Annotated in this window: 59 protein-coding genes (2 of these 59 running past the window's edge); 10 read left to right on the top strand and 49 right to left on the bottom strand. The window is 50.6% G+C overall.

From position 1 onward, the window contains the following. The 6 genes from nth to leuC form a co-directional block, all read right to left on the bottom strand. On the bottom strand, positions 1–318 hold the 5' portion of the coding sequence (gene nth / locus JFN88_RS20505; protein ID WP_199021124.1) for an endonuclease III. It extends 366 nt beyond the left edge of the window; only the first 318 of its 684 coding nucleotides appear in the window; it begins with the start codon at positions 316–318; its stop codon lies beyond the left edge, outside the window. Between the two features lie 211 nt (positions 319–529). Next, positions 530–3,268: an S-layer homology domain-containing protein gene (locus tag JFN88_RS20500; RefSeq protein ID WP_199021123.1), complete on the bottom strand. Its 2,739-nt coding sequence runs from the start codon at positions 3,266–3,268 to the stop codon at positions 530–532. Then, entirely contained in the window at positions 3,269–3,808 is a 540-nt protein-coding gene (locus JFN88_RS20495; RefSeq protein WP_199021122.1) for a GerMN domain-containing protein, read from the bottom strand. A 41-nt stretch (positions 3,809–3,849) separates the two neighbouring features. Then, the gene (locus tag JFN88_RS20490) at positions 3,850–5,301 is read right to left on the bottom strand and encodes an N-acetylmuramoyl-L-alanine amidase family protein (protein ID WP_199021121.1); all 1,452 of its coding nucleotides are present in this window, start codon (positions 5,299–5,301) and stop codon (positions 3,850–3,852) included. 285 nt (positions 5,302–5,586) lie between these two features. Beyond that, positions 5,587–6,180 carry a 3-isopropylmalate dehydratase small subunit gene (leuD, locus tag JFN88_RS20485; RefSeq protein ID WP_199021120.1) on the bottom strand — a complete coding sequence of 198 codons (594 nt, stop codon included), beginning with the start codon at positions 6,178–6,180 and terminating at the stop codon, positions 5,587–5,589. A gap of 27 nt (positions 6,181–6,207) precedes the next feature. After that, complete coding sequence (leuC, locus tag JFN88_RS20480; RefSeq protein WP_199021119.1) at positions 6,208–7,629, bottom strand: 3-isopropylmalate dehydratase large subunit; 1,422 nt, start codon at positions 7,627–7,629, stop codon at positions 6,208–6,210. 244 nt (positions 7,630–7,873) lie between these two features. Between leuC and JFN88_RS20475 the strand changes: the two genes are divergently transcribed. After that, positions 7,874–8,821, top strand: a complete 948-nt coding sequence (locus JFN88_RS20475; protein ID WP_199021118.1) for a LysR family transcriptional regulator — start codon at positions 7,874–7,876, stop codon at positions 8,819–8,821. On the opposite strand, the gene JFN88_RS20470 is transcribed toward JFN88_RS20475, so the two are convergent. Further along, entirely contained in the window at positions 8,818–9,615 is a 798-nt protein-coding gene (locus tag JFN88_RS20470) for a carbon-nitrogen family hydrolase (RefSeq protein WP_233168089.1), read from the bottom strand. The two genes, JFN88_RS20475 and JFN88_RS20470, sit on opposite strands and share 4 nt — an antisense overlap. 116 nt (positions 9,616–9,731) lie before the next feature. Here JFN88_RS20470 and JFN88_RS20465 point away from each other — a divergent pair, with 116 nt between their 5' ends. The 8 genes from JFN88_RS20465 (at position 9,732) to mtnB (ending at position 17,677) form a co-directional block, all read left to right on the top strand. Then, complete coding sequence (locus JFN88_RS20465; protein ID WP_233168086.1) at positions 9,732–10,187, top strand: hypothetical protein; 456 nt, start codon at positions 9,732–9,734, stop codon at positions 10,185–10,187. 100 nt (positions 10,188–10,287) lie between these two features. Continuing rightward, entirely contained in the window at positions 10,288–11,481 is a 1,194-nt protein-coding gene (locus tag JFN88_RS20460; protein WP_199021117.1) for a pyridoxal phosphate-dependent aminotransferase, read from the top strand. 344 nt (positions 11,482–11,825) lie between these two features. Beyond that, complete coding sequence (proB, locus tag JFN88_RS20455; RefSeq protein ID WP_199021116.1) at positions 11,826–12,926, top strand: glutamate 5-kinase; 1,101 nt, start codon at positions 11,826–11,828, stop codon at positions 12,924–12,926. 40 nt (positions 12,927–12,966) lie between these two features. Continuing rightward, the gene (locus JFN88_RS20450; protein WP_199021115.1) at positions 12,967–14,214 is read left to right on the top strand and encodes a glutamate-5-semialdehyde dehydrogenase; all 1,248 of its coding nucleotides are present in this window, start codon (positions 12,967–12,969) and stop codon (positions 14,212–14,214) included. A gap of 18 nt (positions 14,215–14,232) precedes the next feature. Then, positions 14,233–15,120, top strand: coding sequence for a pyrroline-5-carboxylate reductase (gene proC / locus JFN88_RS20445; RefSeq protein WP_199021114.1), 888 nt, complete (start codon positions 14,233–14,235; stop codon positions 15,118–15,120). Next, entirely contained in the window at positions 15,117–16,334 is a 1,218-nt protein-coding gene (locus JFN88_RS20440) for a 2,3-diketo-5-methylthiopentyl-1-phosphate enolase (protein WP_199021113.1), read from the top strand. Before proC ends, JFN88_RS20440 begins: the two co-directional genes overlap by 4 nt. Then, positions 16,331–17,023, top strand: a complete 693-nt coding sequence (locus tag JFN88_RS20435; RefSeq protein WP_199021112.1) for a 2-hydroxy-3-keto-5-methylthiopentenyl-1-phosphate phosphatase — start codon at positions 16,331–16,333, stop codon at positions 17,021–17,023. The genes JFN88_RS20440 and JFN88_RS20435 overlap by 4 nt, the downstream gene beginning before the upstream one ends. Before the next feature lie 3 nt (positions 17,024–17,026). Beyond that, positions 17,027–17,677 carry a methylthioribulose 1-phosphate dehydratase gene (gene mtnB, locus JFN88_RS20430; protein ID WP_199021111.1) on the top strand — a complete coding sequence of 217 codons (651 nt, stop codon included), beginning with the start codon at positions 17,027–17,029 and terminating at the stop codon, positions 17,675–17,677. Between the two features lie 33 nt (positions 17,678–17,710). Here mtnB and JFN88_RS20425 read toward each other — a convergent pair whose 3' ends face one another. From JFN88_RS20425 to JFN88_RS20320, 22 genes are all read right to left on the bottom strand, one after another. After that, a complete protein-coding gene (locus tag JFN88_RS20425) occupies positions 17,711–18,133 on the bottom strand; it encodes a hypothetical protein (RefSeq protein WP_199021110.1) in 423 nt (140 codons plus the stop codon). Positions 18,134–18,342: 209 nt separating this feature from the next. After that, positions 18,343–19,029, bottom strand: a complete 687-nt coding sequence (locus JFN88_RS20420; RefSeq protein ID WP_233168083.1) for a DnaD domain protein — start codon at positions 19,027–19,029, stop codon at positions 18,343–18,345. 19 nt (positions 19,030–19,048) lie between these two features. Then, positions 19,049–20,260, bottom strand: coding sequence for an acetate kinase (locus JFN88_RS20415; RefSeq protein WP_199021109.1), 1,212 nt, complete (start codon positions 20,258–20,260; stop codon positions 19,049–19,051). Continuing rightward, positions 20,257–21,129 (bottom strand): 3-hydroxyacyl-CoA dehydrogenase family protein, encoded by an 873-nt coding sequence (locus tag JFN88_RS20410; RefSeq protein ID WP_199021108.1) that lies wholly within the window; start codon positions 21,127–21,129, stop codon positions 20,257–20,259. The genes JFN88_RS20415 and JFN88_RS20410 overlap by 4 nt, the downstream gene beginning before the upstream one ends. 236 nt (positions 21,130–21,365) lie before the next feature. Then, positions 21,366–22,874: an AAA family ATPase gene (locus JFN88_RS20405; protein WP_199021107.1), complete on the bottom strand. Its 1,509-nt coding sequence runs from the start codon at positions 22,872–22,874 to the stop codon at positions 21,366–21,368. Continuing rightward, positions 22,867–23,400: a hypothetical protein gene (locus tag JFN88_RS20400; RefSeq protein WP_199021106.1), complete on the bottom strand. Its 534-nt coding sequence runs from the start codon at positions 23,398–23,400 to the stop codon at positions 22,867–22,869. Before JFN88_RS20400 ends, JFN88_RS20405 begins: the two co-directional genes overlap by 8 nt. A gap of 142 nt (positions 23,401–23,542) precedes the next feature. Then, positions 23,543–24,073 carry a cell wall elongation regulator TseB-like domain-containing protein gene (locus JFN88_RS20395; RefSeq protein ID WP_199021105.1) on the bottom strand — a complete coding sequence of 177 codons (531 nt, stop codon included), beginning with the start codon at positions 24,071–24,073 and terminating at the stop codon, positions 23,543–23,545. Next, positions 24,073–25,383 carry an amidohydrolase gene (locus JFN88_RS20390; protein WP_199021339.1) on the bottom strand — a complete coding sequence of 437 codons (1,311 nt, stop codon included), beginning with the start codon at positions 25,381–25,383 and terminating at the stop codon, positions 24,073–24,075. Before JFN88_RS20390 ends, JFN88_RS20395 begins: the two co-directional genes overlap by 1 nt. After that, complete coding sequence (locus tag JFN88_RS20385) at positions 25,374–26,015, bottom strand: redox-sensing transcriptional repressor Rex (protein ID WP_233168078.1); 642 nt, start codon at positions 26,013–26,015, stop codon at positions 25,374–25,376. Before JFN88_RS20385 ends, JFN88_RS20390 begins: the two co-directional genes overlap by 10 nt. Further along, positions 26,012–28,882, bottom strand: coding sequence for an ATP-dependent DNA helicase DinG (gene dinG / locus JFN88_RS20380; RefSeq protein WP_199021103.1), 2,871 nt, complete (start codon positions 28,880–28,882; stop codon positions 26,012–26,014). Before dinG ends, JFN88_RS20385 begins: the two co-directional genes overlap by 4 nt. Positions 28,883–28,896: 14 nt before the next feature. Further along, positions 28,897–29,580 carry a tetratricopeptide repeat protein gene (locus tag JFN88_RS20375; RefSeq protein WP_199021102.1) on the bottom strand — a complete coding sequence of 228 codons (684 nt, stop codon included), beginning with the start codon at positions 29,578–29,580 and terminating at the stop codon, positions 28,897–28,899. Between the two features lie 188 nt (positions 29,581–29,768). Continuing rightward, complete coding sequence (gene panD / locus JFN88_RS20370; RefSeq protein ID WP_199021101.1) at positions 29,769–30,152, bottom strand: aspartate 1-decarboxylase; 384 nt, start codon at positions 30,150–30,152, stop codon at positions 29,769–29,771. Continuing rightward, the gene (gene panC, locus JFN88_RS20365) at positions 30,145–31,038 is read right to left on the bottom strand and encodes a pantoate--beta-alanine ligase (RefSeq protein WP_199021100.1); all 894 of its coding nucleotides are present in this window, start codon (positions 31,036–31,038) and stop codon (positions 30,145–30,147) included. Before panC ends, panD begins: the two co-directional genes overlap by 8 nt. Further along, positions 31,038–31,901, bottom strand: a complete 864-nt coding sequence (gene panB, locus JFN88_RS20360) for a 3-methyl-2-oxobutanoate hydroxymethyltransferase (protein ID WP_199021099.1) — start codon at positions 31,899–31,901, stop codon at positions 31,038–31,040. The genes panC and panB overlap by 1 nt, the downstream gene beginning before the upstream one ends. A 314-nt stretch (positions 31,902–32,215) precedes the next feature. Further along, positions 32,216–33,196, bottom strand: a complete 981-nt coding sequence (locus JFN88_RS20355; RefSeq protein WP_199021098.1) for a biotin--[acetyl-CoA-carboxylase] ligase — start codon at positions 33,194–33,196, stop codon at positions 32,216–32,218. Beyond that, the gene (locus tag JFN88_RS20350) at positions 33,193–34,527 is read right to left on the bottom strand and encodes a CCA tRNA nucleotidyltransferase (RefSeq protein ID WP_199021097.1); all 1,335 of its coding nucleotides are present in this window, start codon (positions 34,525–34,527) and stop codon (positions 33,193–33,195) included. Before JFN88_RS20350 ends, JFN88_RS20355 begins: the two co-directional genes overlap by 4 nt. Beyond that, the gene (bshA, locus tag JFN88_RS20345; protein WP_199021096.1) at positions 34,520–35,680 is read right to left on the bottom strand and encodes an N-acetyl-alpha-D-glucosaminyl L-malate synthase BshA; all 1,161 of its coding nucleotides are present in this window, start codon (positions 35,678–35,680) and stop codon (positions 34,520–34,522) included. The genes JFN88_RS20350 and bshA overlap by 8 nt, the downstream gene beginning before the upstream one ends. 35 nt (positions 35,681–35,715) lie before the next feature. Further along, on the bottom strand, positions 35,716–36,417 hold the full coding sequence (gene bshB1, locus JFN88_RS20340; RefSeq protein WP_199021095.1) for a bacillithiol biosynthesis deacetylase BshB1: 702 nt from the start codon (positions 36,415–36,417) through the stop codon (positions 35,716–35,718). Beyond that, positions 36,414–36,833: a methylglyoxal synthase gene (gene mgsA / locus JFN88_RS20335; protein WP_199021094.1), complete on the bottom strand. Its 420-nt coding sequence runs from the start codon at positions 36,831–36,833 to the stop codon at positions 36,414–36,416. Before mgsA ends, bshB1 begins: the two co-directional genes overlap by 4 nt. Before the next feature lie 27 nt (positions 36,834–36,860). Next, the gene (dapB, locus tag JFN88_RS20330) at positions 36,861–37,664 is read right to left on the bottom strand and encodes a 4-hydroxy-tetrahydrodipicolinate reductase (protein WP_199021093.1); all 804 of its coding nucleotides are present in this window, start codon (positions 37,662–37,664) and stop codon (positions 36,861–36,863) included. Positions 37,665–37,670: 6 nt separating this feature from the next. Next, positions 37,671–38,216 carry a tetratricopeptide repeat protein gene (locus JFN88_RS20325; RefSeq protein WP_199021092.1) on the bottom strand — a complete coding sequence of 182 codons (546 nt, stop codon included), beginning with the start codon at positions 38,214–38,216 and terminating at the stop codon, positions 37,671–37,673. Between the two features lie 56 nt (positions 38,217–38,272). After that, positions 38,273–38,620 (bottom strand): nucleotide pyrophosphohydrolase, encoded by a 348-nt coding sequence (locus tag JFN88_RS20320; RefSeq protein WP_199021091.1) that lies wholly within the window; start codon positions 38,618–38,620, stop codon positions 38,273–38,275. A gap of 386 nt (positions 38,621–39,006) precedes the next feature. Here JFN88_RS20320 and JFN88_RS20315 point away from each other — a divergent pair, with 386 nt between their 5' ends. Continuing rightward, complete coding sequence (locus JFN88_RS20315; RefSeq protein WP_199021090.1) at positions 39,007–39,870, top strand: YitT family protein; 864 nt, start codon at positions 39,007–39,009, stop codon at positions 39,868–39,870. Here the strand turns inward: JFN88_RS20315 and JFN88_RS20310 are convergent. The 20 genes from JFN88_RS20310 to trpE form a co-directional block, all read right to left on the bottom strand. Beyond that, on the bottom strand, positions 39,857–40,735 hold the full coding sequence (locus tag JFN88_RS20310; RefSeq protein ID WP_199021089.1) for a sporulation protein YpjB: 879 nt from the start codon (positions 40,733–40,735) through the stop codon (positions 39,857–39,859). The genes JFN88_RS20315 and JFN88_RS20310 overlap by 14 nt on opposite strands. Positions 40,736–40,829: 94 nt before the next feature. After that, entirely contained in the window at positions 40,830–41,477 is a 648-nt protein-coding gene (locus tag JFN88_RS20305; RefSeq protein ID WP_199021088.1) for a DUF1405 domain-containing protein, read from the bottom strand. A 200-nt stretch (positions 41,478–41,677) separates the two neighbouring features. Next, a complete protein-coding gene (locus tag JFN88_RS20300; RefSeq protein ID WP_199021087.1) occupies positions 41,678–42,544 on the bottom strand; it encodes a menaquinol-cytochrome c reductase cytochrome b/c subunit in 867 nt (288 codons plus the stop codon). A gap of 18 nt (positions 42,545–42,562) precedes the next feature. Continuing rightward, the gene (qcrB, locus tag JFN88_RS20295) at positions 42,563–43,234 is read right to left on the bottom strand and encodes a menaquinol-cytochrome c reductase cytochrome b subunit (RefSeq protein WP_028561267.1); all 672 of its coding nucleotides are present in this window, start codon (positions 43,232–43,234) and stop codon (positions 42,563–42,565) included. Between the two features lie 17 nt (positions 43,235–43,251). Next, a complete protein-coding gene (locus JFN88_RS20290; RefSeq protein WP_199021086.1) occupies positions 43,252–43,782 on the bottom strand; it encodes a Rieske (2Fe-2S) protein in 531 nt (176 codons plus the stop codon). 216 nt (positions 43,783–43,998) lie between these two features. Next, positions 43,999–44,439: a DUF2487 family protein gene (locus JFN88_RS20285; RefSeq protein WP_199021085.1), complete on the bottom strand. Its 441-nt coding sequence runs from the start codon at positions 44,437–44,439 to the stop codon at positions 43,999–44,001. A gap of 193 nt (positions 44,440–44,632) precedes the next feature. Next, positions 44,633–44,818 (bottom strand): IDEAL domain-containing protein, encoded by a 186-nt coding sequence (locus tag JFN88_RS20280; protein ID WP_199021084.1) that lies wholly within the window; start codon positions 44,816–44,818, stop codon positions 44,633–44,635. Between the two features lie 228 nt (positions 44,819–45,046). Then, complete coding sequence (locus JFN88_RS20275) at positions 45,047–46,246, bottom strand: hypothetical protein (RefSeq protein WP_199021083.1); 1,200 nt, start codon at positions 46,244–46,246, stop codon at positions 45,047–45,049. Between the two features lie 108 nt (positions 46,247–46,354). After that, positions 46,355–46,942, bottom strand: coding sequence for a histidine phosphatase family protein (locus JFN88_RS20270; RefSeq protein ID WP_199021082.1), 588 nt, complete (start codon positions 46,940–46,942; stop codon positions 46,355–46,357). A gap of 236 nt (positions 46,943–47,178) precedes the next feature. Then, the gene (locus tag JFN88_RS20265; protein WP_199021081.1) at positions 47,179–47,781 is read right to left on the bottom strand and encodes an anti-sigma factor family protein; all 603 of its coding nucleotides are present in this window, start codon (positions 47,779–47,781) and stop codon (positions 47,179–47,181) included. Then, positions 47,778–48,374 (bottom strand): RNA polymerase sigma factor, encoded by a 597-nt coding sequence (locus JFN88_RS20260; RefSeq protein ID WP_199021080.1) that lies wholly within the window; start codon positions 48,372–48,374, stop codon positions 47,778–47,780. Before JFN88_RS20260 ends, JFN88_RS20265 begins: the two co-directional genes overlap by 4 nt. Positions 48,375–48,718: 344 nt before the next feature. Continuing rightward, entirely contained in the window at positions 48,719–49,390 is a 672-nt protein-coding gene (locus tag JFN88_RS20255) for a helix-turn-helix transcriptional regulator (RefSeq protein WP_199021079.1), read from the bottom strand. A 378-nt stretch (positions 49,391–49,768) separates the two neighbouring features. Then, positions 49,769–50,860, bottom strand: coding sequence for a prephenate dehydrogenase (locus tag JFN88_RS20250; RefSeq protein ID WP_199021078.1), 1,092 nt, complete (start codon positions 50,858–50,860; stop codon positions 49,769–49,771). 3 nt (positions 50,861–50,863) lie between these two features. Continuing rightward, on the bottom strand, positions 50,864–51,961 hold the full coding sequence (gene hisC / locus JFN88_RS20245) for a histidinol-phosphate transaminase (protein WP_199021077.1): 1,098 nt from the start codon (positions 51,959–51,961) through the stop codon (positions 50,864–50,866). A 237-nt stretch (positions 51,962–52,198) separates the two neighbouring features. Then, entirely contained in the window at positions 52,199–53,005 is an 807-nt protein-coding gene (gene trpA, locus JFN88_RS20240; protein WP_199021076.1) for a tryptophan synthase subunit alpha, read from the bottom strand. A 2-nt stretch (positions 53,006–53,007) separates the two neighbouring features. Continuing rightward, on the bottom strand, positions 53,008–54,198 hold the full coding sequence (gene trpB, locus JFN88_RS20235; RefSeq protein ID WP_199021075.1) for a tryptophan synthase subunit beta: 1,191 nt from the start codon (positions 54,196–54,198) through the stop codon (positions 53,008–53,010). Beyond that, positions 54,195–54,920 carry a phosphoribosylanthranilate isomerase gene (locus tag JFN88_RS20230; protein WP_199021074.1) on the bottom strand — a complete coding sequence of 242 codons (726 nt, stop codon included), beginning with the start codon at positions 54,918–54,920 and terminating at the stop codon, positions 54,195–54,197. Before JFN88_RS20230 ends, trpB begins: the two co-directional genes overlap by 4 nt. Continuing rightward, positions 54,917–55,714, bottom strand: coding sequence for an indole-3-glycerol phosphate synthase TrpC (gene trpC / locus JFN88_RS20225; RefSeq protein WP_199021073.1), 798 nt, complete (start codon positions 55,712–55,714; stop codon positions 54,917–54,919). Before trpC ends, JFN88_RS20230 begins: the two co-directional genes overlap by 4 nt. Then, positions 55,704–56,750 carry an anthranilate phosphoribosyltransferase gene (gene trpD / locus JFN88_RS20220; protein ID WP_199021072.1) on the bottom strand — a complete coding sequence of 349 codons (1,047 nt, stop codon included), beginning with the start codon at positions 56,748–56,750 and terminating at the stop codon, positions 55,704–55,706. Before trpD ends, trpC begins: the two co-directional genes overlap by 11 nt. A 12-nt stretch (positions 56,751–56,762) precedes the next feature. Further along, a protein-coding gene (gene trpE, locus JFN88_RS20215) for an anthranilate synthase component I (RefSeq protein WP_199021071.1) crosses the window boundary here: on the bottom strand, positions 56,763–57,671 show its 3' portion. The gene runs 645 nt beyond the window's last position; only the last 909 of its 1,554 coding nucleotides appear in the window; the start codon falls outside the window, past its right edge — the gene reads right to left on this strand; the stop codon is at positions 56,763–56,765.

Genomic DNA, 57,671 nt, shown 5'->3' with positions numbered 1-57,671 from the left:
CTGCGGAATTTGCCCGTCAAATTTATCAAGCAACAGTCTGCACAGCTTCTGAATATGCATTGCCTTATTCCGGTACAGACCGATTCTCTTAATATCCTGTTGAAGCTCTTCAAGAGGGACACTCAGATAATCCTCGGGACGCTTGTATTTCTTGAACAGGTCGGCCGTTACTTTATTCACCGTCTCGTCCGTACACTGAGCCGAAAGGAGTACAGCAATCGTGAGTTCAAACGGATTGCTATGGTTCAGCTCACAATGCGCGTCAGGGAACATTTCCGCGATTACATCCAGTATCTCTCGCATCTGTTTTGCGTTCATTGCTCACTCTCTCCCTATTGTGGGCTTCGTTCAAAGTGTAGCGAAAAATATCACTCTGCGCAAGTCTATTATTATAAATTTTCGGAAGTGTGAACAGTTCTTGCATCCGACCTGAAAATATGCAAAACAAAGCCGTTTTGCAAGCGCCAGCGCCTTGTGCAGGTACAAAAAGAAGAGGCGCTTCATAATGAATGAACGCCTCTCCCCATGCTTATGATTTCACGATAAGGGCGATTTTCCCATTGATGAAATAAAGCGTAATCTCATCACCATTTTTTAATTCCTGCATAGAGGACGAACTGCCATTTATAATGACTCTCGTATCATCGGACAATACATAACGGACGTTGTTGTCATTCAATGAAGAGGCAAATACGAACATCTCCTTGCTCGAAGCGATGTAGCTTCTGAACTTCCTCACCGTACCCGAGTTCACCGTTACAATGAGAGCTTCCTCTTCATTCTTGCGGATGTCCACATAATCTCCGACAGAAACGGACGAGACATTAGTGCTGGATGAACCATTGCGAATCACCCGGAAGTTAGAGCCAAGCTTGATATTCTGTTTGCTGCCGGAGAGCGTCTCCACTGTCAGCTGTTCAGAACCTACAGCAGTCACTTTGCCGAATGTAACTTCAACCTGCTGAATGCTGCCCGGCAATCTGCCCACAAATTGCACATTGACCACCTGATCAGCGCCAAATACATTCAGACCAACTGAAGTGCCCTTGTCATTAAGCAGTCTCATGTTTGTGCCTACCGAATACTCGTTTACAGAGCCATCCTGTGCCTTAAGTTTGATTTTCTTATTGGAAGTATCGACAGATACGACCTCTTGTTGAATAATGCGGTGAAGCTGAATGGCAACGACTTTATCCTGGTTCGGTCCGAGCAATGCCGTAATACGATCCCCTGTTTTAAGATCGGAGAGAGTGGACGACGTCTTCTCGTAAATTTCTACAGACAGTTGATCAAACGGAATTTTCATCGTTCCGCCTGTCTCAAAGGAAATCGTGAGCTGATTCGTTGTCTGGTTAATATCAGACAATGTCCCTGTATAGCTGTTCACCAGATTCACGTAAACAGCGACGCCTTCTGTAAATCCGATCGTAACCTTGCGGTTTTTAAGCAATAAATTACTGGCTGAACTTAGCGCCAAAGAAGACCCGTTATACTCAATCTTCGTATTGCCGGTTAGTTGAACCGCAGTCGGCTTTCCGGCGGAATCCAGGATCGTCAACGTTTTGGAGTCTGCATCATAGTTCAAAATGCTGGCCCCGTTAACCGTCTCCACCCTGCGGTTCACAACCTGAATCTTAGTCACGGCGTCCTGATCATTGATTGTCAGCTTGACCTGATCGCCTCGAACAAGGTCGCTCACCGTAGCCTGGTTGATTCCTTCAATAATCACTTGCACATTGGCAGCCAGATAATTGGCGCTTAATGTATTCGTGCTTGCATCCAGCTTGTAATTGATCGTCTTGCTGTCCGAGTCAATATGTTGGAGCGTACCTGTGACCGTCTTCCCAACTACGGTACTGGTTACATTAATTTTTGTTGCAAGCCCTGCTTTAATTTCGTAACTGATAATATCTCCGACTGCCAGATCGGCAATGGACTTGATTTCTCTATTCCAAGTCACAAGCACGCTTTCGGCAATTCCCCAAGTCTCAGTGACGCTGCCGTCTTCGCTCTCGATTGTAAGGCTTGAATCGGAAACCGCCGTAATTTTGCCTGTGCCGCTTTTATTGATTTTCGCGCCTTGCACCTGGATGGATACCGCCAATGGCTGCGTTCGGAAGGTGTCTCGCGTCACTTCAATGGTAGCATCTGCTGCCAGGTCTGTAACTTGCAGCTTATTGCCGTTCGAATCTTTAACTTCAAGAGTGCTGCTATAAGCAATTTCAGCAGGTTTATTGTCCACAAACATCCAGAGCTTGCTTTCATCCGGCACGACGCGAATCACTTCGCCGCGCAACGTCTCGACCTTGGCATCATCATCAAGCGTTTCAATGTAGGCCGCCCCGTCCTCGGAAGCAATGACGAGCGCTTTGGCATATCTGGTAAGCTCCGATGCGGAGGCAATCGACTCTGAATCGAAACGGTAGTAGAGCGCGTTTTTGCTGATCGGGTAAGATTTCTCCGAATTGCTCTCGGTATCGTACAGTGTAATCGAATTTTCCGTCAAGCCCGTAATCAAGCCTGTAGACTGGTTCGCATAATTAACCGGATAATAGCTTTCTGCAAGACTGTACATCTTGGCAATCATCGCTCTGGTGATCAGCCCTTTAGGATCAAACTTCGTCGCCGAAACGCCGTTCATCAGCTTCAGGTTGACAGCCGCATTCACATAACCGCTATACCCTTCGGTAATATCGCCGCTATCTGTGAATTGGGAGCTTGCATCGACAAGCTCTTCGGCGAGCTTCGTCTGATTAATCGCACGAATCAGCAGCTTGGTTACCCACTCTCGGCTCGCGGTGCGTTTGCCCCATTCGGATTTATCCGCTTCCGCCCTCTTGAATTCCTCGGTTCTGTCCAACAGTCCTTCCTGGAGCGCAAGTACAATATATCCTTTTGCATATTCGGATACTTTGAAATTCTCAGGGAAGACAACTGCGTCATCCTGTTTCGCCTGTGAGTCCTTGCCCATCAGACGGATGGCCAGTATTACCGCATCTTCCTGCGATACATTGTCATTCGTTCCGAATTTGCCTGCTCCCTTCCCCTGGATAATGCCTTGCAGATTCAGCTTGGCAATATGCTTCTCCGCCCAGTGACCAGCCTTTACGTCAGAGAACGGCGTAGCCGGCTTTTGAACCGGGGCCGACGCCGCATTGTCCGCAGCGCTGCCAACAGCATTGTCAGCATTCGCATAGGCGGCCGTTCCGGCCAGCAAGGATAAAATTACAGCGGAGGATAGAACTTTATAACAGGATTTCAGCATCATCTATTTCTCCTCACCATTTGATTTTTTAAAAGGATGCTCCAGTTCTTCATGCCCCATCAGGCTTTCTACCGCCTGACCGTCGAGCAGTAAATCAAGGGTCTTGACTTCATCGAACTGGAACACCGTATTTTGAATCGCTTCAAGCGCCAGCAATTCTCCCGGAGCGCCCAGTCGCGCTTCCTCAGGCAAAGACAGATCAACCGTTACATCACCGTCCTTGATCGTGACGGAATTGAATATGGCATGCTCCCAGAGCGATATCTCATTGTCAGCGCTGTTTTGTTGCAATGCCCGCAGCGCGGCTTCTATCTTTTCTTGCTCATTTGAAAATTCAATCTCTGCATCCCGGGGCGTAAGCTCCAGCAGTTGATCATCCGTATAGAATACTTGAATCGTTTGTTTTTCCTTTACATCTGCAGGGGGCTGCTCTTCCGTCTGGCCTGTCCCTGTCGTCGGACCCGAATTGCCCGGTCCCGGATTTCCACAAGCACTGGCTACAACTGCAAGCAATACAATCGGCATTAACCATTTCAATTTCATCCTAGTCCTCCTGTTTTGAATGAGACTTCAGAGACTTACGGCTACTTCTGATTGAAGTATTCCTTGATTCCCGCAACGATTCCTTCAGCCATGCGATTTTGTGCCGCGTCATCATACAATATCTTCTCATCTTCCTTATTGGTGATAAATCCGGCTTCCAGCAACACAGCTGGCATTGTCGTTTGCTTGATGACGACGAATCCCGCCTTTTTCACCTTCCGGTCAGGCAGGCCTGTCCCTTTTAAGAAATGCTTGTGAATGATATCGGCCAATCCCTTGCTGTCATCGCGGTTGTAGTAAGTTTCTGTACCTCTTGCAGTCGTACCAAAGCTGTTCGCATGAATTGAAATGAAAATATCAGCCTTTAAATCGTTCGCGAATTTGGCCCGGTCGCTGAGTTCCATAAAGGTATCGTCTTCACGGGTCATGTACACTTCGATATTCTTTTCTTTTTTCAGCAGAGCTTGTACTTTGAGAGCGAGGCCAAGATTAAACTCCTTCTCTGTGCGATTGGAAGCACTCTTGGCTCCCGGGTCATGGGCGCCGTGTCCCGCGTCAATGACAACTCGAAAAACGCCGTTAGTTTTGTCCCCAACTGGAGGCTGGCTAGGCTGGTCCGTTTCCGGTATTCCTGTCAGATCAAGCCGGATCACGCCATTACCCTGGTTGACGGTATAGGTGGATGCCTGTGTCAGGTCCAGCACAAGACGAACAGCAGACGGGGCCTCCGTCGAATTGTAACGCACCTGATTCAGCAGAGGATGACCCTCCACCACAAGCCTGCCTTCCCCGCTGCGAACGCCTGAAGAAGCCAGCTTAAAGCCCGATGTGAATTCCGGGGCAAAGGCAACTGCAGGCAGATCAAGCACAATCCGGTCCGGTCCTTGCAAAGTAAACGCCTCGTTAGGTGAAATCTCTCCGTCATAGCTTATAATGATAGCCGATGTACCGTCAAATTCAATCCCCTTCACCACGCCGACTGCGTCCGCTGGCACAGGTCTTGCTCCAACGGTTTCCAGCGGGTCAGGCTGCTCGCCGTTCTGAGACGGGTCTTCTTCAGGCGGAGCCTGTTTTTTTGTCAAATAGATAGACTGGGTCTCCTGCACCCATTCTACATTCAGCCCAAGCTGCTCGCCTACAAACCGGAGCGGCACCATCGTCCTGCCCTTTAGCAACTGGACGGCGGCATCAAGGTTGACTGTTTGTCCATCAACAACTGCAGTCTGACTGTCAATCTTTAATTCGATGTTTGTCGTACTGTTATGTATGGTAACTGTCTTGGTCTGGGCTATGTACTCAATTCCACTGCCCAACCCGGTTGCAATGAATGAAACGGGAACCAGTGTATAGTCCTTGACAATAATGGGGTCAACATCGGGCACAATACTTTTTCCGTCGAGAAAAAGTTTGGGAGCGGTGGCGGCATGACCCTGGCTTGGCCATAAAACAACGACGAACAACACCAACAACATCAAATGAACTAGCTTTTTCATCTTTCACCTCGGTTGCATAATTGGCCGTATCGAATTGCCGCATTCGACTATTCTCAGACAATTATTAGACGATCTCCGACAGAAAAAGTTGCGTTTCGAGGTAAAATTTACGTATTTTAAAATTCCCCGTCCTGATCTGATCGAAGCTCCCAATACTCTCCCCTGTCCCCCACTTCGCAAATCCACCGTCAATCCGACGTTGTGCATATTCCAAAACAGACCCCGAAATATTCGGGGTCTGTTCTTCATGGTGGTATAAGGTTTAGTCTTGTGCAGCAAATTCAATTAATAGGCGACACGGGAAGCTTCATAAGCCGAAATTTTATCTTCATGCTGGAGCGTAAGACCGATATCATCCAATCCTTGAAGCAGAAACTGACGGCGGTGTTCATCCAGATCAAAGTTAATTTCAAGGCCATGATCGTCTGTAATTTTCTTATGCTCCAAATCAACATTCAGCTTGTAGCCGTCATGTGCAGCTGTGCGCTGGAACAAATCTTCAACTTGCTCCTCGCTGAGCTTGATCGGCAAAATGCCGTTCTTGAAGCAGTTGTTGTAGAAAATATCTGCAAAGGAAGGTGCAATAACGCATTTGTATCCATAGTCCAGAATGGCCCATGGAGCATGCTCACGGGAAGATCCGCAGCCAAAGTTGGCGCGGGAAATGAGCACAGATGCGCCTTCATAACGAGCCTTGTTCGGTTCGAAGTCCGGATTCACCTCTCCGCTTTCGAAAAAGCGCCATTCATAGAACAGAAATTGGCCGAAGCCGCTGCGCTCGATGCGCTTCAAAAATTGTTTTGGAATAATCGCATCTGTATCTACGTTGACGCGGTCTACAGGAGCCACGATTCCGGTCAGTTTTTTAAATGGTTCCATATCTGTATCCATCCCCTCTTGTTTACATTATACAGCAGTTTCCGTCTTGAACTCCCACTCGCGAACGTCTGTGAAGCGGCCTTTGATAGCAGCTGCAGCTGCCATTGCCGGAGATACCAGATGTGTACGTCCGCCGCGGCCTTGACGTCCCTCGAAGTTACGGTTAGAAGTGGAAGCGCAGCGTTGTCCAGGCTTCAGAACGTCCGGGTTCATGGCCAGACACATCGAGCAGCCCGCATCACGCCATTCAAATCCGGCTTCTTCGAAAATTTTGTCCAGACCTTCCTTCTCTGCCTGAATTTTAACGCGGCCAGAGCCAGGTACAACGATCGCAGTAACCTTCTCGCTGACTTTGTAGCCTTTCGCAACTTCAGCAGCCGCTCTCAAGTCTTCGATCCGTCCGTTCGTACAGGAGCCGATGAACACATAATCGATTTCGATTTCCGTCATAGGCGTTCCAGGCACGAGACCCATATATTCAACCGCTTTTTCGGCAGCTTTGCGCTCGTTTTCAGTCGGCAGGCTGGAAGGTACAGGAACAGTCGAAGTAATGTTTGTACCCATGCCAGGGCTTGTTCCCCAGGTTACTTGCGGAATCAGGCTGTCCACATCGAAGTCGACAACTGTATCATAAGTTGCGCCCTCGTCAGTTGTCAGCTCTTTCCACGCGGCTACTGCTTTATCGAATGCTTCCCCTTGCGGTGCGTACTCGCGACCGCGCAAGTATTCGAATGTTGTTTCGTCCGGTGCAATCAGACCTGCGCGCGCGCCAGCTTCGATAGACATGTTACATACCGTCATGCGCTCTTCCATCGACAGGCTGCTGATCGCTTCGCCTGTATATTCAAGCACGTAGCCTGTCGCAAAGTCTGTGCCATATTTGGCGATTACACCCAGGATCAGGTCTTTTGCCGTAACGCCCGGCTTGCGTTTTCCGTTGAAGCGGACTTCCATCGTTTTTGCTTTGGACTGCTGCAGACACTGGGTCGCCAGCACGTGCTCAACTTCGCTTGTTCCGATCCCGAAGGCCAGCGCGCCGAATGCGCCATGCGTAGAGGTGTGGCTGTCGCCACAAACGATTGTTTTACCCGGATGAGTAAGTCCCAGCTCAGGACCCATAACGTGTACAACGCCTTGATCAATGCTGTCCAGATCGTAAAGCGTGACGCCAAAATCCTTACAGTTCTGCGTCAGCGTATCAATCTGCTGCTTGGAGATCGGATCTGTAATATTGAAACGGTCTTTGGTAGGAACATTATGGTCCATCGTTGCGAATGTCAGATCAGGACGACGCACCTTGCGACCTGTCAGACGGAGGCCTTCGAACGCCTGCGGAGACGTTACCTCGTGAACCAGGTGCAGATCAATATAGATTACACTTGGCTTGCCTTCCTCCTGATGAATAACATGATTGTCCCAAATCTTCTCAAACATGGTTCTCTTTGTCATTTCTTTCACCCCGTAATTGTGATCTTGCTAAATCCGCCGCTTTCCCTTTAAAGGCGCAAAGCAGTATGCAAAGGCAGCATTTCGTCATTCTGACGTTAAAAATTCGTAGCTTTATCTTATCATTTCTTTCTTCATTGTTCTAAGATATAATATCTATAACGTTGATAGGTTTAAACTATTGCCAAAAATCCTATAAAGTTTATTAACTTATATAAATCCTTCTATTGTAAAGGAGACCTGCGCTATGGAGCTGCGCCAATTGCATTATGTCATACAAATTGCTGCGGAGAAGAACTTTTCCAGAGCAGCCGAGAAGCTTCACATCGCCCAGCCCTCTTTAAGCCAACAGTTATCCAAGCTGGAACAAGAAATCGGCGTCCTGCTGTTCAGACGGACGACGAATTCGGTCGATCTGACCCATGCGGGCGCTGCTTTTGTCGAAAAGGCGCAAGCCATTCTCGATGCCGTCGACCAGCTCAAGCAGGAGATGGACGATTTGGCCCACATGCGCAAAGGCCGCCTTGTCGTAGGCAGCCTCCCGATTACCGGCGCCCATATACTGCCGCTCGTGCTGCCGGTTTTTCAATCCCTCTATCCGGAGATTGAAATTGTGCTTGTTGAGGACAGTTCATCCAGACTGGAGCAGCTTACGGCCAGCGGGCAAACCGATCTCAGTCTGTTGTCTCTGCCCTTGCAGGAACCTTCTCTTGCTTGGGAACCTCTCATAGAAGAAAAAATCTGCCTTGCCGTCCCTCCCCAGCATCGTCTCGCCCAAACTGGCGATGCCTGCGGCGGAGCAGGCGTCCGGATTGAAGACCTCCGCCATGAACCGTTCATCATTTTGAAAAAAGGCCAGGGCTTCCGTAAAATTACGCTCGATCTGTGCCAACAAGCCGGCTTCGAGCCTCGCATCGTGTTTGAAAGCACGAATATTGAGACTGTTCAGTCGCTTGCCGCTGCCGGGATGGGCATCGCCTTCGTGCCGATGATGGTCGCCCGTGCGGGCTGGAGCCAGCTTGCTCCCGCGTATTTGAAGCTTGCCGATCCTGCTCCGTCCAGAACGCTGGTGATTGCCAGCCGCAAGGGGCGTTATCTCTCCAAAGCGGCAGAAGCCTTCATCCAGACGATGAAGGCTACCGTCGACCAGCACGAGCAGGATACGCCTTGGCCCAAAAACGCTTCTGCTACTTAATAAAGCGGCGGCCTGCGGTCGTCAAAGATCGGAATGCGGGTGCGAACCTCGTCCACAAGCGAGACGTCAATTTGCGCCCGCACAATAGCCTCTTCTTCCCCAGCCTCGGCGATAATCTCACCCCACGGATCGATAATCATGGAATGTCCGAAAAAGTGCGTTGTTCCGCTTGTACCGACACGATTGCAGGCAATGACATAGATCTGATTTTCAATTGCCCGTGCCGTCAGCAGCGTACGCCAGTGATTCAGCCTGGGATGTGGCCACTCGGCGGGGACAAACAGTATTTTGGCTCCCCCAAGCGCCAGCTTCCGGGTCAATTCAGGAAATCGGATATCGTAGCAGATCATCAAGCCTGCCTGCGTGCCTTCAATGGTCAGCTCACCCAGTTTGTCGCCTGCTTGAAGATGCTTCTCCTCATCCATCAGCCGGAACAGATGGATCTTGGAATAATCCGCAGTCTTCTCGCCATCACGATTATATACATAAGCCGTATTATAGACGCCTTCACTTCTCTTCTCCGCGATCGAGCCGCCAATCAGATGCACCTGATGCTCTCGGCTGAACGCAGACAGCAATTCATCCGTCGCTTTCCCTTCTTCATCGGCAAGCTCATGAATCTGCTCCAGTGCATAGCCTGTGTTCCACATCTCTGGGAGCAGGATGACATCCGGCTTTACCTCGCCTGATACCGCTTCACGAAGCTTCACTTGCAGCCTTGCAAAATTGGCTTCCGTATCCCCTGCTTCAATGTGCATTTGAATTAGGGCCACTTCAAACTTGTCCTTGTTCAAAGCCTCTCCCACCAATCCTCATTATCAAATCTTATTCCTACATATTTAGCATAGCCTCTCATGGATCATTGTCAAGATGGGAACAGTAAAAAGGATGCTTTCAAAAGGAGATGAAAATGATGATGATCCAATTCCAAAAAGGGCTGCTTGCTTTTACCCTTGGTTTAATGTGTTTGCTGATGGTCTCTCCCGGTACAACTTCAGCTCATGGAACGCCAACGGCAAAGCCTGTTCAAGTCTTCGATATTCAGGCTGGCAAAGTCGTCAAAACGATAGAAAACGACCAGCAATTTCAACAGTATGCGACCGACTGGCTGGCTTCAGTGACCGGACTGTCTCCGCAGTTTACGCCGGAAAATAAATGCGGCTATGTATTCCGCATTCCGCTGGAACATCCCGTTACCATAAAAACGGGCGGCATTACAGTGAGTACGACGGATGTCTTCCTCTTCTACTGTCCGGATAAGCCCGCTTCACTACTCGTATTTGATGCCGGCCGCAAACCCTATATTCTCGCCTTCAAGCCGGATTTGAAGCCGTTCCTTCGCAAGGTAGGACTGCCTGCTGCTTAAGCAGGCATATTTTTTTCCGCCTTCCTTTTAAAGCTCGACACCCGTGCATAAATCTGGTACATTTAAAATCAATATTTTTGCACGATGTGGAGTGTTAAAAATGACCATTAATCCTACTATTCAAATAGGTGAGCCAGCCGAACGGATGAAAAATCTGCCGAAGCAGTTTTTCGCCTCCCTGGTTCAAAAAGCAAACGCCCAGGCAGCCAAAGGCAAAGACGTCATCAATCTCGGTCAAGGCAATCCCGACCGCCCCACGCCTCCTCATATTGTAGAGGCGCTGCAAAGCGCGGCAGCGAACCCGTTGTATCACCGTTACAGCCCGTTTAGGGGCTATGCTTTCCTCAAAGAAGCGGTTGCGCAACGCTATAAGGAAGATTACGGGGTTAAGGTTGATCCTGAAACCGAGATTGCGATCTTGTTTGGCGGCAAAACAGGTCTTGTGGAAATCAGCCAATGTCTGTTGAACCCAGGCGATATCTGCCTTGTTCCTGACCCTGGATACCCGGACTATTGGTCTGGTATTGCCCTTGCAGGGGCATCAATGTCCTTTATGCCGCTTGCCGAGCAGAACGGATTTCTTCCCGATTACAGTGCCATTGACCCTGCTGTAGCTGATCGCTCCAAGCTGATGTTCATTAATTATCCGAATAATCCGACCGGTGCGGTTGCCGACAGTTCTTTTTATGAAGAGACGGTGCGCTTCGCCTCCAGGCACCAGATCGCGGTTGTCAGTGATTTTGCGTACGGCGCAATCGGCTTCGACGGAGAGAAGCCTGTCAGTTTCCTTCAGACGCCTGGCGCTAAGGAAGTCGGCTTTGAGATTTATACACTCTCCAAAACGTACAATATGGCGGGCTGGCGTGTCGGATTTGCGATCGGCAATGCCAAAATGATCGCTTCCATTAATCTGATACAGGATCATTATTATTGCAGCTTGTTCGGCGGTATTCAGGAAGCAGCAGCCGTGGCGCTCACCGGACCGCAGGACTGCGTGCATGAGTTGCGCTCCATATACGAGAGCAGACGGAATGCCGTTTATGCTGCGCTTGCCGAAATTGGCTGGAAGGCAGCCCGGCCCGGAGGCTCCTTCTTCTGCTGGCTGCCAGTGCCTGCTGGGACAACGTCATCGGAGTTTGCCGATCTGGTGCTCGAGCAGGCAGACGTCGTCGTTGCACCGGGCATTGGATTCGGGACGAATGGCGAAGGCTACGTCCGGCTCGGACTGCTGACCTCGGAGGAGCGTCTGGCCGAAGCTGTACGACGGATTGGAACGCTTGGCGTATTCAGGTAGAATCTTTACACGTTCCGCCAGTCGTGATATGCTTGTGAGAATAAGAATTGACATATGAAACGTTATGACGAGTCCCTTAAACTTGCCTTTCATTCGCGTCCAGAGAGCTGACTCCACAGGCTGGAAGAGTCAACCGTGAAGCATGTTTATCTCCTAGACTCCGAACGGCCGGTCCAAGCCGGACAGTATGCCCGCTGTTACCCGGGCAACAAGCTGGATGAACCTGCATGGCAGGCTTCATCAATTAAAGGTGGTACCGCGGAAGCAATGACTTTCGTCCTTTTTTGGACGGGGGTCTTTTTATGTTTCCGGGAAGTTTTGAGGCTGCACACAGGAGTGATCACATGGGAGAAAGAATAGTAGTCAAGATCGGAAGCAGCTCGCTTACCTCCGACCAGGGAGGTCTTAACCTTGAGCGTATCCGGTTCTTCGCAGATGAGCTGTCGGCTCTGCATCGGGCCGGTTATGAAGTGCTGCTTGTCACCTCCGGCGCTATCGCCGCAGGCTTTCGCAAAATCGGCTTTGAAAACCGGCCCAGGCTGGTGCATGAGAAGCAGGCGGCAGCTGCAGTCGGCCAAGCATTGCTGATGCAGGCCTATCAGGATATCTTCGGTCAAAATGGAATCGGCGTCGCACAAATTTTGCTGACTCGCTCGGATTTTTCCAACCGGAAACGAATTCATAACGCGCTGATGACATTGAATGAACTGTTATCCCGCAATGTTTTGCCCATAATTAATGAAAATGACACCGTTGCGACCGCCGAGATCAAGTTCGGCGACAACGATACTTTATCTGCTCTTGTGGCTAATCTGGTCAAAGCCAGACAACTGATTATCCTTACTGATATGGATGGATTATATAGCGCCGATCCGCGAACCAACCCGCAGGCAACACGAATCGAGCGGGTCGACCAGATCTCCGAAGATATTGAACGCATCGCTGGCGGCGCCGGCTCCAGCGTGGGAACCGGGGGCATGCGCTCCAAGATCGATGCAGCCCGAATCGCCATGCGCGGCGGTATTCCGGCATTTATAGGCCGGCTCCCGGGAGAGGGCGGTCTGCTCGACGCCGTCAATGGGAAGGGACACGGCACTTATTTTGATACAGCCGAACATAACTTGCCGATGAAGAAGCAATGGGTCGGCTTCCACTCCTCCCCGCAAGGGACCGTGACGATTGATGAAGGAGCCGAAGCTGCCATTCTGAACAAAGGCAAAAGCCTTCTCCCTGCTGGAATAACCCATAGTGAGGGCGAGTTCCATCCCGGCGATGTCATTGAAGTGAAAAATCACGAAGGCGTCACGATCGGACGCGGGGTTGTCAATTACGCTTACTGGCAAGTTCAAGCAGCAGCTGGCCTTAGCACGGACGAAGTGAGCAAACGCCTTGATGTATCCCGAATCGAAGTCATCCACCGCGATGAATGGGTCGCTTTTAAATAAAGCTAAATCGTTGTACAAGATATATTAAGGAGGATTCAATATGAGTGAAGTCAGACAAAAAGCCGCCAGTGCTAAACAAACCGCAGCTTTGATGAGTTCCCTGACAACCGCGCAAAAAAACGAGGCGCTGCTGTTAATGGCAGACGCACTCGTAACCGAACAGCAATCCATTATTCAAGCCAACCAGCTCGATCTGGACCGCGGGCGCGAGAATGGCACCAGCCTGTCTCTGCTCGACCGGATCAAGCTGACCGAGGACCGGATTGTCAGCATTGCCGAAGGACTGCGTCAAATTACGGAGCTCCCTGACCCTACAGGTACGGAATTGGAGAGCTTCGAGCGGCCAAACGGGCTGCGCATTCGCAAAATTCAGGTTCCGCTCGGCGTGATCGGCATTATTTATGAAGCCCGCCCGAATGTTACGGTAGATGCGGCCGGACTTTGCCTGAAGACAGGCAATGCTGTCGTGCTCCGCGGCGGCTCGGCGGCAATCAGCTCGAACAAGCGGATTATCGAAGTGCTTCACGAAGCCCTCTCCCGCTCCGCTCTGCCGGCAGACGCTCTGCAGCTGATCGAAGATACAGACCGCTCATCCGTCGATGAGATGCTGAAGCTGAACGGGCTGCTGGATGTGATTATTCCACGTGGCGGAGCTTCCCTCATCCGCAATGTCGTTGAGAATGCCACCGTACCGGTCATCGAGACCGGAGCCGGAATTTGCCATACTTATATTGACGAAAGCGCCCGGACACAGATGGCCAGCGATATCGTTTTTAATGCAAAAGTACAGCGGCCGTCCGTCTGCAACTCTATTGAAACGCTGCTTGTTCATGAAGCCTTTGCCAAGCGGCATCTGGCGGAAATCGCCGGACGTCTGAAAGAAGCGGGCGTGGAAATTCGCGGCTGTGAGACAACATTGAAGCTGCTTGGGTACGGAACGCCGGTTACAGAGGAAAACTTTGCGACCGAGTATAATGACTACATTATTAATGTGCGCGTCGTGCAAAAGCTGGATGAAGCGCTGGCCCATATTTCGAAATTCGGCACTATGCATTCGGAGTGCATTGTGACCGAGAATGAAGACCATGCTGCGCGTTTCCTGCAGCTCGTCGATGCGGCAGCCGTTTATCACAATGCTTCCACCCGCTTTACCGACGGCTTTGAGTTCGGCTATGGCGCGGAAATCGGAATCAGCACGCAAAAGCTGCACGCCCGTGGTCCAATGGGCTTGCCTGCGCTCACATCTACCAAATATCTCGTTATTGGCAACGGCCAAATTCGGGGATAATCGAAAGGAGATTTTTATATGTCAGCAAGCGAACCATCACTATCCGTTAATGCTGGAATCAGCAAGCTGAAGCTGACCTTCTTCGGCGCAGGGTCTATGGCTGAAGCCATCGCTCGCGGCCTGCTGGAGCGCGGGCTAACCTTGCCCGGCCAGATTTCGATGATCAACCGCCACAATCAGGACCGTCTGAAGGAACTTCATGACCGTTATCATGTCATTACTCCGTCTACGGAGGAAGCCAAGCAGCAGAGTCTTGAAGAAGCCGATATTATTTTTCTGGCGATGAAGCCAAAGGATGCCCAGGACGCATTGCTTCAACTGAAGCATTTTGTGCAGCCTCGCCAGCTTGTCGTTTCGCTTATCGCAGGTTTGTCGATCCGTACGATTGAACAACTGCTGGAGGCACGCATTCCAGTTGTCAGAACGATGCCGAACACCTCCAGCACGATCGGCCTTGGCGCAACCGGCATTTGCTACTCTGATTCCGTGGACGGGCAACTGCGCACATTGTCCGAGGAGATTTTCCAATCTGTTGGAATTACCGCTATCGTAGAGGAAGAGAAGCTTCTGGATGCCGTAACCGGCGTATCCGGTTCCGGGCCGGCCTACATCTACTACCTGATGGAAGCAATGATTGATGCCGGCAAGAAGCTCGGGCTCGATGACGAGTCAGCGCGTACACTGACCATTCAAACTGTGCTTGGCGCAGCGAATATGGTGAAGTCCACAGGCGAAGAACCGGCTGAGCTAAGACGCAAGGTCACATCCCCGAACGGTACAACACAGGCTGCGATTGAGCTGCTCAACAGTCATCATGTCTCAGAAGCAATCGGCAAAGCGATCTTCCGTTCTGCCGAGCGTGCTGCCGAGCTGGGAGCGATGATTGAAGGAGGAAGCAAGGGATGAGCAGTTACTGTGTAGCCACTTATCGCAGCTTCGATGACAAGGCCGATTTTCATAAAAAAGCGCAATCCATCGCTGTCGGGCTGACAGTGGGCAGCTGGACGGAGCTTCCGGAAGCGCAAAAAGCCGAGATGGAGAAGCATCTGGGCATTGTGAGAGAAGTAGCTGTACACGAATCCGATGTGCCAGGCGAACGATATGCCGATATTCGGATCGCCTACCCGGACCTTAATTTCAGTCGCGACATTCCGGCGCTTCTTGTTACTGTATTCGGCAAGCTGTCCATGGATGGAAAAATCAAGCTGCTCGATATCGATTTCAGCGAAGAGTTTCTGTCCGCATTCCCGGGGCCGAAATTTGGTCTTCAAGGTATACGGGATTTGCTAAGCGTGCATGACCGTCCGCTGCTGATGAGCATCTTCAAGTCTGTGGTCGGGCATGATCTGGACAATCTGCGCGAGCAGTTTTATAAACAGGCGCTGGGCGGCGTTGATTTGATCAAGGACGACGAAATTTTGTTTGAAAATCCGCTGACGCCCATCGAGAAACGGGTTGAAGTCTGTATGGATGCAGCACGCAGAGCCAGTGAGCAGACCGGGCAGAAGCTGCTGTATGCCGTCAACCTGACCGGTCCGACCTCGCAGCTCATCAGCCAGGCACGAAAGGCAATTAATGCCGGGGCCAACGCCCTGCTCTTTAACGTATTGTCTTACGGTTATGACGTGCTGCATGAGCTAAGCCGCAACCCGGATATTACCGTCCCGATTGCGGCTCACCCTGCACTGGCAGGCGCGTTATATCCTTCTCGGCATTACGGCATTGCCGCTCCGCTGCTGCTTGGCAAGCTAATGCGTGTAGCCGGCGCCGATTTATCGCTATTCCCTTCTCCCTATGGCTCGGTCGTAATGCCGAAGGAAGAAAATCTTGCGGTCAAGGAAGCGCTGCTGGACGCTGCCCTTCCGGTCAAGCCAACTTTGCCGGTACCGTCAGCGGGGATCCATCCCGGCATTGTGCCACTCATTTGGCAGGACTTCGGACTGGACGTCGTCGTCAATGCAGGGGGCGGCATACACGGTCACCCGATGGGAACGGTCGCAGGCGGACATGCTTTCCGACAAGCCATTGAAGCCGCTATGAATCATGTCCCACTGGAGGAAAAAGCGAAGCAGCATCCAGAACTGGAGCAAGCAATTGCACTTTGGGGGATCAGGAAATGAGTCAGTCCGTACCGCGTGAAAAAGTTGTGTTTTGTGATTTTGACGGCACGATTACCGAGAATGACAACATTATCGCGATTATCAAGCATTTTAACCCGGATGGCTGGGAGAAAATTGCTAATGATGTCATCACCGAGCGCAAATCCATTCGTCAAGGCGTGAGCGAGTTGTTTCGCCTCCTCCCAGCTGCCATGCAGAAAGAAGTGGTGGATTATGCAGTCACGAATGTCCGTATCCGCAGCGGCTTTCAAGAGCTGCTGAATTACTGCAAGCAGCAGCAAATATTGTTCTATGTCACTAGCGGCGGCATTGATTTCTTCATCTACCCGGTCCTCTCCGCCTTTGATATTCCTGAGGAGCGCATCTTCTGCAACGGCAGTGACTTTACGGGGGAAAGGGTTGAAATTACATGGCCGCATCCTTGTGACGATCAATGCAGCAATCATTGCGGCATGTGCAAACCGACAATTATGCGCCGTTTTGACCCAGCACAATACGAACGGATTATTATTGGGGACAGCGTCACTGATTTTGAAGGCGCAAAACTGGCAGATCTGGTATTCTCCAGATCGCATCTAACAGAAAAATGCAAGGAGCTGGGATTGCCGTATATCCCTTATGAGACGTTCCATGATGTGGTTGCCCATCTACAGCGGACATCCTCTCTCCTTGAAGAAAGGAATGACTGATCGATGACATTCCAGCAAATTGCAACAGAAGACAAGCAGAGGTCGCTTGCCGAGCTGAGAGACGTGAAAACACTGTTTGCCGCTCGCGGATGGTTTGCCGGAACAAGCGGCAACTTGTCCGTTCGGGTCGGGGATTATTCCCCAGAGCAATTTCATTTTGCGATTACAGCTAGCGGCAAAGACAAATCGCTGCAAACACCCGAGGATTTCCTGTTCGTAGACCAAAGCGGCAAGCCCTGTGAGAGCACCGGGCTCAAGCCCTCTGCCGAGACGCTCATTCATTGCGAGATTTACCGGCTAACCGGCTGCAGTGCGATATTCCATACACACAGTGTATTTAATAACGTCATTTCCGAATGGTTCTGGGAACGTAGATCCGTACCCGTTGATGGCGTGGAACTGATAAAGGCGTTTAATATTTGGGAGGAAGAGGCGCACATCGATATTCCGATTGTATCTAATTACGCGGACATCCCGCGCATCGTGCCTGAGATCACAGAGAGCCTGAATCCGCAAATCCCCGGAATTCTCCTGCGCAAGCACGGCATCTATGCCTGGGGAGCCAATGCCTTTGAAGCAAAGCGTCACTTGGAGGCGTTTGAGTTTCTGTTTGAATACGTGTATCGCTGGGAGTTGCTGAAGGGACGGGCTTGATCATTTTCAGGCAGAGGATTCTTTCGATCGCTGCTAATACCCGATCCCTTCGAACGCCTTCTTTAACCGGACTACCAAGATGCTGACCTCCTTTGGCTCGGTGAAGCGGTTAATGATTTCATTTACCTGCTGTTTTTGCGCGTCTGACAGCCCCTGGTTAGTTGCGATTCTAATCCAGGTTCGGAAGAGCCGGAATAAACTGATTGGGAGCTTCTCAAGCACTTGTGTCAGGCGCCCCAGCTCTTCCATGAATGCATGAACTTCCGTTTTGCGCTCCAGCAAAAATATAACGCCAATCAGGTTGGACAAGCCCTCAAGCTGTGTTTCATGATAGCCATGAACATCGGTCAGCAAATATTTATAATGCAGCAAATCAATGAATAAGCGTTTGCTGCCAAGCAAAGACTGATACGCAGCATGGTGCGTCAAATAAATTTCTTCTTCCTGCCCCTCCAATGAATAAACTCCCCCCTCCCTGTGAATCCATTTTATTGTAAATCAATAACAACCGATAAGTAAACAGTTTACTTATATGTTAAATTATTGATTTCCCATTTTAAAATATGCTTGACATGAGGAAAGTCGTAAATACACCGGTTCAACGAAATCTTTACGGACTGCGGTTCGCGGATGCGGCCAAGCCGAAAAAAAGCCGAGCCATCGGCTCAGCCTTTTCCAGTGCGATATTTTTGAGTATGAGTCCTGGCCTCATCCACATTCGTAATGCGATTACGGCCCCATTCCAGTAAAATCCGATCGATGTAGCGGAAATACAGCTTTCCGGCAAAAACCGCTTCTTTCAGCGCAAAACGAATCAAATCATCCGAGAACTTGTCCTCGTCCAGCCAACCGCTGATCATATCAAGCTCCATGGGTGAAAGCGGACGACCGAATTCCTGTTCGAATAATGTGTACAAATTGATCTCAGGTACAGGCGGTGATGCCTCGTTCTCCCGGTTTGGCGTGCTCTCCAGCGTGTCAGCACGGGAACGGCTCAGGTATAGCTCTACTGCCTGATCCATCCAACCGGACCAGTTGTACCGTTCCCACTGCATGCCGCTGACCGGGTCGCGATGCTCGTCGATCATCAGCATGCCTTCCTTCATCAGTCGGCGCAGCAGTTGGCCGATCTCCTGCGTGGTCTTCCCCATGCGCTGCCCAAGCTGCTCCGGCGTCGGAAAATCAACCCCTTCGGCCTGCTTGAAGCCCATCAGTTGGATCAGCAGCAACAGCTCAGTATCGGTCAGTCCCAGCTCATGATACGTTTGCAGCAAAAGAAGAGGGGTATATACCCCCCCCTCCTGCATAAATGAGGTCAGCCCTTCAATGCGATTCCTTTGTTTCTCAGTCAAGCTCTAACCTCCCTGGCGATTAAGCTTGCTTAGCTTGCTGCACAAGCGCGTACGTATCGCGTGCAATCAACAGTTCCTCATTCGTTGGCACAACAAGTACCTTAATCCGCGAATTCTCGGTCGAGATATAGCGGGCTTCCTTCGATCGCTTCTTGTTCAGTTCTTCATCCAATTCGATACCGAGGAAGGTTAATCCTTCACAGACGGAAGCGCGCAGACGATCGGAGTTCTCCCCTACACCGGCAGTGAAGATCAGCACATCCAGGCCGTTCATAGCGGCTGCGTATGCGCCGATGTATTTGCGCAGTCGATATACATACATATCGAATGCTAGCTGCGCATTTTTGTCCCCTTCATCCATACCCTGCACAATTTCCCGCATATCGCTGCTGATTCCGGAGATAGCCAGCAGCCCGGAGTGCTTGTTTAACATGGAGTTAACTTCACTGAGCGTAAGCTCCTCTTTGTTCATCGTAAAAGGTACGATCGCCGGATCAATGTCACCGCTGCGCGTACCCATCATCAGACCTTCAAGCGGCGTTAGTCCCATGCTTGTATCTACGGACTGGCCTTCTTTAATTGCTGTTACGCTCGCTCCGTTGCCAATATGGCAGGATACCATTTTCACTTCGGAGAGCGGCTTGCCGAGCAATTGGGCCGCCTGATCGCTCACATAATGATGCGAAGTGCCATGGAAACCATAGCGGCGGATTTTGTGGCGGCGATACAGCACCATCGGAATGGGATACAAATAAGCAGTTGGCGGCATCGTCTGGTGAAATGCGGTATCGAAGACGACAACCTGCTCCACATTCGGCAGATTCGCTTCAACAGCCGAAATTCCCATCATATGCGCCGGATTATGCAGCGGCGCAAGGTCGAACAGCCTGCGGATTTCCAGCTTTACCTCAGGCGTCACGATAACAGATTGTTTAAAGCTCTCTCCACCATGCACGACGCGGTGGCCGACAGCTTGAATTTCATTAATAGCGGACAATACGCCATGCTGGGGGTCGACCAAAATGTCGACAACCCGTTTTACGGCGGTCACATGATCCAGAATTTCGCTAACATCTCTAACTTCCTGTCTGCCCGGCACCTCATGCGTCAGAATCGAAGAATCCATTCCGATTCTCTCTACGCGTCCACTTGCCATGACAGTCTCTTCACGCATATCATACAGCTGATATTTTAGCGAGGAGCTTCCGGCATTGATTACGAGTACTTTCATATCCGTTCTCCGTTCTTGTTGTATTTGAAGAAGCCGATTCCTGTTTTCACCCCGAGATGACCTGCGCGAACCATTTTCTTCAATACAATGGACGGACGGTACTTTAACTCTCCATACTCTCTAAACATATTGTCCAGCGCTGCGACGACCGCATCCAGACCAAAGCGGTCGCACATTTCAAACGGTCCGTGCTGGAAAGAGTATCCGATGCGCATAGCGCTGTCGATATCCTCTGCTGACGCCACGCCCTCTTCGAGAACATGCAGCGCTTCGTTAATGTGGAGGCAAATCAGGCGAGTCGTAATGAATCCGGGCGATTCAAACACCATGACTCCTTTTTTATTAATGGTCTCCTCCAGAAAATGCTTTGTCTGCTCAAACGTCTGCTCGGACGTCTTCAAGCCGCGAACGATCTCAACCACATCAATTTTCGATACAGGATGAATAAAATGAAGGCCGATAACCCGCTCAGGGTATTTGGAAGCCCCGGCAAGCTCAGTTAGGCTGAGTGTAGACGTGTTGCTTGCGACAATGATGTCTGGGGAACAATGCAAATCCAGCTCACGAAGCACGTTGATTTTCTCAGTCAAATCTTCTGTTACTGTCTCAATTACAAGCTCGCATTCATTCAACTCGGCCAGACTGTCTGCCCTGTGAATTCTGTTCATAATCAGCTTCTTTTCGGCCTGTGTAAGCGCCCACTTCTCAATTTTCTTGTCCAGACTGTGATCAATCTTCGAAATCGCGTAATCCAGCTTCTCTGGCGTGCGTTCCGTGACGAATACGTCCAATCCTTTGAATGCAAGCATTTGGGCAATCCCTTGCCCCATCGTACCTAGTCCGACGACTCCTACCTTGCGTACTGGCATGTCAAAATCCCACCTAGCGTTATATTTAAACATTAGAGTGTTAATTCCACACAACTACACATCGCATACTCTGACGAAGCATGCGTTCCGTGGTGAAATAGCAGCGGGCATGCTCAAAGACAGACCCGGCTAAAATTTAAAATACCCTCTATGCCTTACCTATTATACAAGAAAAGAAGACTATCCGACAGGATAGCCTTTGAGTTGTAGAAAAAAGTTCGCATTTCATTACAAAATTATACAGTTGTTAACGCATTATCCGGTTGATTTTTAAAAATATTCCTGAAACGTTCCCCACTCAGTGTCTCCTCATGGATTAAAATGTCGAGCGAGCTTAAAAATACATGGCGGCGTTCCAACAACATCGATTTCGTGCGGTCCATCAGCTTATCCAGTACACTTGAGCTGATTTTCGCCCAGGAATCAGGCGTCATCATGCTGCCATCGATAATTCCCAGCTCTGTAAGCCCCGACTCAACCATCGTACGCACGATGTTGACCGCTTGTTCAAAGTCACCCCTGGAGCCTGTGCTGCGGTTGCCGTAGAAGATCTCTTCGGCTGCCGCCCCGCCAAGCGCGATCATAATCTGCTTCTCCAGAAAATCCTTCGTGTATAAATATTGATCTTCCTCGGGATTATGCCGCACATAACCCATAGCCTGGCCGCGCGGCGAAAGCGCAACAGTAGATACGCTGCCCGGACGGACGAGCTCGGCAGATATCGCATGTCCAAGTTCATGCATGGCGATTCGCTCCCGCTCTTCCTTGGTAGCTTCCCGGTCAGTCTTCTCTCCCATCATGACCTTGTCAATCGCCATCGAGAGATGCTGCTGCATAACATTCTCGTTATCATCACGCATCGCGTAGATTGCTGCTTCATTCATGACACTCTCCAACTGGGCGCCAGAGAAACCGAATGATTCCTCAGCAATTCGCTCCAGACTTACATCTTCATCAAGCGGCTTGTTCTTCGCGTGAATATCCAGGATATGTCTGCGCCCCTTCTTGTCAGGAAGATCGACCTGAATATGACGGTCGAACCGACCCGGGCGAATCAAAGCGCTATCGAGCATCTCTTTGCGGTTGGTAGCTGCAATCAGCAAAATTCTCGGCGAATCCGTCGTATAGATGCCGTCCATCTCTGTAAGCAACTGGTTAAGCGTCTGATCATATTCACGATGCTGGCCGCCGTCGCGCTTGCCGCCAATGACATCAATCTCATCAATAAAGATGACGGCACTGCTTTTCCCCGCTTTAGTGGCCTTTTGTCTAGCTTCCTTGAACAAATCACGTATTCTCCCTGCCCCGACACCGACATACATTTCCACAAACTCGCTGCCTGATGCCGCAACATAGATAGAATTCGTATATTGGGCCGCTGCTTTTGCCAGCAATGTCTTCCCTGTTCCCGGAGGACCGGTAAGCAAAATTCCTTTAAGCGGACGAATGCCAAACTTCATAATTTCATCCGGCTTGACCAGGAAGTCCAGCGCCTCAATCAGCTCCTGCTTCGCCCGCTCCTGCCCGCCAATCTCTTCAAAGGACAGTTGTTGTCCCGCCTTGGGCAAAGTTCTGCGTCCTCCCTGGGCGGTTGCCAGATTGCCTCTCGTACGTATACCGACGAAAAGCAGTCCGCCGACAATAGCCGCCAGCAGCACCGGAAGCATATTCACCCCAATATACATCAAAAATCCGACCGTAACCACGCCTGTGCCTATAAGCAACTCTTTCCATAGATTACGCATGGCTCCACGCTCCTATCGTTGCCGGAAACCGCGGAAGCACAATGTATTTGGAAGTTGCTCCATCCAGCATGGTTATATATACATTCGAATCATCGATTCCGGTCTTAATTTGAAGTCCTGAATTTTGTTGCTGCAGCTTATCCATCGCTTCAATAATGCCGGAATACTCTCGCTTCTCCATTGACTCTGCTATTTGAAACAATACCGATGACCACAGCTTCTCCAGCTTGCCGCTTGAAGCGGATTCGAAGCTTAGCTTCAGTTCCCTGCCGCCAATAACGGATTCGCCTTTATCCTTAATCTCATGTACGACATTCTGGATATCGGCCTCCGGTTTAAGCTGCAGCTTCACGGATATTGCATTTCGATCAATCGAAGATTGGACGGACTGAACGCCGTCTATACCGCTAACCAGCTTTTCGAATGGCTTCTCAACCGCTGTACTCTGATATATATACCATCCCCCGAAAAGCAGAGCCGCTGTAATTACGGCTGTCACGACTGTAGGTATCCACTTCAATCGCATTACAAAAAGCCCCCTTCATTTCGGATTGTTACAATAGAACGCCAGTAAGATCATTCACAGCATCTATACCAGAGTATATCATAATCATCCTTATGAAAGAGGCAGTAATTAAAGGGAGCACAGGCGTTGTTTTCTTCCCCTGCTACTCCGTTCCATCTGAGAATTTGGACGGCAAATTATAGATCGTAACAAACGAGCCGTCGGTAAACCGGTAAAACTCATAATAATATTTATCGATCGTTTCGTGACGCTTATAGAAGACTTCCCAAATTTTTTCCCCGTCAAGCAGCCCCGGCTGCACCCGTATAATATCCGCATCCGGCTTGATTGACTGTACGTTCTTCGTAATCTGCTCCTTGCTTACGCCTGAGGATGCGAGGACGGAATCGGCTTTGTCGCCAACAACCCAAACGATCTTCTCCTGGCCGCTTTCATCTGTACCCTTGACGACCCAGGCGATCTGATCCCAGATATGCTTGGTGGCAGACGTAATTTGAACAAGTCCTGCCGCCTTAGCCGCAACCTGCTCAGCCTCGCGCTCCTGCTTCCATATATCCTGCTGCGTCGAGCGGTAATATAAATTCAGAAGCAAAAAGATAATCGTCAGTACGATTACAATAAGCAACACCCAGCGCCCAGGCGTCATGAGACTTGTTCTGGAACGCGATCTCATTATCGCTGACCCAACGCCTCGAAGCGGACTTGCGCTTCATGACGGACACGTTCTTCGTCAATAAACAGGCACTGCCGATTCTCCACAACCTGGCGTCCGTTGACCCATACATGGCGGACATCTCGACCCGAAGCTGCATAAACGAGGTGAGAAATGAAATCCGTCTGTGGGTAAAAATGCGCCTGCTCAATGTCGAGTGCAATAAAGTCCGCCTTCATGCCAGACTTCAAACGGCCAATCTCATGCTCTTGCCAGAGTGTTCTCGCCCCATATACCGTTCCCATTCGCAATGCTGTCAGGGCGGGAATCGCTGTAGGATCACCGCTGACTCCTTTATGAATCAGGGCTGCCAAACGAATTTCATTGAACAGATTCAAATTGTTGTTGCTGGCCGCGCTGTCTGTGCCAAGCGAAACCGTAACTCCTGCACGGAGCAAATCCGGCACTCTCGCTACACCGCTGGCAAGTTTCAGATTGCTCGCCGGGTTATGGGAGATAGATACCTGATGCGCTTTTAGAATGGCGATTTCCTCATCATTCAGATGAACGCCATGAGCAACGAATGATGGCCGGGAGAAGAATCCCAGTTTGAGCAAATGCTCGACCGGACGGCTTCCGTAATCACGGACGTTCTGCTCTACTTCCGCAAGCGTCTCCGACATATGCGTATGCATCGGCAAATCGAGATCATGCGCGGCTTGCACGAACTGCTCAATAAAAGCAGGCGGGCATGTATAAGGCGCATGAGGCGACATCATCGTACGAATACGCCCCTCTCCTTTTCCGTTCCAATTCTTTGCGAAAGCAATCGCTTCCTCAAGCTTGGCGCGCTGCTCTTCCTCAGAACACAGACCGATCGCGCCGCGCGTCAGCCAGGCTCGAATTCCGGACTGTTCCACAACCTGGGCAACGATATCCATTCGGTCATACATATCGACGAAGGTAGTTGTTCCGCTCTTGAGCATCTCCAGTACTGCCAGCGATGTGCCCGTCCGTGTATCTTCATCCTGATATTTGCCTTCCATTGGCCACATATACTGCTGCAGCCACACTTGCAACGTTTCATCATCGGAATAGCCGCGCAGCAACGACATCGCAGCATGACCGTGCGTATTGATCAGTCCCGGCATGAACAACTGGCCTTTTCCGTTGATGATTTGGGCTCCTTCAGTCAGCGATGCATCCGGCGCGTCAGCTCCAATATAAACAATCAGGTCGTTCTCAACGACCATATGTCCGCGTACAACTAGCGCTTCATCATCCATGGTAACGAATATCCCGTTCTCGATCCAAAGGCGGCTCATAGTGATTCTTCTCCTTCATAGTCCAAGTAATAAGCCAAGCTTAATAATTCTCTAGTGAAATCCGCATGGTGAATACGCACTTCTTCGGGCACCTTCAATATAACCGGAGCAAAATTCAATATGCCTTCCACACCCGCTTCAACAAGTTGATTGGCAACATTCTGAGCTTCTACAGCAGGAACCGTAATAATTCCGATTCGAATATTATGCTCATCGACCAGTTGCTTCAGATCTTGCATAGGTCTTACAGTCAAGCTGTTGATATGGGTTCCGATTTTGGAAGGAAGAGCGTCGAATACAGCCATAATTTTCATGTTATCATTCATGTACATATTGTAATTGCACAGCGCATGGCCAAGATTTCCAGCCCCGACAAGCGCAACATGCAAAGTTTGATTGAGCTTGAGAATTTGCCGGATTTTCTCAATCAGATAGACGACATCATAACCGATTCCCTTGCGTCCGAATTCACCGAAATAAGCCAAATCCTTGCGAATTTGCGCCGGATTCAGATCAAGTCTCTGCCCAAGGTCTTGGGAAGAGACCGTCTGAACCTCCCGCTTGTTCAGTTCATTCAAAAATTGAAGGTAGATTGGCAGACGGCGAACGACCGCTTCTGAAATTTTCATCTGCTTCATCCTTTTTCCTCCTTTTGTTCTGCAGCGAGCCATTCCCTCATTCGCGGCACGATTTTGTCTACATGCATCGATTCAATTTTCGGTCCGGGCAGAGAAAACAAGAAAAACTTGCCGTACCTGGTTTCAATGACTCTCGTATCATAAATCAACACGATCCCCTTATCTCTGGCACTACGCACCAGTCGCCCAAAACCTTGCTTGAAGCGAATAACCGCCTGAGGAATCGAAAGCTTCATAAAGGGGTTTTGCTTTTGTGCCGTCAGCAATTCTGCCTTAGCTTCCACTAACGGATGGTTGGGAGGCTGGAATGGCAGTCGTACAATCGCGAGTGTTGTCAGAGCATCGCCCGGTATATCTACGCCTTCCCAAAAGCTGTTTGTGCCAAGCAATACGGAGGCCTGATTTTGCTGGAATCGTCTTGTCAGCTTGCTTCGGTTGCCGCTGTCAATACCTTGTCCAAGCACCTGGATACCGGCCGGTGTCAATAACTCCTTCAACGGTTCATAAGCCTGCCTCAGCATCTTGTAAGAGGTAAACAAAATCAGCATTCGCCCATTCGTCTCAATAGCCGCTTCGGCAAGCGATTCTGTCAGCCGTGCAATAAAATTCGGATCGCCCGTTTGACCTTTCAAACTCGGGAAATCCCTCGGGACAATAACGAGCGCCTGCTCCCTGTAATTGAAAGGGGATGGAAGCTGCACGGTCTTCAATTTCCCGGACTGCTCATGCTCCCATAAGCCAAGCTGCTCACTTGCGTATTGGAAGGACTTCTGGACCGATAAGGTAGCTGAAGTCAGCGTGATGCTCTTTTTGGTGTCAAAAAAATATTTTTTAAGCTGACCGCTTACATCCGCCGGAACGGCAAACAAATGAACGGACTTCGTCTTGAACTGGGCGGAAGCTTCGATCCAATAGACGGTAGATGGATCCTCCATTTTGATGAAAGCTCGCAAGTCGTCCTTGAGCCTGTTCAAATCCTTGACAACGCCGTTCAAATCCGTGACGAGCGCTTGAATGGAGTGATCATCCACACGATCCTTGATTTCCGAGAGCAGCTTATCCATTGTTTTCGCCATTCGGCTGATCTGCGTGTGCAAGTTCGCCTCCAGCGTTCCTGCTTCTTGCCAGATTTCCGGCAATGAATCCGGCTTCAGCCTTAGTACCGCAGGCAAATTCTCGGCTGCATCAGCAGGCGCCGTAATTGTACAGCTGCCATACAATAGCTCCATCAGCCGCTCCCAGCCTTCTTTAATTTCTGTCACATAGGGCTGAATGCTGTCAATCGTCTCTTGCCACGCTTCTACGTACTCGTCATCCTCATTTTGCAGCTTGGACTGCAGGGCCGAGAGCATCCCGTTCTTCGCGTCCTTGTATAATCTCAGCAGCGGATGCTGGAGCGAGAAATATGAAACTTGCAAGCCAAGATGCTTGCTTGCGACCTCTTCAAGGTGATGAGCCTCATCCACCACCAGATGCTCGTAAGTGGGCAGCAGACGATGATCCGCTCGAATATCCGTAAACAGCATGGAATGGTTCGTAACGATGACATCGGCAAGGTTCGCCTCCTGCTTGGCCCGGTGATAGAAGCATCGCTTGAACCAAGGGCAGGCTCTGTTGAGACAGGAATCTGCATCGCTTGACACCGTCTCCCAAAAATCAGCGCCTTTATTGCCGAAATGCAACTCCTCTTGGTCGCCATGCTCGGTCTCTCCCAACCAAACAATCATTTGAGCCGCGGTAAGCCGATCCTCGTTAGGAGCAGCAAAATCCTGCATATTCACTTTGCCTTCAAACTTTCGCAAGCATAAATAATTCCCTCTACCCTTAAAGACAGACGCCCGAAATTCAAAGGGCATCGTCGCTTGCAGCAGCGGGATATCGCGTTCCCGAATCTGTTCCTGCAAATTAATGGTATGCGTGCTAACGACTATCTTTCTATCATTGCGGACACCATAAAATAACGAGGGAATCAGATAGCCCAAGGATTTCCCTGTACCTGTACCCGCTTCGATGAGCAGATGACTATTCGATTCCAGGGCATCATATACTTCCTGGAACATCTGATTTTGCGCTTCTCGCTCCTCATAATTCTGAACATGTTCGCGGAATTTTTGGCGAACGATATTCATATACTCCGGGAATTCCAGTTCGCTCAGATCGATAGCGGCATCAAGTCCCTGTCTTGGGGGCTCTTCTTCCGTCCATTCGGGCACGCGCAAAGCAAGTTGCCTAAAGTAGGAATGGGTATCTCCATCCACGGACGATTCTTTTTCCTTATAGGACAGCGTCTGATTAATAAACCAGCCGAGATCCTCATTCGGATGAAAGAACGATGCCAGTCTCTGCAGCGTCAGCAGCGGCAAATCGCGCAACTTGGCAACGCACTTTTGCAGAAGCACCGCTGTTGCCATCGCGTCGCTGTCCGCCTGATGATGACGGTCATGCACAATGCCGAACAACTCGGATACAGCGCCGAGTTGGTAAGTGGTCAAGGATGGGTATAGAAATTTCAATAAATCAACCGTATCCAGCCTTCTCCCGACAAATGGCATGTAGCCGCTTTTATCCAGCGCCTGGTTAAGAAAGCTGGCGTCAAAACCTACATTATGAGCGACAAGAACCGCATCCGCAAGAAGGGGAACCATGGCGAGAAGCACCTCTTCAACAGGAGGTGCTTCAGCAACCATTGCATCGTCAATGCCAGTAAGCTGGGTTATAAAAGGCGAGATTTCGATCGTTGGCTTAACAAAAGAACTGTACGTATCTGTAATCGTTAAAAATTCATCAACAATAACGAGTCCAACCTGTATAATTTCATCATCGGCCTGATTGCCGGTCGTTTCCAAATCCAATACTGCAAATTTCATCCGGTTCGACCCTCTCACAAACAGCTAAGTTTCGCACTACCGAAATATAATGATAACTGTCCGTCCCGGGTCTTGCATGCATGAAGATTGCTTAGCGTTTCTTCAAATGACGGATCAGCGTCATAGGCTTTTTGAAAATAAATCTCCGCCTGGTCCAGATTTTGGCGAATGGCCTGTATGCAGCCCAGCGCATTGAGTCCAAGAGCCTGCCACTTCGGATGATCCGCAAGTGCGACAATCAGCTGAAAATGCCGTTGTGCCTCGTACCACTCCTGCATATGCATGTAGGTCATCGCCAAAAACAGTCTGGCAAGGTTGCAATCGGGAGACCGCTGCATTACCTCATTAAAGGCATCTGCGGCTTCCGGGAACATATAGAGCTTGAAATAGCCTTGTCCTTTCGATAGAAGCTGCTCCAGTTCTGCCTGTAAAGCGGCAGGAACCGGCGGCTTGTCTGTCAGTACCGCAGTGAGCGGCATTGTAATATTATTCGTCTTTTCGGCATCGGAATCCTGCATTTTATCTTTAAAAAGTGCAATTTTCTCCTCGAAACTTAGCCATTCATCCATTATTTTATCACTCATTGCCTTCAACACCGCAAACTGCTCTTCATCCTGACCCTGCAATACGCCATTCGGATTGCGCTTGATCAACTCATCAAGCAGCTCATTCATGGTCGCAAACAAATGACTGAACATGGACAGATCATCCTCCTTGACAGAAGAAAAAGCGTAGATGCCTCGGCTGCCAGTTCCGGCTGCTGACTGGTCATGCACCGGATTAAAATACAGCCCTTACGGCAATTTGTTTGTATGCTCATTCTTTGTCTTGGCGGTTGTTTTCATACAGTCAAAAGGCGGTTTGCAAAGCATTAACAATGTGAAGCTTATTTGACAGTAGCATGAATTTCTTCCGACAGCAATTCGGCCGGACGATTGCCCTCATCCAAAATAACCACCTTCGGCTGGTGCGTGCGCGCGGCCTCGTCGGTCATTATGGAATAAGAAATAATAATGACCTTGTCCCCGAGCTGAACAAGTCGTGCGGCTGCTCCGTTCAGACAGATCACACCGGAGCCGCGTTCGCCGGGAATGACATAGGTTTCCAGTCTGGCGCCGTTATTGTTATTCACAATCTGCACCTTTTCATTGGCCCAGATATCCGCCAGCTCCATCAAATTTTCATCTATGGTAATACTGCCTACATAATTCAAGTTTGCCTCTGTAACCGTCGCCCTGTGCAGTTTGGATTTCATCATCGTCCTAAACATGGCTGGCCACCTCTTCCCCAGGAAATAATCGATTGTCAATCAGTCTCGTGCTGCCGAACTTGACAGCCATGGCTACAATCCAGCTATCCCTTAGCTCCTTCAAAGGAGTACGGCTATCCAGCTCTGCCAAGTCAGGATACCCAAGAACCTGAATATAATCAATGTTAGATAATGGAGCGTCTTCCTTTATATATTGATTCAACTTGTCGCGCAAGTTCGCCGGCGTCATGCTTTCCGACTGGGACAGCTCAGAGGCCATGTTCAGCGCCCGATACAGCACGACCGCCTGCGCCCGCTCATCTTCATTCAAGTACACATTACGAGAGCTTAGCGCCAGGCCGTCCCCCTCACGCACCGTTTCACACGGCACAATCTCGACCGGAAAATTAAGATCCTCAGTCATTTTGGCGATAACAGCCACCTGCTGTGCATCCTTCAGTCCAAAGTACGCCTTGTCGGGCGCTACAATATGAAACAGCTTGCTGACAACTGTGCCTACACCGTCAAAATGTCCTGGCCGAGACGCTCCGCACAAACGGTCTGTCAAGTCCGATACAAGCACTGTAGTTTTGACCGGCTTAGGGTACATTTCCCGGACAGCGGGCATAAACACAATATCAACCTGCTCTTTACTTGCCAATTCAATATCCCGCTCTGCGTTGCGTGGGTAACGATCAAAATCTTCGTTAGGGCCAAACTGCAGCGGGTTGACGAAAATGCTGAGTACCGTCAGTCCGCATTCGGCCCTGGAACGGCGCATCAGGCTGGCATGGCCTTCATGAAGAAACCCCATTGTCGGTACAAAACCGACTATACCATCTTGATCACCGCGCCGGTACTCGGCAACAGCTTCTTTGACTTCAAATATAGTCGTACATATGATCATCAGCCATTCTCCTTTGCGGAACCGTAGACAGGTCCCGACGCTGTACCAGCCCCTGCCGACGTGAACACATGCTCTTCTGCCGGAAAACGGCGGTTTTTGACATCCTTGACATAATCCTCGATGGCACTGTGGATCGTCGCCCCGATATTCGCATAATTTTTCACAAATTTCTTCGGCTGATACGGGGAAGCGTATTGCAGCAAATCGTGAAACACCAGTACTTGGCCGTCACATCCCCGCCCTGCCCCGATGCCGATCGTCGGGATTGACAAGGCAGCGCTAATCTCCGCGGCTACAGGCTCGGTTACCAGCTCCAGCACAACAGCAAATGCCCCTGCTTGCTCCAGCGCGAGCGCATCCTCCAGCAATTTGCGCGCTGACTGCTCATCTTTGCCTTGTATCCGATATCCGCTTAGCATGTGAATGGACTGCGGCGTCAGCCCCAGATGCCCCATGACAGGAATGCCTGCGCGGACACAAGCCGCGACTTCGTCCGCAATCTCGGCGCCGCCCTCCATCTTGATTGCCGTGGCGTGCCCTTCTTTCATTAATCTGGATGCAGCTCGCAGTGTATCTTCCTTGCTTACATGATAGGACATGAATGGCATGTCCGCTATTATAAATGTCGAGCCTGCTCCCCTTGCCACAGCCCTGGTATGATAGACCATATCATCGACCGTTACCGGGATTGTCGTGTCATAGCCAAGAACGACGTTGCCAAGAGAGTCGCCTACGAGAATCATATCTACCCCTGCCTCTTCAGCAAGCTTGGCAGACGGATAATCATATGCAGTAAGTACTGTAATAGGCTCTTTGTTATCTTTCATTTGTTTGGATTTCAACACCGTTAGCGGTTTAGCCATACGTTCAACTCCCTTTAAGTATAGGATGCACAAAAAAACCTTTTAGCCGCTGCTAAAAAGGTCCCTAAACCAAAAAGGAACTTCGTTTGTGCGAGCTTCCTTCTGTCTCGGTCCCAACGGCTCAGAGCAGAATACGCCATGCTTATGGATCATGTCAAACTGGCAGCCTTACACTCGCCTGCTCCGGCTAAAACAAGTACAGTTCCGTTCTTGCGGATACTGTCTCTCAGCCTTATTAACAAGCAACTGTGAGCCATAATTTAGACACATAATCATTTAGGCAACCCTATTTTAGCAAAAAAAAAGAACTCCGTCTATGAAACGGAGTCCGGCAATCCCATTTCTGCAGAAAAAACCGGCTTCAGTTGACCGTCATCCAGTTGCACGAGCAATGCTCCGTTTTCCTCCAGACCGACCGGAACGCCTTCAATAACGCCCTGCGGTGTCGTCAATGTTACCCGTTGATGAAGAGAAACTGCGAGGGCCTCCCACAGCGTACGGACCGAAGCAAACCCTTCCCGCAAATAAATGTCATACAGGTGCTCAAGCTCTTTCAAAAAGTGTGCGATCAGAGTTGTCCGGTCCAGCTTTCTGCCAAGCAGCATTCGAAGCGAAATGGCCTTGTCCAGCAATTCCGCCGGATAGTCCTCTTCTTCCAGATTCACACTAATGCCGATGCCAGCCAAAATATAGTTCAGCCGCTCCTCCTCAGCTGTTGACTCCAGCAAAATACCGCTGATCTTTTTGCGTTCTACGAGCAGGTCATTCGGCCACTTGATGCCTATTGGCAAGCCGGTTGACTGTCGCAACGAGCGGCACAGCGCTACTGCAATCAACAAGGTTAGCTGCGGGCTGTAATGGATCGCGAGATTAGGACGCAACAACAGACTCATCCATATGCCTTTGCCCTTGGGAGATTCCCAGGTTCGTCCCATCCGTCCGCGGCCCTGAAGCTGCTGTTCGGCAATGACAAGCGTCCCCTCAGGCGCGCCTTCCTCGGCAAGCTTGCGCAACACCGTTTGCGTAGAATCCACAGCTTCGTAAAGATGCAACTGTCTGCCAAATCTGTCCGTACCAAGAACACTCCGCATTCCGATGGCACTCAGCCTGTCAGGCACTGATATCAGCTTATAGCCAAGCTTGCGCGAAGCCTCAAAAAGGTAACCTTGCTCCTCCAATTTGCGGATTTTCTTCCATACGGCAGTACGGCTGACATTCAGCTCCTTGCTTATAGCCTCGCCGGAGAGAAACTCCCCTTCTTTATCCAGAAACATGCTTAACAATTCGTCACTCATGATTGCTCCTTTTCCAGCTTTCTGCGTACCTGCTGCAAGAGGGCCTTCTTTTCATTGGGCAGTCTGCCCAGCGCCACATCCAGCAGCAATTCAAAAAGCAGATTTTTCAGCCATGGACCGCCTTTTACACGAACATCCGACAAGATGTCTCCGCCATTAACCGCAAGCTGCTGAAGCTCCCTGACCGGAAGCTCGGACCACAACCTGCGCAACAAGACGACTAGCGAACGAGTCTCGTCTCCCTCCAACAGCCATGGCGCCTGTTCGATCATTTCGAGCCAAAATTGTGATGCTTCCTTACCCATCTCCAGCGTAATCCGGGTCCAATTCTCGGCAAGGAGGTCTCCTTCCAAATGGGATTGAGAGACAACCAAATTTACTGTTCGGCGGTGCAGAGCAATGATCGAGACGATTTCATCGGATTGCTGCCGGGAATAGCGCAGCGCCTGAAACAATGATCTGGAAGTCTCGGGATTGAGTCCAAAAGAGATGCAAAGCGCCGCCCAGCGGCAGCTGGCGGAATCAATCGGTTCCAGCAGCACCTCACTAGGCTGTTCCCCTTGCGACGGTCCCATCCAGGCAACGGGAATATTACCAGCTGTGAGCGGCAGCTTTTCCTTCGTATTTTCCAGCAGCCTGCTCTCAAGCAGCAACTGCACGGCCCAATCCGGATGAGGTCCCTTGATCATCTTGTGCAGTTCCACCCCGACCCGCTCCATTGCAATGTGCCGGAGCAGACTGCCATGCCGGAGAATTGCTGCCCATGTAGACGGCTCGATCCCCTCCTGCCCAAAACCGTAATCCGCTGCAAAGCGAAGGCCCCTCAGCATCCTCAGCGCGTCCTCCTGCAGCCGGGCATCCGCATCTCCGACACAGCGTATAAGCCCCCGCCGAAGATCTGCTTGTCCTCCGAACGGATCGATCAGCTTCCCATCCTCACTCATCGCCATCGCATTAACCGTAAAATCACGGCGGCGCAAATCCTCGTTCAAATCAGAGATGAATTCCACACTGGAGGGCTTGCGGAACGCTTCATAAGCCGACTCCTTGCGGAACGTCGTCACCTCGTACCCTTTTCCTCCCATAATAACCGTCACTGTCCCGTGCTGCAATCCGGTTGGGGCGACATGGTCGAACAGTTCCAGCACCTGCTCCGGGGTAGCCGCGGTCGCGATATCAATATCAGCGATGTCTCTTCCAGCCAGCGCATCGCGGACGCAACCCCCAACGAACACAGCTTCATAATGATGCACGGTGAGTTTTTGTATGACTGGCAAGGCAGAGCGGAAAAGCGGGTGACCAAGCACTTCCGGCTCCGGCTTGTTACTCACTGCTTGCCTCTACTGCAACCGGCGCTTCCAGACCGAGTACCCGGTAATAAATGCGCTCATATTCCGCGGTAATCAAGTCATTGCAGAACCGGGTGCGGGCACGGTGCAGGCATGCTTCTTTGACCTTGGCATACAGCTTCGGGTCCGAGAGCAGTTGAACGGCATATTCGGCCATCTTCTCCGTATCTCCGATCGGCGCGAGATAGCCTGTTTCTCCGTGCGAGACCAGCTCCGGTATCCCTCCGGCTATCGAGCCGATGGTTGGAACGCCGCACGCCATCGCTTCCAGAGCCACCAGCCCGAAGCTTTCCTTCTCTGACGGAAGCAGCATCAGATCAGCAATCGATATGACCTGGGCGACATCATCCTGCTTCCCGAGGAAATGAACCTTGTTCTCCAACCCCATATTATTGATTTTACATTGAATCTTGGACAACTCCGGCCCTTCGCCTACAAGCAGCAGCTTGGAGGGGACTTTCTCATTCAGCTTCGCGAAAGTATCCACGACATCACTGACTCGTTTTACCGGACGGAAGTTGGAGATGTGCATCACAATTTTCTCGTTGTCTGAAGCATAGTCCTTTCTCAAGGTGCCAATGTCGCGCGGGTAATAAACCCGCTTATCAACAAAATTGTAAGTCAGATCAATCGGCTCTGTAATATCCAGCAGCTCTCGGGTTTCCTTGATCAAGTCCTGGGAGACTGCGGTTACTGCGTCGCTTTCCCGGATTGCCAGCCGAATCAAATCCTTGAGCGATTCATCCTGCGCCAGAACTGTAATATCCGTACCGTGCAGAGTCGTGACGGTCTTCAAATCGCGATCCATCATCTGCTTGGCCAGGAACGCGCAGATGGCATGCGGCACCGCATAGTGGACATGCAGCAGATCAAGCTGCTGCATTTTGGCAACCTGGGCCATCTTGCTGGCTAAAGAAATATCATAAGGCGGGTAACGGAATACATAGTAATCGTTAACTTCAACCTCATGATAATAGATATTTTTATGAAATTGTCCTAGCCGGAAAGGGATGCTATGCGTAATAAAATGAATTTCATGGCCCTTTTCCGCAAGCAGCTTGCCAAGCTCCGTTGCGACAACCCCTGATCCGCCAAGCGTCGGATAACAGGTAATGCCGATTTTCATCGGTCTCATTGTGTGCCCCCCGATTCGAAATACTCTATATAAATTTAGAAGAAATCAACTATCAGCGGACGCTTGATAATAAAGCCTTCCGCATAAGACATCTGCTTTGAGGCGCCCAATATCCGGTCGCGGGCCTCGACATTTTCCAAATAGCCCTGTGTCAGCGGGGTCGCAACCTGGTCATTGCCGCCGGACGGCGCGGTAAATTGGGACCGGTAGGCGCTTAACGCGCTGCGCTTGACGGGATAAAATGGGCTGACATCGACAACCAGACCTGCGTCCTTCACATCATTAATATAATAAAAAATGAGCTGCTCAATTGGATGTGCCGGCAGTTCCGGCATATAACGGCGCAGCTTGGCGTTGAACACGGCCTCTTCAATCAGTCGGCTGCATGCATTATGGTCGGGATGACGGTCATCCCAATACGGTGCAAACACAATCCGCGGCTTCACCCTGCGAATCTCCGCTACAACCGCGGCGATTTGCTCCGGGCTGCCGGTCAAGCCCCGATCCGGGAGCTTGAGACAGCTTCTATAGGAAAGTCCCAATACAGCGGAAGCGTTAGCCGCTTCCTCCCGGCGAAGCTCAACAGTACCGTTGGAGGACATCTCCGCCTCCGTCAGATCGCAAATGCCGACTTTGAATCCTGCAGCGACATGCTTCGCGATGGTCCCGCTCATGCCGATTTCAACATCGTCAGGATGGGCGCCAAACGCAAGCAGATCAATTTGAACCGGATTCATTGCGACTCACCCGGCTTATATTTATGGACAAGCTCCCTCCAGGCAAAATCTCCGCGCTGCAGCGCCCTGACAAGCAGTTCGGCAGTGGCGATGTTCGTCGCAACGGGAATGCCTTGAACATCGCACAAGCGAAGCAGGGCAATAATATCCGGTTCATGCGGCTGCGCCATCAGCGGATCACGGAGGAAGATGATCAGATCCATCTCATTTTGCGCTACCAGCGCCCCGATCTGCTGATCGCCGCCAAGCGGGCCAGACATGAATCTGTGAATTTGCAAGCCCGTCTGCTCCATTATTCTTGTACCCGTTGTCCCGGTAGAATATAATTGATGATGTTCAAATGCCGTTTCATAAGCAATGACAAAATTGACCATTTCATCTTTTTTGCGATCATGTGCTATAAATGCTATATTCATCGCTGGTTGCCCCCTAAAATTCCTGTGCTAGTCCATCAAATGCTCAAAACCATATATCATCCCTGAATAGGTCATTACTTTCTTCACCGCGGTATTCACGCCCGGCATATAGCCCGCGCGCTCATACGAATCATGCCGGATTTTCAGCGTTTGGCCATAGCCGCCGAACACCACTTCCTGCTGGGCAAAAACACCCGGCAAACGAACGCTATGTATGCGGAACCCATTGTAGTAGCCACCGCGCGCGCCTTCAAGAATTTCCTCTTCTTTCGGGTTTCCCTGGCGCAGTTCCTGGCGAACACCTGCAATTAATTCCGCCGTCTTGATGGACGTGCCTGACGGGGCATCCAGCTTCTGGTCGCCATGATATTCGATAATTTCGAGATGCGGCATATATTTAGACGCTTCGGCGGCAAATTTCATCATCAGCAATGCGCCGATCGAGAAATTAGGCGCAATCAGCCCGCCCAGTTCTTTTTCCTTGCACAGCTTGTCCAGCTCTGCGATCTGCTCCGGGGTGAAGCCTGTCGTACCAACAACCGGACGGACGTTATACTTGAGCGCCGTTATCGTATTGCTGTACACCACTTTCGGAATCGTAAAATCGACCAGCACATCCGGTTTCGTGCTCGCCAGCGCTTCATCCAGCTCTCCGCTAACGACCACGCCGCAAGCCGGCTTGTGAGCAAGCAAGCCGGCATCAATACCAACGACACTGGAAGCTGTAGCTGCTACCAATTGAAGCGACTCATCCTCCAGCACCATTTTTACCACTTCTCTACCCATACGTCCGCTTGCGCCAGCAACGGCAACTTTAATTCGTTCTGTCATGATGGATCACCTGTTCCTTTTTCGTATTCGTTTCCATGCTGGAGCCATGCCTTCTCTGTTCTTGCCGGAGTATTCCCTGCACAGGCGCTCCGCCTCTTCATGCTGCGGATGCAGCTTCAAGAGCTGTCTGAGATTGCGGACCGCATCGGCATATCTGCCAAGCTTGCCATTGGCGATTCCCAGCAGCAGCAGCGCCTCACCACTTAGCGGGTCCTTTGCAATGGCATCGTTCAGCGCTGCCAAAGCCGCAACATAATCCGGCTGCAGCTGTTCCATTAATTTGACCGCTTTGTCGGCCAGTAGTTTGGCTTCTACCATCTGCAACTGATAGTGGTATTCCGCCCGCTCATGATCCAGTTCCACAGCCTTCTGGGCATAAACAAGCGCCTTGTGCAGCTTTCCGCTCCGAAAGCACGTAATCGAGCAGCGATAGAAGTAATCCGGATTGTCCGGCTCACCCTCCATCGCCTGTTCAAACCAATATACAGCCTGTTCAAAATCCCCATAAAGGATGGATTCATAGGCTTTTCTTAGCGATTCCTTGCTATTCATCCATACCATCCTCCCTTACATGCGCTAAGGTGATGGTATAGCATATGTATCGAACGTTATGCTTGTTCTGTGTCTTTGCGGGTCCAGCGTTTCGCGTCCCGTGTATTGAATTTGTTCATCACTTTATTATGAGCCTCAGTCAGATCAATGTTCAGAGAATTGGCAAAGCAACTCAAAATAAATAATATATCCCCCAGCTCCATCTCGATGGAGTTATCCGCTTCCTCAGGCTTCTTGGGCTTTTCTCCGTACGTATGATTAACCTCGCGAGCCAACTCTCCGACTTCCTCGCTCATGCGAGCCAGCAGGGCAAGCGGGCTAAAATAACCTTCCTTGAACTGCCCAATATAAGCGTCAACTTCGCGCTGAATATCAGCGAGTGATTTTTCTTTATGATCTGTCATGATTTAGATCCCTTCCCGACCGCTATATAAGTTGAACGAATGAATGTCAGGCAAAGCCTGCGTGTGAAAGGTTCTTCCGATCGCTGTTGTTCCAGGATTTCTGGAATGAGCAGCAGTGAAGGAGGAAATCCGGGAACAAAGGTGAACGCTTCGCTTCTCCAGAATGCTTTAACACTTCGGCTACCTCACTTTCGTTTCTTTAGTTGAACGTATATAGACTCTTAAAATGTAATCATTCAGATTACTTCATATGTTATCGCAAAGCGCCGATGAACACAATGGCTAAACACTTTATCCTCCAATGCGGATAACCGGGCTGGCAGTAGCGCACGATAAAAAAAGCGCTGTCCGCGGCGATTTATCAGCATACGGAGGTTGACAACCATATGGGAACAGGTATTCATCCCGTCCGCTCCATATTTTTCATTTTGCTTGGGACGGCCATTTATGCTTTCGGTCTTCACTACTTTGTACTGCCCAACAAGCTGATGGAGGGAGGCGTGACCGGCGTCGCCGTCTTGCTCAATTATGCGCTTGGCTGGCCGCTGTCACTGTCGATACTGCTGCTCAACATCCCTCTGTTTATTGTAGGCTGGCGGCTGCTAGGCTGGCGTTCAATGGTGCTTACTTTTATCGGGACAGGTGCATTAACCGTATTTCTTGCCCTGATTGAGGGTCTGATACACCACGGCTGGCTAGAGCCATTTAAGACAGATTCAGACTATATACTGGTTGCTCTGTATGCAGGAGTTGTGCTTGGTACCGGGCTGGGCATTGTATTCCGTTTTGGCGGCACAACCGGCGGCGCGGATATCATCGCCAGAGTTGCGTCCAAAAAGAGGGGCTGGAGCATCGGGCAGATTATATTGACCATGGATGCCATCATTATAGGAGCCTCACTCTTTTATATCTCCAAGGAAAAAGTGCTGTACACACTCGTAACCGTTTTTATTGCCTCTAAAATCATCGATTTCATTCAGGAAGGCGCCTATTCCGTTAAATCCTTTTCGATAATTACAGATCATGGCGAGCACGTCGCCGAGCGTATTACAAAAGAAATCGACCGGGGCGTCACCCTGCTGCCAGCAGTGGGTGCGTACTCCGGCCGAAACAAGCATATGGTCTACTGTGTAGTCAGCAGACATGAAATTCAGGTGGTCAAAACCATTGTAAAAACCGTCGACCCTGCCGCCTTCATGATCATAAGCGAAGTCAACGATGTTGTGGGCGAAGGCTTTAATCCCGGTTAAGCCCAGTTCTCGGCACGATCCGGTCCTGCTCGTATTTGAACTTCCGCCATCCGGAGTACGTCAGCACCGATAAAACCACAAACCCGATCAAGAACGTCCACCGCCACGGCATCCCAAGATACACTGGTGTAAAGACAGGCTCCGCTCCCTCTCCTTCGGGTGGGATGAATAATTGATTGATCGCAGCGGATACCGTTTGAAAAGAAGCCTCTGCCCAGCGCTGATCGGCGCTGCCTGTAGCCGCGGCTTGCAATAGCGAACGAGAATAGGACAGAGATTCTGTCACCGACCGTACAAGCGCAGGCTCTCTCTGCATTAAAGCCGCAGGCGCAATCAACTGAACATGATCTTCAAGCGGCTTGAGCGCGGCCAGCGCGGCCTCAGAATGTTGGCTTCCAAGCTGCTTCCACGCCAAAAAAACACGTCGTACATCCTCTTGCAGCACTTCCTTATATGATAACCATAAAGCCTGTTCATCCTGTGCAAGCGCCTCATAAGCCAACATCAGCTGCGAGCTGTAAAACCATAGCTGACCATGCGGCTTGCCACTCTGAATGACCTGCTCTAACCGCTTGGCAACATCATCCACTGCCTGCCAGCCCTCATCTGACCCGTATTGCTTGCGGACTTCAGCAACACGAGACAAGCTGTCAAGTCTTAGCAGGCTCCGATAGGCCAATTGTCGATTCCCTTCATGGCTCTGCTGATACAGCTCGTCCGACAGGTGATACAGGCGGATTGTCTCTGGATTGAAAGCGGAGTCTGCCCTGCTGGACGCAGCCTGTTCCGCTTTCAGCTGCCATCCTGCAAATACAAACAGGAGCAAGGCTGCCACCATCAATCGAATCAATCGTTTCCCTCTCATTATGGACATCCCCCCCATACTACCCTATGGGGGGACAGACCGCTTTATGCCTTTTACCCGTTCTTTTGACTAGACGGTACGGCAACTCTTAGTGCTACTTCCCGTTTTGCCTTCGACGAAAGGCAAGAGCAAGCAGCGTAACGAGAAAGCTGAACAACGACAGACTGTAAGTGAATGCCTCAATCGCATCCAGATCATCCAGCAGCACTCTGGACAAGGACGGGAAGATGCCAAACGTGTAATCCATCGTATCATTAAGCAGCAGCCATAACAGGGCAGCGAGAGCGCCAAGTCGGCCGAAGGACATGAACCGGACATACAGGAGAGCTTCAAGCGCCATGCCAAGATGAGAAGCGACCAGCATCCAATGCTGCCATTCCAGCGGATCTCCCTGGGCCGTGCCGGCAAAAATCATCACCACGGCCCATACCCCGTACTTGATTGAGGTGCAGACGGCCAATCCTTCAAGAACGGCGCGCAATGCGGTCAGCAGGCGGCCAGGACGGGAGGGAGGAAACAACAGAAATAGCAGTGAGAGCGTGAAAAACAGACTTGCTGTAGGACTGTCCGGCACAAATACAAGCTGCCAAAACGGATGATTTTCATAAGTGTAAACCAGTTGATTCCAATACCAGATGTATCCATAGACAGTGCCTGCCGCATTGACTATGAACAATAGCCACAGGAAAGCCCGATTTAATAAAACAGAACGGTCCCAAAACCGCAGCAATGACCATGACATGTGTGGATTCTCCCTTTCCGTAAGTGAAGCGATCAATCAAGTGTTAAGGAATGCCAGTCGACGAGGAAATTCAGGAACAAAGACAAGCTTTGCCTCTTCAGAATCCTTTCACATTCAGGCCACCCCTTAGGTTTCTTGAAACGAAAAATTTTAAAAAGAACCTGACCGAAGCGTTAGCGGTCAGGTTCTGGATAAGAATGTTATTCGGCTTTCTTTTGCTTGGAGAGCCAGGTTGCAATCTGATCAATCTCAGCTGCGGAAAGCTTGTCTTTGAAAGCTGGCATGTTACCGTTACCGTTTGTGACCACATTGGCCAGTTCTTCCTTCGTGAATTGATCGCCGATGCCACGCAGGGCCGGAATCCCAGAATTGCCGTTCAAGTCACTCGCATGACAAGATAGACAATTGTTCTGCTTCATCAATTCAAGTGCAGGATCATCTTCAGCCACAATCGCAATCGGTTTCGCGCGCTTCACTACGCTTGGAGCAGGCTGCCCCTTCTCGTAAGCTTCGCGGGCTTTTTCTTCACGAATAATGTGCTCCGGCTTTGTGCCAGTCGCTTCCAATTGACCCTGGTAATGATCCCAGGATACCTTAGTCAGGTACACAACGGAAATGAGAGACAGCAACATCAATGCAGAAGCAATTGGGCGACGGTAAAAGCGGCGCTCCTTGCCTGTATCCAGGAATGGAGCAAGCAGCAGCGCGCCGAACGCAAGGCCCGGAATACCCATTACCCCGAGCACAACATAGTCTCCGGCTACATATGGATATTTCAGCAATTGGTACATAAATAGGAAGTACCAGTCAGGCATCGGAATAAATGCCGCGTTCATTGGGTCCGCCGGATAGCCAAGCGGAGCCGGGTGAGCGATCGTCAATACCAGAAATCCGACCAGCACGACCACACCAACCATCCATTCCTTCAGCAAGAAGTAAGGAATAAATGCTTCCGATTTTCCCGGGAAAGCAGTGAAATCAGGTGGAATGTTGACCATGCTGCCTTTTTTGACACGCGAGTCGCCAACAAACACAACCTTTTCTTTAGAATTATGGCCATGCGCCATGGAGAAACCTCCCTTCGCTTATAGTGGTCCGGAAATCCCTTGTTTCCGAATCATAAAGAAGTGTGCTGCGAGCAAGGCAAGCAATGCTCCAGGCAAGAAGAATACGTGGATTGCAAAGAAGCGTGTCAGCGTTTGCGCACCTACAATTTCTCCTCCGTTCAGCAATTCTTTAATGTAAGGTCCCAGGTAGGGTACTGATTCTGCAATTTGCAGGGTTACTTTTGTAGCAAAGTATGCTTTGTTGTCCCAAGGGAGCAAATAGCCTGTCAGACCAAGACCAAGCATGATAAAGAAAATCAGCATTCCCACTACCCAGTTCATCTCGCGAGGCGCTTTGTAAGAGCCTGTGAAGAAAACCCGAAGTGTATGTAAGAACATCATAACGATTACGAGGCTAGCTCCCCAGTGGTGCATCGCGCGCACAATACCGCCGAATGCTACCTTGTGCTGCAAATAGTCAACGCTTGCATAGGCATTGATAATATCCGGCACATAGTACATGGTCAGGAACATCCCCGACAAAATTTGAATAACCGTAATAAAAAACGTCAGACCGCCGAAACAGTATACGAATGCAGAGAAATGGTGTGCGGGGTTAACGTGCTCCGGCACCTCATGGTCCGCAACGTCCCTCCACATTGGCGTTATATCAAGACGTTCGTCAATCCAATTGTAAATACCTTTAAACATCTGATTGTACGCCCTCCTTATACTTTAGTGTTTGGCTTAACCGGTCCAAGATAAATAAAGCCATTCTCAAGCTTCAAGTCGTACTCGTCCAGAGGATTCGGTGCGACTCTCAGGTTCTTGCCTTCTTTCGTATACTTCGCTTCATGGCACGGACAAAAGTACTGGTTGTCTTTTTGCGTATTCCAGTTGATTGTACAGCCCAGATGCTTACAAATCGGAGAGAGGGCAAAGATATTCCCCTGATCATCCTTTGCAATCCATGCCGCCAGTTCCGGATCGCTTTCATACCATCCGTCAACCTGGTGAATCTGGAATTTGAATTCCTGCGGCTCCGAAGTAATCTTGCTTTCTTCCACTACTTTTACGTAAGTACCTTCTGTTTTCTTGGTCAAAATTGGATCAACCGCAAAACGGACCATCGGCAAAACCGGACCCGCTGCCAAAAAAGCTGTTGTGCCTCCAAGCGTATAGGCCAGAAACTGACGACGCGTCATTTCTTTACGATGGACAGGCTGATGTGCGGTGTCATGATGTTCATGGTTACTCATCTTCTGTTCTACCCCCCTTACCAACCGTATCTTGCGTTTTGTCGCATGACAAAACACACGACGAACTAGGACATAACTATAATAGCCTAGGTGTCCAAGAGCGTCAAGAATATGCCTGACGTTTTGGGAATATGATTCTAGGATCACATCAAAATTTGTTGAGATTTTGTCACATTTGACCTTGTATGATGCTAGGTTTCCATGCTTCAGAAAAATTTATTCCGCTTTTATTGGCTCGTTTTCATTTTTTTGCTGCTGCCATATGGCTGTAACCGTTTGCTTCACTGCCGTCGGATCAGGTATGGTCCCATCCTCCGCAGGCGCAATGACAAGATCGGCCGCAATGCCGTCCAGCTTCAGTCCCGGCTTCCCCGTAACCAATATGACATAGCGGAACCCTGACGCCCTGAAGCGGCGACACAGCTCGTCCAGCCGCAGCGCATCCGACTCTTCAAAAAAATGATAGGCTGGATAGGTTACAAGCCTCCCCTTGAACGGCACCTCCACCAAATCCATCACATCGCGCAGCCCTTCCAACTCGGCTGTTGCTTTATGCGGCGCTTCCGTTCCAATCAACCCGGTAACCGGGAGCAGACACGTATCCAGATACGGCTTCAGCTCGTCCCATCGGCTTTTCTCAATCTCATTAAACTTCAATTCCGCCCCTCCTGTTGTTTGTTTCCTTGCCCAAAATCAGGTTGCTAAGGCTATGTTACATGAATATAAGGGACTGAACAACCCTAACATGCAATTTGCGGAGGGAAAAAAGAAAAAGACAGCCTCAGCCACGCTGCTGCTCAAACAGTCAGAGGCCAAGGCGCCTTTATCCATGCGTTTAATGTTTAACAGGTCAGGATGCCTGAATGGACTTTAATTCATCAGTCAAACGTCTAAAGGTGTCTTCATCCCCGGCCGCCAGCGCTGTATCAATGGCTTGATATAACCGTTCTGTGCGAAATTTTACAACGGCATCGTCAAGCAGCATCTCGGCAGCCAATGCCAGCATCGTCTCATACGTCACTTTCATTTTATCCATAGGATACACCTCCAAACTATCGTTCAAGAGATCCTATATCTTTTTTGTATACCACGCTGTTCTCCAGCCTCATTCTCAGCAGCAGCAGTCTGAACCAGCAGGAGAAATCAGGCAGGAGGGGAGTCTCTTGTTTTTAGCTACAACTAAACCTGCTCCTACTTAAAGCATATTCACCATGCGACGCTCCGTTTCGTGCTTTTGCCCCCGAAGTTCTGAATGTGCTCTCGCCTACTCCAACTCAATTTTGTCATCGCCCGCGACATACACCCCGGCTACAACGGCGTGACCGATTTTCGTCATGCGCAGCACTTGCCCGGTCCCCTGCTTTTCACCAATGCGCAGCAGACCCACATGCATCATCATGCGGATAATGCGCTGCTCGATGATCGACTGGGGCGTATCATAGTAGTAAGGTTTGATAAAAGGCTCCAGAACCGCTTCCAAGGAGTGAACCGTTACCCACCGATCGCCAAGCTTGTCAATCCAGCTTGCCAGCGACAGCAGGTTCGGAACTGCCCCCTTGTAGAGACGAAGCCAGAACTTGTACAGCAGTGTCGGCTCTTCCATCCTCCGGTCTGCGACCCACTGCTGCCCTTTGGCAGTAAGCTTGAGCACAGCCTCGTCTTCAATCAACAGTCCATTGTAGTAAGCATAGTCGTAAAGCAGCGACAGCCTGTTCGGATAGTCCTTGATTCGCCGCCCATAGCCGAAACGCCAAGCGCCTCGCGCAGGAATTTCTTCCCGTATATGCAAGCTGTCGAGAAGCTGCTGCAGCATCCTTTTGTACATGGCTCCCTCGGCATTCAATGCAATCTCATGCTTGCCTGTAAATTGAAGCAATGTCAAAAGATCATCCGCCGCCAGCCCCTGTTCGTCGCGAAAACCTTCCGGCTCATCGACATAATGCAAGGAGCTTCTAAGTTGCCGTCCCAGTTCCTCGCCAAATCGCTCCTTCAAGTCTCCCGGTACATGGAACAGATAGCGTCCCGGACCAGTAAGACCATTAAACAACCAGCCCGTCTGTTTAAACTTTACGACCAGGTCACGGGGGCTGGCCGGTTCCTGACGAATGCCGGCTTGCTTGCTTTTCCTCGACTTTTTGACTGTCGCCTTCCCCCGCTTTTCCTCATCCTGCACAGATTTAGGAGCTTGCTGTTCAGTATCAAAGCGGCTCTGCTGAACCCGGGCGATCAATTCCTCAAGACTGAAAGCATTTTGCGAATCAAACAACAAAGAATTCAGAAATCTCTTTTCCTCCCAGGTCATGGAATGGATCTGGTTCTTAAATCCTTCCTTATTGCTAATCGCCCGGAGTATGGATTGAATCAATTCGTTCTTGGAATGGCTGTTGCACTCGCAGCGGTAAACCTCCGCAATTCGGGTCAACTGGCCGATATCCGCGTAGCCGAGCATTTCCGCTAGATTCATCTTCTCCCCTCCGGTTATTGGTATGGCAAGGATTGCTTTAAACATCCTCTTGCTGTACTAACCATTATGGGAAGAATTTGAGAAATTAAACCTGCCGAGGAAGTTTGTTTAACAAAGGTGGAGCGTGCAGTTGTGCAATACGGACTGCCAGCGTTCCCCGTTATAGTCCATAATTGAAAAAGACATATTCCCAATATAGCTCTTATCCAGATTGTCGCAGAGCGTGTGCAGCATCAGGGACAGGAAACTGCCGTGCGAGACGACCAGCAATCGGTTCATACCTGCTTGTTCGAGCCAATCCTGCAAAAAGTTGAACCCCCGTTCCCTCACCTCTTCATCGCTTTCCTGACCCACGTACGTTTGACGCCACTGCTCGCCCCAGCGGCTGATTCTCTCCTGCTCGGTCGTGCCTTCAATTTCGCCGAAGCCACGCTCCTGAAGCCGTTTGTCCGGGGCAAGCAACGGTATGTCCAACCGCTCTGCAATCATGCGAGCCGTCTCCCGTGCCCGCGAAAGAGGACTCGATACGACGCCATCCCATTGCAATCCTTCCGTCGCCAACCGCTCTGCCAGCGCCTGAGCCTGCCGAATGCCTTCTTCATTTAGCGGAATATCGGTTTGGCCTTGGATTTTTCCTAGCGCATTCCAATCTGTTTTGCCGTGCCGGACCCAGCCGATTGTTTTCGTTTTATTCATTGTGCTCCCCCGTTCTTTATATATAAAAATAACGGCTCAAAACCAAGATCAGTGCTTGACAACTAGCGAGGGGAACGCTGCGTGGCAAAGGATTCTTCCGATCACTATCGTTTCTCCAGAATTCCTTTGCCCCTTCGCTGCTCTCTCCTGTTTATCAAGCACTGATTTTTTGAGGTTGATCCAAAAGTTCTTTCGAAAAAACAAACGTCCCCAGGACAATAAGCCGGGGACGCGGTCTATGTTCGTGCACGTGACAACCAGTTCAAAATAAGCAAGGTGATAATGATGCCGAGTATCGATAAGGCAACCCAGTATTGGGGCACAGTAGGCACGACATTCAGCACAAAGGGATCACTAATGCTGGCTACAGGGATTTCCTGGTAAAATTCCGAACTGATCAAAGAGATGCCTTCGTTTGCATTAACCGTATCCAGCAGACCAGTAATATGAGCCATTGATGAAGGGTCAGTCTTCTCGCCGAACAAAAAGTATACAAATCCGCTGACGAACATTGCCATACAGCATGCAATTATAGCCGATACATTGCGTTTGAACACCCGACTAATTTGATAGCGGCGCTCATGAATCGGCATCATCCAGGACTGCTCCGAATAGATGCGGTCCATAACGCTGCGGGTAATATCATCCATTGGTTCGGAAGCCGCTGTTCCTTGCTGGGCAGCGCTTCGGATCATGGCTTCACTTTCCTCCCAGATGCGGAATTCCTCCATGCAGCAATTGCAATGCTGAAGATGTCGATCAATAGCCACACGTTCGGGGTCATGTACTGGCAAGTCCCAGTAAACCCCGAGTGATTCTTGAACCTCATGGCATTTCATCTTGTCTTCATCCCTTCATATTCTTCCAGTGCCAAATGTTCTCCAAAATACGGCTCCAATTGGAGCTTCACACTAGCCCTCGCACGGAACAACAAAGACTTTACGGAGCTGACCGTCTGCCCGAGAATGTTCGCAATTTCCTGATAGTCCAGTTGGTCATACTCGCGCAATATAAGCGCGGAGCGTTGCTTCTCCGGGAGATTGTTAATCGCCTCCCTGACCAGCAGCATGCGTTCGTTCTGCAATACTTGCTGCTCGGGGATAGCATCCAACGGGGCCACCGGTATGTACCCTGACTCATCAAGCGACAGATTTCCGTTCTTTTGCTTGCGAAGCTCACTGAGCACCGTATTTCGGGCAATCGTATATAGCCAGGTTGAAAAGGAGGCGTCAACTTCTCGGAATGAATGCAGACTTCTGTAAGCCTTGTAGAAGGTCTCTGAGCACAGATCCTCTGCCATAAGCTCCAGCTGCGCGCTCTTTAGCATATGATAGATAAAGGACAATATCTTGCGCTGGTAGCGTCGCATCAATTCCGAGTACAGCTGCACATTGCCATCCTTAATCTCACGTATTAACTGGGAATCGGTCATGAATGCGACCCTCCTTGACCTGCGGAGTGATCTTCCCAATTCGGTAAATTCTAAAAAGTTGTACCGAGTGGGAAGCAAAAAGTTGCGGTCTATTTTAAAAAAAGAGTATCAATTGCAAAAAGAGACAATCGAGGATGAAAAACAACGAAATTCGACAAAATTCAGACGTTCGAATTTGAGTTTTAGATAACAGAGCAACGACTCTATTGTAGCACATACTGTTCAGGTGTGGTCTAAAGATTTGTAAAAAAAAGTCCACTCTGGTTAGGGAGTGGAATGTTATTAGGCTATCGCCGTCAGGACACTTGCTTACGATGCCCGTTGAATGGATTTCGGTTTGTGAATCATGGCGTATGGAGAATATATGGAGCCTTAACACTGTAAACGCAGCGTCTGCCTCCGGATACAATATGTTCAATCCGCTCAATGTGAACCCCTTCACCAAGTATTGTCCGGAAAAGCTGCAGTTCATTTTTGCAAAGTCCCGCGCATGCGGCAGCAGCCTCGCAAATGGGACAATGCTTCTCCACCATTAGATAACTCCCATCCTCCTGCTCCTGAACCTCAGCCAAATAGCCTTCTCTTGTCCGAATAGATGCAAGCTTCACAAGCCGTTCTTTCAAGTTGTACGTTTCGCTGATTTGCTCCGAATACAACCGCTTCATATTGGCATTGCGAACTTCAAGCAGCCTGTCCAAACCTGAATGACCAAAAGCCTCTTCTATAGATTGAATCAGGCTGATTGACAAATCCGAATAGCCGCTGGGGAAAAACTGATTCGCTGCAGAAGTAAGCACCCACAGCTTGGCCGGACGCCCCATCGGACGGGCTTCCTCAATGCTCGTCACGACGCCCTCCTCCTCGAGCATATTCAGTTGTTTGCGGATTGCCATCCCTGACAGGGAAAACTCCGAAGCCAGCGTCAAAACATCCATGCCGCCCCGCTGCTTCAGCATATCAATGATTGCTCTGCGTGTCTTCGTCGCAGATTCTTTATTGGATTCTTTTTGTTTCATCGGACTCCCCCTTTCTCTAGCTGCCGACTATCATATTAATGTTAATATTTTAAACATAACTGTTGACAAAGTCAAAAGAATACAAATAAATGCATCCGCTTTCAAAAAAAATGAAAACGCTTATTGACAAAATGAAAACGTATACATATAATAAAAGTACAGTATGGTTTCTCTCCACTCCTATCCAAATACTTAGCGCTTGAAATGAGTGCTGCCACCCGATTCGGGTGGTTTTTTTTATTCTCATTTATAAGGTTCAACCCTAATCAGTGTTTGACAGCGTTTCTACTTGCTGGAAGTCAAGCGCTGATTTCAGTTTTAAGCCAAAAAGACGCTGACCCGTGGTGCAGGCAGCGCCTTTTTACATAGATCAGTTTTTTAGAAATGGGTCGAATAGCCGGACGAATGGAGCAACTCCACTGCCTGGTCTAGATCAGTCTGTTCCCGGAATGAAAGCCGAAGTATGCCCGGCACATCCTCTCTGCTTTCGATAATTTGCAGGTTGCTCAGATTAATCCGGTGATTGCCTAGCTCTGTCGCAATCTTGCCGATAATACCCGGATGATCCGCTACATCCACGTAGCATTCGAATATGGAATGAATCATGCCCTTCCTGCGTTCAGGCAACTGGCTGCGGAATTGTCCGGCTGTGAGAAAAGCTTCCTCAATTGCCGCACCGTCCCCATTCTCAAGCACCTGAATCACTTTGTTCGTCTCCTCCTGCCAGTCGGCAAGCAAAGACAACAGAACATCCTTATTATTAATCAAAATATCCCGCCAGATGACCGGGTCGCTGGAAGCAATTCTCGTAATGTCGCGAAAACCGCCAGCAGCAAGAGAGGCGTATAACGGGTTCCCCTCATTGTAACCTCGGATTTGATTGACAAGCATCGCTGCAATAATATGCGGCAGATGGCTGATCGCACCGACGATCTCGTCATGCTCCACGGCATCAACCCTAACGATATGCGCCTTCGTATCCGCGAGCAATGCCTTCAAGCGGTCCACTGCCGCCGCAGGGGTAGACGGGTCAGGCGTCAGCACGTAATAGGCGTTCTCGAACAAAATCGAGCTGGCTGCTTCCACGCCTGAACGCTCCGAGCCTGCCATCGGATGGCCGCCGATGAAGTGAGCGCCCTGAAGATCATGCTTGCGCGCGCAAGCGGCGACAGAAGCTTTGGTGCTGCCCACATCCGTAATAATGCAGCCCGGCTTGAGCTTATAAGTGCTAAGCTTTTGTACATACTCCTCCAGATTGCCTACCGGCACGCACAGAAAGATAAAATCGGCTGCTTCCGCAGCTTCTCTCATCGAGGTTGTCCCTTCGTCCACAACCCCCCTCTGAATATACTTCTCCACCGAGGACGGCCGGACGGAATGTCCGATAACATGAAGCCCTGGCTTGCCCTTGAAGCATAATGCCAGCGAGCCCCCGATCAGGCCGACTCCGAAAATGGCTATAGTGGTCATCGTCTAAACTTGCACCGCCAATTCCTGCAGTACCTGCTCCAAGGAGCTGATAAACTTCTCATTCTGCTCCTGGCTCCCGACTGTGATCCGCACATGGGTCGGATACTTGGACCATCTGGCCCGGGAAATAACGCCTCTGCGCAGCAGGCCGTCAAATACCTGAGCGGAAGGGAATTTCGTATCAAACATAATAAAGTTGCCATAGGCAGGGAAATAGCTTAAACCAAGACGTTCAAATTCACCTGTAATGTATTGAATGCCGCGTCTGTTCTGCTCACGGCAGTAGGCGACAAACTCTTCGTCCGCAAGTGCTGCCTTGGCTGCTGCCTGGCCAAACCGGCTCGTATTGAACGGCTCGCGTACTTGATTGATGTAACGAATAGTTTCCGGGCGCCCCACGCCAAAGCCGATCCGCAGCGATGCCAATCCGTAAATTTTGGAGAACGTACGCAGCAGAACCAGGTTCTTGTACCGCTTCAGGAACTCAAAGCCGTCCGGGTACTGCTCGTCCTCAATATATTCGCAATAAGCCTCATCCAGCACAACGAGCACATGCGGCGGAACCTGGCTCATAAATTGCTCCAGCTCTTCCTTGTGGACAATTGTGCCTGTCGGGTTGTTCGGGTTGCATATCCAGACGATCTTCGTCTTGTCTGTCACACGCGCCAACATAGCGGGCAGGTCATGCTTGCCGTCCTTGAGCGGAACTTCGATAATCGTGGCATTCTCCACCACAGCATTGTGCTTGTACTGGGAAAAGGTTTCATCCGCCATAATCGTCTCGTCACCCGTTGTCAGGAACGCGCGCGCAATCATCAGAATCACTTCATCGGAACCGGTTCCGAAAATAATCTGGTCTGTGCCAATGTCAAATTTGGCTGCAATATCAGCAGTCAAGGAGACGCTTGCCCCGTCCGGATAAATGCTTGTATTGGAAAGCTCCGCTATGATTGCTTCCTTCGCTTTCTCCGAAGAACCGAACGGATTTTCATTGGAAGCCAGCTTGACAACATCTGTCAAGCCAAGCTCTCGCTTTACATCTTCAATCGGCTTGCCCGGCTGGTAAACGGGTAGATGAATTATATTTTGCTTGGGCTGCATGTACGATCACCTCATCAAATTTCTGTTAAACACTATCTTTCACATTCTCTCATATCCAGCGGTCATTGAAAAGTCAAAAAATCACCCTGCACCCGCAAGGTGATTCATTTCCTCAAGCTGTCAAGCCCAAGCGCAAACGGCTTTGCCGTCCTTTGACAAGCAAAAACTTCGTTTCGTGGTAAAATATAAGCTCATTTATAGAAGGAACTTTATAAATCCTTATATTTTGAAAGAAGGTTAGCCCTTTAATCCCTGGACAAACTGCCGGATTTGCTCAAGCCCCTCCCTGCGGTGTTCTGCGCTCTGCAGCAGCGGGAGCGTCTCCTCGATTTTCCGCACGATTGCGCTCCCGACCACGACGCCGTCGCATTGTTTGGAGAAGCGCTCGACATGCTCCCGGGAGGAAATCCCGAATCCAATGGCAATCGGCAGTTCTGTCGATTGTCTGACATCGGATAGGAACGAATCAATTCCGCTGTGGAAATCCGAGCGAACGCCTGTTACGCCAAGCGAGGATACACAGTAAATGAAGCCTCTGGCCCGCCCGGTAATGCGCGCAATGCGCTCTTTTGAGGTAGGTGCAACGAGCGGGATAAGGTGAATATTCGCCGCCTCCGCCATTGCACGAAGTTCCGCGTCCTCTTCCGTTGGCAGATCGGGAATGATCAGTCCGCTGATTTCTTTTTTGCTTATGAGATCGAAGAACTTTTCCAGTCCCATCTGGAGAACCGGATTATAATACGTAAACAATATAAATGGCAGCTTGACGCCTGACTTGCGCGCATCTTCGGCAACCTGGATACACTCTGTAATGGTAATGCCATGCTGGAGTGCCCGGCCGGAGGCTCGCTGAATGACCGGCCCGTCTGCAAGCGGGTCGGAATAAGGAACGCCAAGCTCAATCAAGTCAGCCCCGGCAGCTTCCAACTGGCGAATAATTTCGATCGTAGTTCCCGCATCCGGGTCCCCAACGGTCAGGAACGGAATGAGTGCGGTCTTGCCCTGCTCCTTTAACCCGGCAAACGTCTGATCTATATGATTCATCGTTATATTCCTCCCAGATAACCCATGATGGCCTCAACATCCTTGTCGCCGCGTCCAGACAGACTGACGACAATCGTCTGATCCTTATCAAGCGAAGGCGCCAGCTTCATCGTCTGGGCAATCGCATGAGCCGACTCAAGCGCCGGGATAATTCCCTCTGTGCGGGACAGCAGCTGGAGCGCTTCGAGCGCTTCCGCATCCGTAATCGGTTCATATTGGGCACGGCCGCTGTCTTTGAGGTAAGAATGCTCTGGACCGACTCCCGGATAGTCCAGACCCGCTGAAATCGAGTGGGCAGGCAGCACCTGTCCATGATCATCCTGCAGCACATAGCTGAGCGAGCCCTGGAAAACACCATGCCGCCCTTTAGTCATCGTTGCCGCATGCTCCTCGGAATCCACGCCTTTCCCGGCCGCCTCTACACCGATCAGCTTGACTGACTCATCCTGAATAAACGGATAAAAGATTCCGATCGCATTGCTTCCGCCACCGACGGCCGCTACGACATAATCAGGCAGTTTGCCCTGCTCGGCAAGCATCTGCTCCCGCGCTTCATCGCCAATAATGCGCTGAAAGTCGCGAACCATTTTCGGATAAGGATGCGGTCCGGTAACGGAGCCGAGAATGTAATACGTATCGTTCACATGGCTGACCCAATAGCGCAGCGTTTCATTGCACGCATCCTTAAGCGTGCGCGTCCCGGACAATACCGGTACAACCTCCGCCCCGAGCAGTTTCATGCGGAACACATTGAGCTGCTGACGCTTGGTGTCCTCTTCCCCCATAAACACTTTGCATTCCAGACCAAGCAGTGCCGCCGCCGTTGCAGATGCCACCCCGTGCTGCCCCGCTCCCGTCTCGGCGATAACCTTCGTCTTGCCCATTCGTTTGGCCAGCAGCGCCTGAGCCAGTGAGTTGTTGATTTTATGCGCGCCGGTATGGTTCAAGTCCTCACGCTTAAGGTAGATCCGTGCGCCCCCCAGGTGCTTGGAGAGTCTCTCCGCATAGTAAAGCGGCGTCGGTCTGCCAGAATACTGCTTGAGCAAATATTGCAGCTCCGCTTTAAACTCCGGGTCTTTGGCGTAATGATTGAACGCTTCCTCCAGCTCAAACAATGCGTTCATTAAAGTTTCCGGCACATATCGGCCTCCGAATTTACCGTAGCGCCCATTTTCGTCCGGTACGTGATTCATGGTCTCTTCACCCTTTCAACAAATGCCCTGATTTTTACGATATCCTTTACTCCGTCGGTTTCCACTCCGCTGGAGACATCAACTCCGTCCGGCCCGTAGCCAAGCAGCTCTTTTACATTGCCTTCATGAAGCCCCCCGGCAACATAGAGCGGCAAGCCGAGTGAGTGGGCTGCCTCCCGGTAAGCCGGTATGTTGCTCCAGTCAAACGGCTGCCCGGTACCGCCACCGGCCGTATCGATTAGTGCCCCGTCGATACTGTCTTTGTAAGGGGCAAGCAATGCCAGAGCGCTTGCACTCGCAAGTTCGCTCTCAGATACGTCTCCGAGGTGATCCCCCGCCAGCGTACTGCCTGCAGATTGCTCCGCAGACAGTGAGAATACCTTCCATACCTTAACGCCAAGCTGCTTTACAGCTGCGCAGAACTCAGGCGTCTCTTGGCCGTGAAGCTGCAATACATCCAGCGGAGCCGATGCAAGAATCAATTTCAATTCTTCTATAGAGGCATTGACGACTACACCTACGGCCTGTATTGGCGCTCCCTGATCATTACGCACCATGCGGACAGCCCGCAGCATTTCTCCCGCCTGCTCAGGCGTCACCTGACGTCGGCTTGGCGCCAGTATAAATCCGACCTCGTTGATGGAAAGACCATCCAGTTGGCCGATAATATTCGTATCCTTGAATCCGCATACCTTAACCTTAATGCCGGCTTCCGCTGTCATCGGACGGACACTGGTCCCATTAATTGTTCTACTGCCGCGCCCACATCGTCCTGACGCATGAAATGTTCGCCCACCAATACGCCATGCGCTCCTATGCCTTGCAAATAGGCAATTTCGTCCGAACCTGAAATGCCGCTTTCGCTAATGACAGTTGCGTGCTTGGGCATCATGCCGATCAGTTGCTCTGTTGTGCGGATATCCGTCACAAATGTCTTCAAATTGCGGTTATTGACTCCGATCAATGTCGCCTTGTCAAGCTCCAGCACCATCTCCAGTTCTTCGCGGTCGTGAACCTCTACAAGCACATCCATGCCCAGATCCTTAGCCAGGTCGTAGTATTCCGACAATTGCTTGGAGGCCAGGATGGCTGCAATCAGCAGCACCGCATCCGCGCCGATAGCACGCGCCTCATAGACCTGGCGGTAATCGATAATGAAATCCTTACGCAATAGCGGTACGTTGACCTGCTGACGCACTCGGGTCAGATAATCATTGCTCCCCTGGAAGAAATCGGTGTCCGTGAGAACGGAGATACAATCGGCGCCATGACTCTCATACAGAGACGCCAGTTGAACCGGTTCAAAGTCAGCCCGAATCAGCCCTTTGGACGGGGAGGCCTTCTTCACCTCGGCAATAAGTCCCACCTGGCGCTTTCGCCCTGTGGTCAGCGCTCTTTCGAAGCCGAGACAGGCCGGCAGCCCGGCTATTTGCTTCTCATAAACCGGCAATGAAAATTGCTCGCCGAGTGTTTCTACTTCCTTGCGCTTGACATCCACAATTTTATCAAGAAACATGGGCCAACTCTCCTGTCGTCCGTATTAATTGCTCCAGCTTGGCTGCCGCAGCTCCCTCTTCAATCAGTTGCTTGGCGCGCCCAACACCTTCTGTCAGCGATGCCGCAGCTCCTCCTACATAAATACAAGCCCCGGCGTTCGCTGCAATAATATCCCGGTAGGGCCCTTGCTCCTCCCCGCTGAATACACGTCTGATAATTTGCGCATTAACATCAGCGTTGCCGCCCATTATCTCGCCCAGTTCACAGCGCCGCAGACCAAGTTCCTCCGGCGTAATATCATAAGTGCGGATGTTGCCGCCCTGCAGTTCGGAAATTTGGGAAGGTGCAGACAGGCTGATCTCATCCAGACCGTCATGACTGCTGACAACCATAGCCCGTTTCAGCCCAAGCTGCTTGAGCACCCCGGCAACCGTCTCCGTCCGTGAGCGCTCATAAATGCCAAGCAGTTGGCGGTCGGCCCCTGCCGGGTTCGTCAATGGCCCGAGCATATTGAAGATGCTGCGGATGCCCAGTTCCTTGCGCGGCCCTGCCGCATGTCTGAGCGACGGATGGTACAGCTGGGCAAACATGAAGCATATGCCGATACTGTCCAGACACGCTGCCGCCTGCTCTGCGGTCAGCGTGATGTTGACGCCGAGCGCCTCCAGCACATCAGCCGAGCCGGCTTTGCCTGTCATCGCCCGGTTTCCGTGCTTGGCTACACGAATCCCCGCCGCTGCCGCAATAATGGCCGATGCAGTTGAGATATTGAACTTGTGAATGCCTGACCCGCCGGTGCCGCATGTATCCAGCAGCCCCTCTTGCTCCGTCGTAACACGGCTCGATTTGGCACGCATTACCTCGGCAAAGCCAGCAATTTCATCAACGGTCTCACCTTTCATCCTAAGGGCTGTCACAATACCGGCAATCTGAGCCGGGGTCGCTTCACCGCTCATAATAATCTCCATAATGCCTGCTGCTTCCTCGCGCGTCAAATGCTCGCCGCCTACAATTTTAGAAAGCGCTTGCTGCATATTTAAAGATGTGATTGTCATTGTAAGCTCCCCCTAAGCCTTCAAGTGGTAATCGATATTGGTGATCGACCGCTCGTTCGTAGCCTCGCCCTGAACCGGGAACATCAGCTCCGCCGCACGGATAGCTTTCAGCAGCGCCATCGCTTTGTTGACTGTCTCCATGTATTCACTTTCCGGCACCGAGTCCCATACAATGCCAGCTCCGGCCTGTACATAAGCTTTTCCCTGCTTGAAGATGATCGTGCGGATCGTGATGCAAGTATCCAGACTACCGCCAAATCCGAGATAGCCAATCGCTCCCGCATAGGCGCCGCGCGCTTCATTTTCCAGTTCCGCAATAATCTCCATCGCTCTAAGCTTCGGCGCTCCCGACACCGTACCCGCCGGCAGGCAGGAGACAAACGCATCGAAGAAATCCTTATCCTCTCTCAGTTTGCCGGAAACGTTGGAGACAATGTGCATGACATGGGAGTAACGTTCGATTTCCATATAGGAATCACATGCGACCGTACCGAATTCACATACCCGGCCAATATCGTTGCGCCCCAGATCAACGAGCATCAGATGCTCCGCCCGTTCCTTCTCGTCAGCCAGCAGCTCACGCTCCAGTTGCAAATCCTGCTCCGGCGTTTTGCCGCGCGGCCTGGTGCCGGCAATCGGTCGAGTCTCAACGCGTCCCTGATTGACTTTAACGAGCGCCTCCGGCGATGTGCCGACAATAACTTCATCGTCCATCTTCAAATAATACATGTATGGCGAAGGATTCATCGTGCGAAGAACCCGGTATACCTGCAACGGATCAACTTCCGTTTCAATGCTGAAGCGCTGTGAGAGCACCACCTGAAAAATATCGCCAGCCCGGATGTAATCCTTGGCCTGCTCGACATTGGCAATGAACTGCTCCTTGGTCAAATTCGACTGCACCTCGCCAAGCTCCGGATC

It is taken from the genome of Paenibacillus roseus, from assembly GCF_016424485.1.
In the GTDB taxonomy this organism is placed as follows: domain Bacteria; phylum Bacillota; class Bacilli; order Paenibacillales; family Paenibacillaceae; genus Paenibacillus_D; species Paenibacillus_D roseus.
This window is presented reverse-complemented; position numbering and strand designations above follow the sequence as displayed.

Bases quoted from the DNA above. Each gene is read 5' to 3' on its own strand.
- JFN88_RS20500 (WP_199021123.1), bottom strand. From the start codon at position 3,268: ATGATGCTGAAATCCTGTTATAAAGTTCTATCCTCCGCTGTAATTTTA.
- JFN88_RS20495 (WP_199021122.1), bottom strand. From the start codon at position 3,808: ATGAAATTGAAATGGTTAATGCCGATTGTATTGCTTGCAGTTGTAGCC.
- JFN88_RS20490 (WP_199021121.1), bottom strand. From the start codon at position 5,301: ATGAAAAAGCTAGTTCATTTGATGTTGTTGGTGTTGTTCGTCGTTGTT.
- leuD (WP_199021120.1), bottom strand. From the start codon at position 6,180: ATGGAACCATTTAAAAAACTGACCGGAATCGTGGCTCCTGTAGACCGC.
- leuC (WP_199021119.1), bottom strand. From the start codon at position 7,629: ATGACAAAGAGAACCATGTTTGAGAAGATTTGGGACAATCATGTTATT.
- JFN88_RS20475 (WP_199021118.1), top strand. From the start codon at position 7,874: ATGGAGCTGCGCCAATTGCATTATGTCATACAAATTGCTGCGGAGAAG.
- JFN88_RS20465 (WP_233168086.1), top strand. From the start codon at position 9,732: ATGATGATGATCCAATTCCAAAAAGGGCTGCTTGCTTTTACCCTTGGT.
- JFN88_RS20460 (WP_199021117.1), top strand. From the start codon at position 10,288: ATGACCATTAATCCTACTATTCAAATAGGTGAGCCAGCCGAACGGATG.
- proB (WP_199021116.1), top strand. From the start codon at position 11,826: ATGGGAGAAAGAATAGTAGTCAAGATCGGAAGCAGCTCGCTTACCTCC.
- JFN88_RS20450 (WP_199021115.1), top strand. From the start codon at position 12,967: ATGAGTGAAGTCAGACAAAAAGCCGCCAGTGCTAAACAAACCGCAGCT.
- proC (WP_199021114.1), top strand. From the start codon at position 14,233: ATGTCAGCAAGCGAACCATCACTATCCGTTAATGCTGGAATCAGCAAG.
- JFN88_RS20440 (WP_199021113.1), top strand. From the start codon at position 15,117: ATGAGCAGTTACTGTGTAGCCACTTATCGCAGCTTCGATGACAAGGCC.
- JFN88_RS20435 (WP_199021112.1), top strand. From the start codon at position 16,331: ATGAGTCAGTCCGTACCGCGTGAAAAAGTTGTGTTTTGTGATTTTGAC.
- mtnB (WP_199021111.1), top strand. From the start codon at position 17,027: ATGACATTCCAGCAAATTGCAACAGAAGACAAGCAGAGGTCGCTTGCC.
- JFN88_RS20415 (WP_199021109.1), bottom strand. From the start codon at position 20,260: ATGAAAGTACTCGTAATCAATGCCGGAAGCTCCTCGCTAAAATATCAG.
- JFN88_RS20410 (WP_199021108.1), bottom strand. From the start codon at position 21,129: ATGCCAGTACGCAAGGTAGGAGTCGTCGGACTAGGTACGATGGGGCAA.
- JFN88_RS20405 (WP_199021107.1), bottom strand. From the start codon at position 22,874: ATGCGTAATCTATGGAAAGAGTTGCTTATAGGCACAGGCGTGGTTACG.
- JFN88_RS20400 (WP_199021106.1), bottom strand. From the start codon at position 23,400: ATGCGATTGAAGTGGATACCTACAGTCGTGACAGCCGTAATTACAGCG.
- JFN88_RS20395 (WP_199021105.1), bottom strand. From the start codon at position 24,073: ATGAGATCGCGTTCCAGAACAAGTCTCATGACGCCTGGGCGCTGGGTG.
- JFN88_RS20385 (WP_233168078.1), bottom strand. From the start codon at position 26,015: ATGAAGCAGATGAAAATTTCAGAAGCGGTCGTTCGCCGTCTGCCAATC.
- dinG (WP_199021103.1), bottom strand. From the start codon at position 28,882: ATGAAATTTGCAGTATTGGATTTGGAAACGACCGGCAATCAGGCCGAT.
- JFN88_RS20375 (WP_199021102.1), bottom strand. From the start codon at position 29,580: ATGTTCAGTCATTTGTTTGCGACCATGAATGAGCTGCTTGATGAGTTG.
- panD (WP_199021101.1), bottom strand. From the start codon at position 30,152: ATGTTTAGGACGATGATGAAATCCAAACTGCACAGGGCGACGGTTACA.
- panC (WP_199021100.1), bottom strand. From the start codon at position 31,038: ATGATCATATGTACGACTATATTTGAAGTCAAAGAAGCTGTTGCCGAG.
- panB (WP_199021099.1), bottom strand. From the start codon at position 31,901: ATGGCTAAACCGCTAACGGTGTTGAAATCCAAACAAATGAAAGATAAC.
- JFN88_RS20355 (WP_199021098.1), bottom strand. From the start codon at position 33,196: ATGAGTGACGAATTGTTAAGCATGTTTCTGGATAAAGAAGGGGAGTTT.
- bshA (WP_199021096.1), bottom strand. From the start codon at position 35,680: ATGAGACCGATGAAAATCGGCATTACCTGTTATCCGACGCTTGGCGGA.
- bshB1 (WP_199021095.1), bottom strand. From the start codon at position 36,417: ATGAATCCGGTTCAAATTGATCTGCTTGCGTTTGGCGCCCATCCTGAC.
- mgsA (WP_199021094.1), bottom strand. From the start codon at position 36,833: ATGAATATAGCATTTATAGCACATGATCGCAAAAAAGATGAAATGGTC.
- dapB (WP_199021093.1), bottom strand. From the start codon at position 37,664: ATGACAGAACGAATTAAAGTTGCCGTTGCTGGCGCAAGCGGACGTATG.
- JFN88_RS20325 (WP_199021092.1), bottom strand. From the start codon at position 38,216: ATGAATAGCAAGGAATCGCTAAGAAAAGCCTATGAATCCATCCTTTAT.
- JFN88_RS20320 (WP_199021091.1), bottom strand. From the start codon at position 38,620: ATGACAGATCATAAAGAAAAATCACTCGCTGATATTCAGCGCGAAGTT.
- JFN88_RS20315 (WP_199021090.1), top strand. From the start codon at position 39,007: ATGGGAACAGGTATTCATCCCGTCCGCTCCATATTTTTCATTTTGCTT.
- JFN88_RS20310 (WP_199021089.1), bottom strand. From the start codon at position 40,735: ATGAGAGGGAAACGATTGATTCGATTGATGGTGGCAGCCTTGCTCCTG.
- JFN88_RS20305 (WP_199021088.1), bottom strand. From the start codon at position 41,477: ATGTCATGGTCATTGCTGCGGTTTTGGGACCGTTCTGTTTTATTAAAT.
- JFN88_RS20300 (WP_199021087.1), bottom strand. From the start codon at position 42,544: ATGGCGCATGGCCATAATTCTAAAGAAAAGGTTGTGTTTGTTGGCGAC.
- qcrB (WP_028561267.1), bottom strand. From the start codon at position 43,234: ATGTTTAAAGGTATTTACAATTGGATTGACGAACGTCTTGATATAACG.
- JFN88_RS20290 (WP_199021086.1), bottom strand. From the start codon at position 43,782: ATGAGTAACCATGAACATCATGACACCGCACATCAGCCTGTCCATCGT.
- JFN88_RS20280 (WP_199021084.1), bottom strand. From the start codon at position 44,818: ATGGATAAAATGAAAGTGACGTATGAGACGATGCTGGCATTGGCTGCC.
- JFN88_RS20275 (WP_199021083.1), bottom strand. From the start codon at position 46,246: ATGAATCTAGCGGAAATGCTCGGCTACGCGGATATCGGCCAGTTGACC.
- JFN88_RS20270 (WP_199021082.1), bottom strand. From the start codon at position 46,942: ATGAATAAAACGAAAACAATCGGCTGGGTCCGGCACGGCAAAACAGAT.
- JFN88_RS20265 (WP_199021081.1), bottom strand. From the start codon at position 47,781: ATGAAATGCCATGAGGTTCAAGAATCACTCGGGGTTTACTGGGACTTG.
- JFN88_RS20260 (WP_199021080.1), bottom strand. From the start codon at position 48,374: ATGACCGATTCCCAGTTAATACGTGAGATTAAGGATGGCAATGTGCAG.
- JFN88_RS20255 (WP_199021079.1), bottom strand. From the start codon at position 49,390: ATGAAACAAAAAGAATCCAATAAAGAATCTGCGACGAAGACACGCAGA.
- JFN88_RS20250 (WP_199021078.1), bottom strand. From the start codon at position 50,860: ATGACCACTATAGCCATTTTCGGAGTCGGCCTGATCGGGGGCTCGCTG.
- hisC (WP_199021077.1), bottom strand. From the start codon at position 51,961: ATGCAGCCCAAGCAAAATATAATTCATCTACCCGTTTACCAGCCGGGC.
- trpA (WP_199021076.1), bottom strand. From the start codon at position 53,005: ATGAATCATATAGATCAGACGTTTGCCGGGTTAAAGGAGCAGGGCAAG.
- trpB (WP_199021075.1), bottom strand. From the start codon at position 54,198: ATGAATCACGTACCGGACGAAAATGGGCGCTACGGTAAATTCGGAGGC.
- JFN88_RS20230 (WP_199021074.1), bottom strand. From the start codon at position 54,920: ATGACAGCGGAAGCCGGCATTAAGGTTAAGGTATGCGGATTCAAGGAT.
- trpC (WP_199021073.1), bottom strand. From the start codon at position 55,714: ATGTTTCTTGATAAAATTGTGGATGTCAAGCGCAAGGAAGTAGAAACA.
- trpD (WP_199021072.1), bottom strand. From the start codon at position 56,750: ATGACAATCACATCTTTAAATATGCAGCAAGCGCTTTCTAAAATTGTA.